This window comes from Achromobacter ruhlandii (genome assembly GCF_902859695.1).
Classification (GTDB): domain Bacteria; phylum Pseudomonadota; class Gammaproteobacteria; order Burkholderiales; family Burkholderiaceae_B; genus Achromobacter; species Achromobacter ruhlandii.
The window spans coordinates 57121-99644 of the sequence record NZ_CADIJL010000023.1; the positions used below are offsets into that span (position 1 = coordinate 57121).

General features: G+C 69.4%; 37 protein-coding genes (1 of these 37 running past the window's edge). 22 read left to right on the forward strand and 15 right to left on the reverse strand.

All coding sequences use genetic code 11. From position 1 onward, the window contains the following. A protein-coding gene (locus tag HV742_RS22925) for a DHA2 family efflux MFS transporter permease subunit (RefSeq protein ID WP_049071001.1) crosses the window boundary here: on the reverse strand, positions 1-21 show its beginning. The gene continues 1434 nt to the left of window position 1, outside the view; the window shows 21 of its 1455 coding nt (coding positions 1-21); its start codon is at positions 19-21; the stop codon falls past the left edge of the window. A gap of 98 nt (positions 22-119) precedes the next feature. Here HV742_RS22925 and HV742_RS22930 point away from each other — a divergent pair, with 98 nt between their 5' ends. From HV742_RS22930 to HV742_RS22945, 4 genes are all read left to right on the forward strand, one after another. After that, positions 120-308 carry a DUF3460 family protein gene (locus HV742_RS22930; protein ID WP_006386935.1) on the forward strand — a complete coding sequence of 63 codons (189 nt, stop codon included), beginning with the start codon at positions 120-122 and terminating at the stop codon, positions 306-308. 16 nt (positions 309-324) lie between these two features. After that, complete coding sequence (locus tag HV742_RS22935) at positions 325-1215, forward strand: segregation and condensation protein A (protein ID WP_049071003.1); 891 nt, start codon at positions 325-327, stop codon at positions 1213-1215. Positions 1216-1258: 43 nt separating this feature from the next. Further along, positions 1259-2113: a pantoate--beta-alanine ligase gene (panC, locus tag HV742_RS22940; RefSeq protein ID WP_049071004.1), complete on the forward strand. Its 855-nt coding sequence runs from the start codon at positions 1259-1261 to the stop codon at positions 2111-2113. A 124-nt stretch (positions 2114-2237) separates the two neighbouring features. Then, positions 2238-2651 carry a response regulator transcription factor gene (locus tag HV742_RS22945; protein WP_175146440.1) on the forward strand — a complete coding sequence of 138 codons (414 nt, stop codon included), beginning with the start codon at positions 2238-2240 and terminating at the stop codon, positions 2649-2651. Between the two features lie 153 nt (positions 2652-2804). On the opposite strand, the gene HV742_RS22950 is transcribed toward HV742_RS22945, so the two are convergent. After that, positions 2805-3572, reverse strand: a complete 768-nt coding sequence (locus HV742_RS22950) for a copper resistance protein NlpE N-terminal domain-containing protein (RefSeq protein ID WP_175146441.1) — start codon at positions 3570-3572, stop codon at positions 2805-2807. A gap of 172 nt (positions 3573-3744) precedes the next feature. Here HV742_RS22950 and HV742_RS22955 point away from each other — a divergent pair, with 172 nt between their 5' ends. From HV742_RS22955 to HV742_RS22990, 8 genes are all read left to right on the forward strand, one after another. Continuing rightward, entirely contained in the window at positions 3745-4602 is an 858-nt protein-coding gene (locus tag HV742_RS22955) for a prepilin peptidase (RefSeq protein ID WP_049071007.1), read from the forward strand. Between the two features lie 55 nt (positions 4603-4657). Next, the gene (gene coaE / locus HV742_RS22960; RefSeq protein WP_049077416.1) at positions 4658-5305 is read left to right on the forward strand and encodes a dephospho-CoA kinase; all 648 of its coding nucleotides are present in this window, start codon (positions 4658-4660) and stop codon (positions 5303-5305) included. Positions 5306-5347: 42 nt separating this feature from the next. Beyond that, positions 5348-6100 carry a cell division protein ZapD gene (gene zapD, locus HV742_RS22965; protein WP_049077418.1) on the forward strand — a complete coding sequence of 251 codons (753 nt, stop codon included), beginning with the start codon at positions 5348-5350 and terminating at the stop codon, positions 6098-6100. Between the two features lie 147 nt (positions 6101-6247). Further along, a complete protein-coding gene (locus HV742_RS22970; protein ID WP_100505438.1) occupies positions 6248-7525 on the forward strand; it encodes an MdtA/MuxA family multidrug efflux RND transporter periplasmic adaptor subunit in 1278 nt (425 codons plus the stop codon). Positions 7526-7540: 15 nt separating this feature from the next. Beyond that, the gene (locus tag HV742_RS22975) at positions 7541-10639 is read left to right on the forward strand and encodes an MdtB/MuxB family multidrug efflux RND transporter permease subunit (RefSeq protein ID WP_059269221.1); all 3099 of its coding nucleotides are present in this window, start codon (positions 7541-7543) and stop codon (positions 10637-10639) included. Further along, positions 10636-13746 (forward strand): multidrug efflux RND transporter permease subunit, encoded by a 3111-nt coding sequence (locus HV742_RS22980; RefSeq protein WP_175146442.1) that lies wholly within the window; start codon positions 10636-10638, stop codon positions 13744-13746. The genes HV742_RS22975 and HV742_RS22980 overlap by 4 nt, the downstream gene beginning before the upstream one ends. Then, positions 13743-15311 carry an efflux transporter outer membrane subunit gene (locus tag HV742_RS22985; RefSeq protein WP_254601224.1) on the forward strand — a complete coding sequence of 523 codons (1569 nt, stop codon included), beginning with the start codon at positions 13743-13745 and terminating at the stop codon, positions 15309-15311. Before HV742_RS22980 ends, HV742_RS22985 begins: the two co-directional genes overlap by 4 nt. Before the next feature lie 206 nt (positions 15312-15517). After that, positions 15518-16516: a Bug family tripartite tricarboxylate transporter substrate binding protein gene (locus HV742_RS22990; protein WP_068951356.1), complete on the forward strand. Its 999-nt coding sequence runs from the start codon at positions 15518-15520 to the stop codon at positions 16514-16516. A gap of 90 nt (positions 16517-16606) precedes the next feature. Here the strand turns inward: HV742_RS22990 and HV742_RS22995 are convergent, their stop codons facing one another. The 13 genes from HV742_RS22995 to HV742_RS23055 form a co-directional block, all read right to left on the reverse strand. Beyond that, positions 16607-17860, reverse strand: a complete 1254-nt coding sequence (locus tag HV742_RS22995) for a D-amino acid dehydrogenase (protein ID WP_049071019.1) — start codon at positions 17858-17860, stop codon at positions 16607-16609. A 50-nt stretch (positions 17861-17910) separates the two neighbouring features. Further along, entirely contained in the window at positions 17911-19410 is a 1500-nt protein-coding gene (locus tag HV742_RS23000) for an N-acyl-D-amino-acid deacylase family protein (protein WP_175146443.1), read from the reverse strand. Between the two features lie 8 nt (positions 19411-19418). Next, the gene (locus tag HV742_RS23005) at positions 19419-20084 is read right to left on the reverse strand and encodes a TetR/AcrR family transcriptional regulator (protein WP_049071023.1); all 666 of its coding nucleotides are present in this window, start codon (positions 20082-20084) and stop codon (positions 19419-19421) included. Then, on the reverse strand, positions 20071-21000 hold the full coding sequence (locus HV742_RS23010) for a DUF6963 family protein (RefSeq protein WP_175146444.1): 930 nt from the start codon (positions 20998-21000) through the stop codon (positions 20071-20073). The genes HV742_RS23005 and HV742_RS23010 overlap by 14 nt, the downstream gene beginning before the upstream one ends. Positions 21001-21012: 12 nt before the next feature. Then, positions 21013-21912 (reverse strand): carbohydrate ABC transporter permease, encoded by a 900-nt coding sequence (locus tag HV742_RS23015; RefSeq protein ID WP_006388536.1) that lies wholly within the window; start codon positions 21910-21912, stop codon positions 21013-21015. Further along, the gene (locus tag HV742_RS23020; protein ID WP_059269229.1) at positions 21902-22846 is read right to left on the reverse strand and encodes a carbohydrate ABC transporter permease; all 945 of its coding nucleotides are present in this window, start codon (positions 22844-22846) and stop codon (positions 21902-21904) included. The genes HV742_RS23015 and HV742_RS23020 overlap by 11 nt, the downstream gene beginning before the upstream one ends. Further along, complete coding sequence (locus HV742_RS23025; protein ID WP_049071026.1) at positions 22843-23964, reverse strand: ABC transporter ATP-binding protein; 1122 nt, start codon at positions 23962-23964, stop codon at positions 22843-22845. The genes HV742_RS23020 and HV742_RS23025 overlap by 4 nt, the downstream gene beginning before the upstream one ends. Before the next feature lie 4 nt (positions 23965-23968). Next, entirely contained in the window at positions 23969-25405 is a 1437-nt protein-coding gene (locus HV742_RS23030) for an ABC transporter substrate-binding protein (RefSeq protein ID WP_175146445.1), read from the reverse strand. A 297-nt stretch (positions 25406-25702) separates the two neighbouring features. Continuing rightward, complete coding sequence (locus HV742_RS23035) at positions 25703-26665, reverse strand: Nudix family hydrolase (protein WP_049071030.1); 963 nt, start codon at positions 26663-26665, stop codon at positions 25703-25705. Next, positions 26658-27524, reverse strand: coding sequence for an ATP-binding protein (locus HV742_RS23040; protein ID WP_054419174.1), 867 nt, complete (start codon positions 27522-27524; stop codon positions 26658-26660). The genes HV742_RS23035 and HV742_RS23040 overlap by 8 nt, the downstream gene beginning before the upstream one ends. A gap of 302 nt (positions 27525-27826) precedes the next feature. Further along, positions 27827-29053 (reverse strand): bifunctional glutamate N-acetyltransferase/amino-acid acetyltransferase ArgJ, encoded by a 1227-nt coding sequence (gene argJ, locus HV742_RS23045; protein WP_054503379.1) that lies wholly within the window; start codon positions 29051-29053, stop codon positions 27827-27829. Positions 29054-29175: 122 nt separating this feature from the next. Next, positions 29176-30216, reverse strand: coding sequence for a hypothetical protein (locus HV742_RS23050; RefSeq protein ID WP_175146446.1), 1041 nt, complete (start codon positions 30214-30216; stop codon positions 29176-29178). A 118-nt stretch (positions 30217-30334) separates the two neighbouring features. Further along, a complete protein-coding gene (locus HV742_RS23055; RefSeq protein WP_054419178.1) occupies positions 30335-30829 on the reverse strand; it encodes a MarR family winged helix-turn-helix transcriptional regulator in 495 nt (164 codons plus the stop codon). 260 nt (positions 30830-31089) lie between these two features. On the opposite strand from HV742_RS23055, the gene HV742_RS23060 reads away from it, so the two are divergent. From HV742_RS23060 to HV742_RS23105, 10 genes are all read left to right on the forward strand, one after another. Next, complete coding sequence (locus HV742_RS23060) at positions 31090-32253, forward strand: ABC transporter substrate-binding protein (RefSeq protein ID WP_100505447.1); 1164 nt, start codon at positions 31090-31092, stop codon at positions 32251-32253. A 150-nt stretch (positions 32254-32403) separates the two neighbouring features. After that, positions 32404-33324 carry a branched-chain amino acid ABC transporter permease gene (locus HV742_RS23065; RefSeq protein ID WP_006388547.1) on the forward strand — a complete coding sequence of 307 codons (921 nt, stop codon included), beginning with the start codon at positions 32404-32406 and terminating at the stop codon, positions 33322-33324. Beyond that, positions 33324-34292 (forward strand): branched-chain amino acid ABC transporter permease, encoded by a 969-nt coding sequence (locus tag HV742_RS23070; RefSeq protein ID WP_437340598.1) that lies wholly within the window; start codon positions 33324-33326, stop codon positions 34290-34292. The genes HV742_RS23065 and HV742_RS23070 overlap by 1 nt, the downstream gene beginning before the upstream one ends. Beyond that, positions 34289-35089, forward strand: coding sequence for an ABC transporter ATP-binding protein (locus HV742_RS23075; RefSeq protein ID WP_049071043.1), 801 nt, complete (start codon positions 34289-34291; stop codon positions 35087-35089). Before HV742_RS23070 ends, HV742_RS23075 begins: the two co-directional genes overlap by 4 nt. Beyond that, positions 35089-35793 (forward strand): ABC transporter ATP-binding protein, encoded by a 705-nt coding sequence (locus HV742_RS23080; protein ID WP_006388550.1) that lies wholly within the window; start codon positions 35089-35091, stop codon positions 35791-35793. Before HV742_RS23075 ends, HV742_RS23080 begins: the two co-directional genes overlap by 1 nt. Before the next feature lie 217 nt (positions 35794-36010). After that, complete coding sequence (siaA, locus tag HV742_RS23085; protein ID WP_200904295.1) at positions 36011-38005, forward strand: biofilm regulation protein phosphatase SiaA; 1995 nt, start codon at positions 36011-36013, stop codon at positions 38003-38005. A gap of 23 nt (positions 38006-38028) precedes the next feature. Next, the gene (gene siaB / locus HV742_RS23090) at positions 38029-38568 is read left to right on the forward strand and encodes a biofilm regulation protein kinase SiaB (protein WP_049071048.1); all 540 of its coding nucleotides are present in this window, start codon (positions 38029-38031) and stop codon (positions 38566-38568) included. A 37-nt stretch (positions 38569-38605) separates the two neighbouring features. Next, positions 38606-38983: a biofilm regulation phosphoprotein SiaC gene (gene siaC, locus HV742_RS23095; protein ID WP_049071049.1), complete on the forward strand. Its 378-nt coding sequence runs from the start codon at positions 38606-38608 to the stop codon at positions 38981-38983. Further along, on the forward strand, positions 38980-39777 hold the full coding sequence (siaD, locus tag HV742_RS23100) for a biofilm regulation diguanylate cyclase SiaD (RefSeq protein WP_063584174.1): 798 nt from the start codon (positions 38980-38982) through the stop codon (positions 39775-39777). Before siaC ends, siaD begins: the two co-directional genes overlap by 4 nt. Positions 39778-39816: 39 nt before the next feature. After that, on the forward strand, positions 39817-42393 hold the full coding sequence (locus HV742_RS23105) for a sensor domain-containing protein (RefSeq protein ID WP_254601226.1): 2577 nt from the start codon (positions 39817-39819) through the stop codon (positions 42391-42393). Positions 42394-42524: the final 131 nt, after the last annotated feature.

Sequence of the window (42524 nt, forward strand, 5' to 3'; positions counted from 1 at the left end):
GGCTGCGGATTCGGCTGACATGGCGGAGGGGGGCGGTGGGACCCGGAAGATTGTAACGCCGGCTCCCGGCCCCGCGTGCAGTAAACTCCGGGTATCCGAAACCCACTGAAATTGGTGCCATGGCAACCAACTACGAATCCGAGATCACCAAGTTCCTCAAAGACTACAAGCAGTCGCACCCTGGCACCGAAGAGCGCCAGCGCGAGGGCCGCGCCCGTCTGTGGGACAAGCCGCAGGACGCGGAACTGCTGGAAGGCTTCCGCGCCGCCCGCGTGCCGCAAAAGCCGTACGTGTATCAGGCCGACTGATACCGTTGCGGCAGCCATGGCCCACACCCCCTCCGTCCCGGGCGACGCCCTGGCCGCGCTAGTGGAACCCCCCGTCGACAGCACGCCCGACACCGTTGACAGCGTCGCGTTCGCGCGCCTGTACGGCGAGCCGCTGTTCCAGATGCCGACGGATCTGTATATCCCGCCGGACGCGCTGGAGGTGTTCCTCGAAGCCTTCGAGGGACCGCTGGACCTGCTGCTGTACCTGATCCGCAAGCAGAACTTCAACGTGCTGGACATCCCCATGGCGGATGTCACGCGGCAGTATCTGTCCTATGTGGAACAGATCCGCATCCACAATCTGGAGCTGGCCGCCGAGTATCTGCTGATGGCGGCCATGCTCATCGAGATCAAGTCGCGCATGCTGCTGCCGGTCAAGAAGACCGACACCGGCGAAGAGCCCGAGGATCCGCGCGCCGAGCTGGTGCGCCGCCTGCTCGAATACGAACAGATGAAGCTGGCCGCGCAGAAGCTCGACGCCATGCCGCAGCTGGGCCGCGACTTCGTCAGCAGCCACGCGGTCGCCGACCTGAGCGTCGAACGCATGCTGCCCGAGGTCAGCGTCGACGACCTGCGCGCCGCGTGGGCCGACATCATGAAGCGGGCCAAGCTCAACCAGCACCATCACATCACCCGCGAACAGCTGTCGGTGCGCGATCACATGACGCACATCCTGCGGCGCCTGAACGACGTGCGCTTCATGGAGTTCGGCGACCTGTTCATGGAACGGGTGCGCGAGGGCGCGCCGGCCGCGGTGGTGGTGGTGCACTTCATCGCCATGCTGGAACTGGCGCGCGAATCGCTGCTGGAAATCACGCAGGCCGAGCCTTACGCGCCCATCTACGTGCGCCTGGCCTACACCAGCGTCGCGGCGGTCGCGGCCTGATCCGATTCCCCCCGGGCTGTGCGCCCAATCCCGGAGATCCCCCTTGAAAGTCGTCCACACCATCCAGGAATTGCGCGACCACCTGCGCGGCCAGAACCGCGTCTCGTTCGTGCCCACCATGGGCAACCTGCACGAGGGCCACCTGGCGCTGATGAAGCTGGCGCGCCAGCACGGCGACCCGGTGGTCGCCAGCATCTTCGTGAACCGCCTGCAGTTCGGGCCGAACGAGGATTTCGACCAATACCCGCGCACCCTGGCCGCCGACATCGAGAAGCTCGAACGCGAGCGCGACGTGTACGTGCTGTTCGCGCCCAACGAGCGCGAGATGTACCCCGAACCGCAGAACTACCGCGTGCAGCCGCCGGACGACCTGGGCGACATCCTCGAAGGCGAGTTCCGACCGGGCTTCTTCGCCGGCGTCAGCACCGTGGTGCTCAAGCTGTTCTCCTGCGTGCAGCCCAAGGTGGCGGTGTTCGGCAAGAAGGACTACCAGCAGCTGATGGTGGTGCGCAACATGTGCCGCCAGTTCCAGCTGCCGGTGGAAGTGCTGGCGCACGAGACCGTGCGCGCCGACGACGGCCTGGCGCTGTCCTCGCGCAACCGCTACCTGAGCGAGGCCGAGCGCGCCGAGGCGCCGGCCCTGTACGCCGCGCTGCGGGGCGTCGGCCAGCGGCTGGCGGCCGGCGAGCGCGATGCCGCCGGGCTGGAGCGCGAGGCCACCCAGCACCTGACCGATCGTGGCTGGAAGGTGGACTACATCGCCCTGCGTCGCCAGCGCGACCTGAAGCGTCCGGAAGCCGCCGACCTGCAGGCCGGCGAGCCCGTGGTGGTGCTGGCCGCCGCCAAGCTGGGCGCGACGCGCCTGATCGACAACCTGGAACTGTCCTACACGGCCTGATGCCAGGCGCCGTCGCCGGCCCGTTTGCCGCGGGCCGCGCCGTCGCCCCTGGCAAAATTGCCAGCTTACGTCGCCGCCGGCGGCGGGGCAGACTCTCTGCAACCTTTCATTGCAGAGCCGTTCCATGCCCGTTCCCCGCCCCGATCTTCCCGCCATCCTGGCCGTCCTGACGCCGCGCGAACGCGAGATCGTCGACTACATCGTCGCCGGACGGCCCAACAAGGTCATCGCCATCGACCTGGGTATCTCGCTGCGCACGGTCGAGGCCCATCGCGCCCGCATCTTCACCAAGCTGGGGGTGCGCAACGCCATGCGGCTGGCCTGCCGGCTATGCGCCTACGGACACCTGGACGGCGGACCGCCGTTGCCGGTCGGGCCCGCTGGCCACGTTCAGGATGCGGCGGCCGGTGACGGCCCGGCCAGGGCGGAGACGGGGTGCCCGGGCTCGGGCGCGTATGCCGTCCATCCCAGGCCGATCGCCACCGTGATCGCGGATTGTTCCGCGATGCTGATCAACAAGGGGTTGTGGGGTAAGTAGGCGCTCACATCGAGCGTGTTCGCCGGCGGCGTTCGCGAGTCCGGCCGGGCGCGGGCGGCGGAAAGCACAAGGGCCTGGCGGACGCGGTGTCCGGCAGGCCCTCGGGGCGGTGGGCGGTCGGTCAGGCCAGAGGCAGTGTCTGGCCTGCCGGCCTTACGGGCACTGGGGCGCGTTGGCCTTGGCCAGTTCGTCGATCGGATCCAGGTCCGGCTGGCGCGTCAGGTTGTAGTTCAGGTTCGGCGTCTGGCCGCCGATGGAGCGCACGCGCAGCACGTTGTTGGCGGCCACCACGAATTCGACCCGCACATTGCCCTTGCCGTCGAGCAGGATGACGCGCGGCGGGCGCTCGTCGGTGGCATCCCAGCAGCCCTGCTCGACCACCGGGGCGGCCTTCTTGGGATCGTTTTCGAGGTAGGCGGTGCGGCCGCGCCAGCGGCCGTTGGGCGCCAGGGTCAGCGTGACGCGCTGCGCCGTGCACTGCATGGCGGGCGAGAAACACGGCAGGGTGCCCATGTAGGTCTGCGGTTGGGGCACCAGGCTGTTGGCGGCCGCGCTTTGCATGGAGGCCGGGGCCGGAGCGGGCGCCGGGGCGGCCGCGGCGCCGCCGCTGTCGGCGCCTTCCGGCACGGCCTGGCCGTCCTCGGTGGTGGCGCCCTGGCTGGCCGCGGCCTGGTTCGGGGTCTTTTTCTGGTCCGGCTTGAGCGCGATCTGCACCTGCGACGGCGCCCGCAGCACGGTGCGGTAGCCGGCGCCGGAGCCCTGGTACTGGGCGTCGGTCACGGTGCTTTCCGCCGGAGGATCGTAATAGCCTTCGGTGCGTTGCTGGGCGCAGCCCGCGGCGCCCAGCGCCGTGCCCGCGAGCAGCAGCCCCAAGATGCCGAGTTTGCGGGGGCGGGTAAGGAGTTCGACGCGCGCGGCCATGGCAGCTGATCCGTAAATTGAGTCTGTCTCCGATTTTACGCACTTATGCGAAGATTCGATACGTTCCCCCACACCCTGAAAGGCGTAGCCGGCACTTTATGCACAAATTACGACACGGCCCCGCACGGCCCGGCCGCCGCCGCGCCCGCCGCGCCGCGCCGCGAGGGCGCGCATGACCACGCTGTGGCATGTCCTTCCCGTGCCGCTGGCACTGTTCGTCGCGCTGGCCGCGCTGGGCGGCCTGGCCGTCGGCGGCTGGCTGACGCGGGTAACTCACCGCCTGCCGCGCATGATGGAACGCGAATGGCAGGCGCAATGCCAGGAGGCGGCGGGCCAGGCCCGGCCGGCCGCCAGCTACGGCCTGTGGGCGCCGGCCGCGCACTGCCCGCGGTGCGAAGCGCCCGTGACCGGCTGGCGCCGCCTGCCGCTGGCGGGCTGGCTGGCGCTGCGCGGCCGCTGCGCCGCCTGCCGGGCGCCGATCGGCTGGCGCTATCCCGCCATCGAGGCCATCACCTGCGTGCTGTTCGCGGCCTGCGCCTGGCGCTTCGGCGCCACGCCCATCGCGCTGTGCGCCATGGGGCTGTCGGCGGCGCTGGTGGCGCTGGCCTGGATCGATCTCGAATCGACCCTCCTGCCCGATGCCATCACTCTGCCACTGGCCTGGGCCGGCCTGCTGGTGAACCTGTTCGATGCCTTTACCCCGTTGTCGATGGCGGTGGTGGGCGCGGTGGCCGGCTATTCGTTCCTGTGGGTTATCTTTCATGCATTCCGCCTGCTGACGGGGCGCGAGGGCATGGGCTACGGCGACTTCAAGCTGCTGGCGGCGCTGGGCGCCTGGTTCGGCGTCGGCGCGTTGCCGATGCTGCTGCTGGCCGCGTCGGTGGCGGGGGTGGTGGTGGGCGGCGCGTTGACGCTCAGCGGCCGCGCCAGTCGCGGCCAGGCGCTGCCGTTCGGGCCCTACCTGGCGCTGGCGGGCGTGGCCGTGCTGCTGCTGGGCGGCGAGCAGGGCCTGGGATGGTTGCTGCATTGAGGGCGCGCGGGGCGCGCCGGTCCGGCCGGATCGCGGCCGCGAGGGAATGAAGAGCATGTTCAAGATCGGTCTGACAGGAGGCATCGGCTCGGGCAAGTCGCGCGTGGCCGACATGCTGGGCGAATGGGGCGCGTCGGTGGTCGACACGGACGAGATCGCGCGCGCGCTGACAGCGGTCGGGGGCGCGGCCATGCCCGCCATCGAACGCGAGTTCGGGCCCGACGCGTTGACACCGGATGGCGCCCTCGACCGCGACTGGATGCGGGAACGCGCCTTCGCCGATCCGCGAGTCCGCCTGCGCCTTGAGGCCATCCTGCACCCGGCCATCGGCCATGAAACCGAACGCCAGGCCGAGGCCGCGCGCGGCGCCTATCTGGTGTTCGTGGTGCCGCTGCTGGTGGAGTCGATCACGCGCTGGCGCGACCGCGTCGATCGCATCTGCGTGGTCGATTGCGATCCCGAAACGCAGGTGGCGCGCGTGCAGTCGCGCAGCGGGCTGACGGACTCTGCCATCCGGCGTATCATGGCGGCACAGGCTGCGCGGGCCAGCCGGCTCGAAGTCGCGGATGACGTCATCGACAATGGCGGCGCGACCTCGCCGGAGCAATTGCGCGCGCAGGCGAAGACCCTGCATGACCGCTGGCTTGCGCTGGCGGCCGCGACGGGCCGGCAAGCCCCGGGCTTGGCCGGCACCCCTGAATAATCTCGGCCCGCGGGTCGACCTCTGATGGGCCTGTTTACAAGCGTGATTGTTTTCGAATATCCCTTCAATGAGCGCATCCGCGCTTACCTGCGGCTCGAATACCTGTTCGACAGGCTGTTCTTCTTTGCCCGCGAGGGGGATTCACGCCTGCACCAGGTCGCGGTCACCTCGTTGTTCGATCTGCTCGACGTCTGCGAGCGCACCGACGTGAAAGGCGCGGTGCTGCAGGATCTCGAACGCCAGCGCGTGGCGCTGGTGGGCCTGCGCGATCACCCCGGGGTGGCGCAGGACGCGCTCGAAGGCATGCTGCGCGAACTCGAAAAGGTCTCCTCGACCCTGGCCGCGCCCGGCAAGACCGGCCAGTCGCTGCGCGAGAACGAATGGCTCACCAGCCTGCGCGGCCGCCTGGCGGTGCCCGGCGGCGCCACCCAGGTGGACATGCCGTCGTACTACGCCTGGCAGCAAAAGCCCGAGGCCGCGCGCTGCGCGGACCTGCAGGCCTGGCTGGCGCCCTTCATCCCCCTGTTCGACGGCCTGACCATGGCGCTGCGCCTGCTGCGCGAGTCCGGCCGCAAGACCGACATCGTGGCCGAACAGGGCGCCTACCAGCAGATGCTGGGCGGCAAGCAGTACCAGTTGCTGCGCGTGTGGGTCGACCAGGCCCAGGGCGTATTCCCCGAGATCAGTGCCAACAAGTACATGATCTGGATCCGCTTTTCGACCCAGGACGGCGAGTTCAAGCCCCAGCAGGTGGCCCGCAGCATCCCGTTCCAGATGACCCTCTGCAATTCCTGATCCGTCCGGGCCTCCGGGCGCGGCAGCCGGCGGCGATCCTGCCCCGATTCCTGTTGCGGCCTATTTCAGCGGCAACGGACAATCACGGAAATGTCGGCCGCCTGGGTCACAATACGGCTTTCTCCGTCAGTGCCGGAACCGTATCCCATGTCCGATAGCCGTCCCGTTTCGTCGCCTTCCCGCTGGACCCGCCGCAGAATCATCGGGTTGGCGGTGCTTTTGCTGGTGGTCGCCGGCATCGCCTGGCTGGCGCTGCGGCCGGCCGCCAAGCCGGGTGGCGCGGGCGGCGGGCGTCCGGGCGCGGGCGGACGGCCCAACATGGCCGCGGCCATGGCCAACCTGGCCGTGCCGGTGCGGGTGGCCAGCGCCGTCACGCAGGACATCGACATCTTCCTCAAGTCCCTGGGCACCGTCACGGCCTACAACACCGTCACCGTGCGCAGCCGTGTCAGCGGCGAGCTGGTCGACGTGCCGTTCAAGGAAGGCCAGCAGGTCAAGGCCGGCGACCTGCTGGCGCAGGTCGACCCGCGCGCCTTCCAGGTGGCCCTGGACCAGGCCCGCGGCACCCAGATGCAGAACCTGGCGCTGCTGGAGAACGCGCGCCGCGACCTGCAGCGCTATCAGGCCCTGTTCAAGCAGGACTCCATCGCCAAGCAGCAGGTCGACACCCAGGCGGCGCTGGTGCGGCAATACGAAGGCACCATCAAGAGCGACCAGGCGAATGTCGACAATGCCCGCCTGCAGCTGGACTACGCCCGCATCACGGCGCCGATCAGCGGCCGCCTCGGCCTGCGCCAGGTCGACCGGGGCAACCTGGTGTCCAGCTCGGACACCAATGGCCTGGTGGTGATCACGCAGACCCAGCCGATCTCGGTGGTGTTCACGCTGCCCGAGACGCAATTGCCGGAAGTGCGCGCCGAACTGGCCCAGGGCCGCACCCTGGCGGTGGAGGCCTATGACCGCGCCGACACCCGCCGCATCGCGTCCGGCACGCTGGAGACGCTGGACAACCAGATCGACGTCACCACCGGCACCCTCAAGCTCAAGGCCAGGTTCGACAACCAGGACGACGCGCTGTTTCCCAACCAGTTCGTCAACGTGCGCCTGCACGTGCTGACGCGCAAGGGCGTGACCGCGATTCCAACGGCGGCGGTGCAGCAGGGCTCGGCCGGCGCCTTCGTGTTCCTGGTGCAGCCGGACAATACCGTGCAGGTCAGGCAGGTCAAGCTGGGCGCCATCAACAATGGCATGGTGGCCGTGAACGAGGGCCTGCAGCCGGGCGACCGCGTCGTCACCGAGGGCACCGACCGCCTGCGCGCCGGCGCCAAGGTCGAGGTGGTGAGCGGCGACGAGGTGATCCCCGCCGCCAAGGACAAGTCGCTGGGCGGGGGCGCGCCGGCGGGCACCACGCCCGCCACGCGCTGATCGGGGGGCCGCGCCGTGAGCCCGTCGCGCCTGTTCATCCTGCGGCCCGTGGCCACCACGCTGTCGATGGTGGCCATCCTGATCGCCGGCTTCATCGCCTACCGCCTGCTGCCGGTCTCGGCGCTGCCCGAAGTCGACTACCCCACCATCCAGGTGACCACGCTGTACCCGGGCGCCAGCCCGGACGTGATGACCTCGCTGGTGACCTCGCCGCTGGAGCGGCAGTTTGGCCAGATGCCGGGCCTGAACCAGATGTCGTCGACCAGCTCGGGCGGCGCCTCGGTCATCACCATGCAGTTCAACCTGACGCTGCCGCTGGACGTGGCCGAGCAGCAGGTGCAGGCCGCCATCAACGCGGCGTCGAACCTGCTGCCCAGCGACCTGCCGGTGCCGCCGACCTACAACAAGGTCAACCCGGCCGACGCGGCGGTGCTGACGCTGGCCATCACCTCGCCCACCATGCCCTTGCCGCAGGTGCGCGACCTGGTCGATACGCGGGTGGCGCAGAAGCTGTCGCAGATTCCGGGCGTGGGCCTGGTGAGCGTGGCGGGCGGGCAGCGCCCGGCCGTGCGGGTGCAGGTCAATCCGCAGGCGCTGGCGGCCAACGGCCTGGGGCTGACCGACCTGCGCACCGCGGTGGTGGGCGCCAACGTCAACCAGCCCAAGGGCAACCTGGACGGGCCGCTGCGCTCGACCACCATCAACGCCAATGACCAGCTCAAGTCGCCCACCGACTACAACGACCTGATCATCGCCTACAAGAACAATGCGCCGCTGCGCCTGTCGGACGTGGCGCGCGCGGTCGAGGGCGCCGAGGATACGCGCCAGGCGGCCTGGGCCGGCGACAAGCCGGCCATCCTGCTGAACATCCAGCGCCAGCCCGGCGCCAACGTCATCGACGTGGTCAACCGCATCCAGGCGCTGCTGCCGCAATTGCGCGCCGCGCTGCCGGCCACGCTGGACGTGGCGGTGGTGTCGGACCGCACCCAGACCATCCGCGATTCGGTGGCCGACGTGCAGTTCGAGATGCTGCTGGCGGTGGCGCTGGTGGTGATGGTGACCTTCGTGTTCCTGCGCAGCCTGACCGCGACGCTGATTCCCAGCGTGGTGGTGCCGCTGTCGCTGGTGGGCACCTTCGGCATCATGTACCTGGCCGGCTTCTCCATCAACAACCTGACGCTGATGGCGCTGACCATCGCCACTGGCTTCGTGGTGGACGACGCCATCGTCATGATCGAGAACATCGCCCGCCACATCGAAGAGGGCGAGACGCCGCTGCAGGCCGCGCTCAAGGGCGCGCAGCAGATCGGTTTCACGCTGATCTCGCTGACCTTTTCGCTGATCGCGGTGCTGATTCCGCTGTTGTTCATGACCGAGGTGGTGGGGCGGCTGTTCCGCGAGTTCGCCATCACGCTGGCGGTGTCGATCCTGATTTCGCTGGTGGTGTCGCTGACGCTGACGCCGATGATGTGCGCGCGACTGCTGCGCGCCGAGTCCGAGCAGAAGCACGGGCGCTTTCACCAGGTCACCGGCGCCTTTATCGACCGCACCATCGCCGCCTACGACCGCATGCTGCAGAAGGTGCTGCGGCACCAGCCGTTGACGCTGCTGGTGGCCCTGGCCACCTTCGCGCTGACGGTGCTGCTGTACATCCTGGTTCCCAAGGGCTTTTTCCCGCAGCAGGACACCGGACTGATCCAGGCCATCACACAGGCGCCGCAGTCCATTTCGTTCACCGCCATGGCCGAGCGCCAGCAGGCGGCGGCGCGGCTGGCGCTGGAGGATCCGGACGTGCAGGCGGTGTCGTCATTCATCGGCGTGGACGGCAGCAACGCCACCCTCAGCGCCGGGCGCATGCAGATCGCGCTCAAGCCGCAGGCCGAGCGCAACGGCGACCTGCGCACGGTCATGGCGCGGCTGCAGGAAGCCTTTGGCAAGCAGGACGGCCTGACCGTCTACATGCAGCCGGTGCAGGACCTGACCATCGAGGACCGCGTCAGCCGCACCCAGTACCAGATGACCCTGTCCAATCCGGACCTGAAGGTGCTGAGCGAATGGACGCCCAAGCTGATCGACCGGCTGCGCCAGGTGCCGGGCCTGAAGGACGTGACCGATGATCTGCAGGACGACGGCCTGCAGACCTGGGTCGAGATCGACCGCGACGCGGCCTCGCGCCTGGGCATCACGGCGGCGGTGGTGGACGAGGCGCTGTACGACGCTTTCGGCCAGCGCCTGATCTCGACCATCTTCACCCAGTCCAACCAGTACCGCGTGGTGCTGGAGGTGCAGCCGCAGTTCCAGATGAACCCGGCCTCGCTCGGCCAGATCCACGTGCCGACCTCGACCGGCGCGCAGGTGCCGCTGTCGTCGATTGCCCGCATCACCGAGGGCAAGACGGTGCTGGCGGTGAACCGGCTGGACCAGTTCCCGATGGTGACGGTGTCGTTCAATCTGGCGCCGGGCGCATCGCTGTCGGCCGCGGTCGAGGCAATCACCGCGGCCGAGGCCGAGATCGGCATGCCGGCCAGCGTCGAGACGCGCTTCCAGGGCGCGGCGCTGGCGTTCCAGAATTCGCTATCGAGCACGCTATGGCTGATCCTGGCGGCCATCGTCACCATGTACATCGTGCTGGGCGTGCTGTACGAAAGCTACATCCACCCGATCACCATTCTGTCGACGCTGCCGTCGGCCGGCGTGGGGGCGCTGCTGGCGCTGCTGATCAGCGGCACCGAGCTCGACATGATCGGCATCATCGGCATCATCCTGCTGATCGGCATCGTCAAGAAGAACGCCATCATGATGATCGACTTCGCGCTCGACGCCGAGCGCAAGCGCGGTCTGTCGCCGCGCGCGGCGATCCATGAGGCGGCGCTGCTGCGTTTCCGGCCGATCCTGATGACCACGCTGGCGGCGTTGTTCGGCGCGCTGCCGCTGATGCTGTCCACGGGCACGGGCGCCGAGCTGCGCCAGCCGCTGGGCCTGGTGATGGTGGGCGGCCTGCTGCTGAGCCAGGTGCTGACGCTGTTCACCACGCCGGTGATCTACCTGATGTTCGACCGCATGTCGCGGCGCTGGCGCGGCATGCGCGAGGCGCGCGCCGGGAGCGCGCCGTGATCCTGTCGGCGCCCTTCATCGTCCGGCCGGTGGCTACCACGCTGCTGTCGCTGGCGGTCGTGCTGGCGGGCATGCTGTCGTTCTTCCTGTTGCCGGTGGCGCCGCTGCCGCAGATGGACATTCCCACCATCTCGGTGTCGGCCAGCCTGCCCGGCGCCAGCCCGGAGACCATGGCGTCCAGTGTCGCCACGCCGCTGGAGCGCTCGCTGGGCAGCATCGCCGGCGTGACCGAGATGACTTCCAGCAGCACGCAGGGCTCGACCCGCGTGACGCTGCAGTTCGACCTGTCGCGCGACATCAACGGCGCCGCGCGCGACGTGCAGGCGGCCATCAACGCCGCCCGCTCGCTGCTGCCGACCAGCCTGCGCAGCAACCCCACGTACCACAAGTCCAATCCCTCGGACGCGCCCATCATGACGCTGGCGATGACGTCCGACACCCTGAGCCAGGGCCAGATGTACGACCTGGCCTCGACCATCGTGGCGCAGAAGCTGTCGCAGGTCGATGGCGTGGGCGAGGTCACGGTGGGCGGCAGTTCGCTGCCGGCGGTGCGCGTGACGGTGCTGCCGGGCGCGCTGGCCAATCGCGGGGTGTCGCTGGACGAAGTGCGCACGGCGCTGGCCAATGCCAACGCCAACCGGCCCAAGGGCGTGCTGGAAAATGACCAGTACCACTGGCAGATCATGGTCAACGATCAGCTCAGCCGCGCCGAACAGTACCGGCCGCTGATCGTGGCCTGGCGCGACGGCGCGCCGGTGCGGGTGTCGGACGTGGCCAGGGTCGAGGATTCGGTCGAGGACCTGTACCAGACCGGCTTCTACAACCAGCGCAACGCGATCCTGATGATCGTGCGGCGCCAGGCCGACGCCAACATCATCGAAACCGTGGATGCGGTGCGCGCGCAACTGCCGACGCTGCTGGCGCTGATGCCGGCCGACGTGCAACTGACCGTGGCGCAGGACCGCACCCCCAGCATCCGCGCCTCGCTGCACGAGGCCGAGCTGACGTTGATCATCGCGGTGGGCCTGGTGGTGCTGGTGGTGCTGCTGTTCCTGCGGCGCTGGCGCGCGGCCATCATTCCCAGCGTCGCGGTGCCGGTGTCGCTGATCGGCACTTTCTGCGTCATGTATCTGTGCGGCTTCACGCTCAACACCATCTCGCTGATGGCGCTGATCGTGGCCACCGGCTTCGTGGTGGACGATGCCATCGTGGTGCTGGAGAACATCATGCGGCACGTCGAGAACGGCATGTCGCCGATGCGGGCGGCGCTGCGCGGCTCGCGCGAGGTGGGCTTCACGGTGCTGTCGATGAGCCTGTCGCTGGTGGCGGTGTTCATCCCGATCCTGCTGATGGGCGGGGTGGCGGGGCGCCTGTTCCGGGAATTCGCGGTGACGCTGTCGGCCTCCATCATGGTGTCGCTGGTGGTGTCGCTGACGCTGACGCCGATGATGTGCGCGCGCCTGCTCAAGGCCGAGCCCAAGGAACCGAAGCCGCCCGGCCGGCTGGCGCGCTGGGCCGAGGGCGGCTTTGCCTGGATGCAGGACGGCTACCGCCGCAGCCTGGCGTGGGCGCTGGCCCATGGCCGGCTGATGATGCTGGTCCTGGCGGCGGCGGTGGGCCTGAACGTGTACCTGTACACCGTCGTGCCCAAGGGCTTCTTCCCGCAGCAGGACACCGGCCAGTTGCTGGGCTTTTTCCGGGTGGACCAGGGCACGTCGTTCCAGGCCACGGTGCCCAAGCTGGAGGCCTTGCGCAAGGTGGTGCTGGCCGATCCGGCGGTGCAGAGCATGACCGGCTACGCCGGCGGGCGCGGCGGCAGCAACAGCAGCTTCATGCAGATCCAGCTCAAGCCGCTGGGCGAGCGCAATGTCTCGGCCGAGCAGGTCATCAACCGCCTGCGGGCGCGGCTGCAGAACATGCCGGGCGCGCGCATGTTCCTGGTGGCGCAGCAGGACATCCGCGTCGGCGGCCGCCAGAGCCAGGGTTCCTATGACTACACGCTGATGTCCGGCGACCTGCAATTGCTGCGTTCGTGGATGCCCAAGGTGCAGCAGGCCATGGCCAAGGTTCCGGAGATCACCGACGTCGATACCGACGTCGAGGACAAGGGCCGCGAAATCAACCTGGTGATCGACCGCGACGCCGCCACCCGGCTGGGCGTGAGCATGGCGACGATCTCTACCGTGCTGAACAACTCCTTCAGCCAGCGCCAGGTGTCGGTGATGTACGGGCCGCTGAACCAGTACCACGTGGTGCTGGGGGTGGACCCGAAGTTCGCGCAGGACATCGAGTCGCTCAAGCAGGTCGAGGTCATCACCGCCAGCGGGGCGCGGGTGCCGATGGCGGCCTTCGCCCGCTTCGAGAACGCCAATGCCCCGCTGAGCGTGCAGCACCAGGGCCTGTTCGTGGCCGATACGGTGTCGTTCAGCCTGGCGCCGGGCGTGTCGCTGGGCCAGGCCACCGCCGCCATCGACGCGGCCGTGGCGCGCATCGGCCTGCCGTCGGACCAGATACAGGCCGGTTTCCAGGGCACGGCGGCGGTGCTGCAGCAGACGCTGGCGCAGCAGCCCTGGCTGATCCTGGCGGCGCTGGTCACCATGTATATCGTGCTGGGCATCCTGTACGAGAGCTTCGTGCATCCGCTGACGATCCTGTCGACGCTGCCGTCGGCCGGGCTGGGCGCGTTGCTGGCGCTGCTGCTGGTGCGCACCGACTTCACGTTGATCGCGCTGATCGGGGTGTTCCTGCTGATCGGCATCGTCAAGAAGAACGCCATCATGATGGTGGACTTCGCGCTCGAGGCCGAGCGCAATCAGGGCATGGCGCCCAAGGAGGCCATCTTCCAGGCCTGCCTGACGCGCTTCCGGCCGATCATGATGACCACCATGGCCGCCATCTTCGGCGCGTTGCCGCTGGTGGTGGCCACGGGCGCCGGCGTCGAGATGCGCCAGCCGCTGGGCATTACCATCGTGGGCGGACTGGTGCTGAGCCAGGTCCTGACGCTGTACACCACGCCGGTGGTCTATCTCTACCTTGACCGTTTCCGCCTCTGGGCCGCGCGCGGGCGCGCCCGGCGTGGCGGGGCCGCTTCGATAGAACAACTATGATCCGCAACGCCAAGCCTTTTCCTTCCGCCTTCCTGCCGCGCGCCGGCATCACCCTGGCGCTGTGCGCGGCGCTGGCCGCCTGCGCCGTCGGTCCCGACTACCAGCGGCCGGCGCTGGACGTGGGCGCGGCCTACAAGGAAGGCCAGGACGAGGTGCCGGGCTGGAAGCGCGCCGAGCCGCGCGACGACGCCGACCGCGGCCAGTGGTGGCGCGTCTATGACGACGCCACGCTCAATGGCCTGGTGGACAACCTCAATGCCTCCAACCAGACCATTGCCCAGGCCGAGGCCAATTACCGCCAGGCGCTGGGCCTGGTGCGCGGCGCCCGCGCCGGCTTCTTCCCCACGGTGGGGGCGGGCGCCGGCCTGACCCGTTCGGGCAGTGGCGGCGGCAGCGGCGGTTCGTCGTCCGCCTCGTCGGGCGGCGGCGGCAACGTGTCCAACCAGTATTCGCTGACCGGCAGCGTCAGTTGGGAGCTGGATGTGTGGGGCCGGGTGCGCCGCAGCGTCGAGTCGTCCGAGGCCAGCGCCGCGGCCAGCCTGGCCGACCTGGCCGCGACCCGCCTGAGCGCGCAGGCCGCGCTGGTGCAGGCCTATCTGCAACTGCGCGTGCTGGACGAACAGAAGCGCCTGCTGGACGCCACCGTGGCGGCCTACGAGAAATCGCTGCAGTTGACGCAGAACCGCTACAACGTGGGCGTGGCGGGGCAGTCGGACGTGGCGGTGGCGCGCACCCAGGTCGAAAGCACGCGCGCGCAGTCGATCGACCTGGACTGGCAGCGCGGCCAGTACGAACACGCGATCGCGGTGCTGATGGGCCAGGCGCCGTCGCGCTTCAGCCTGCCGCCGGCGCCGTTCTCGCTGCAGTTGCCGCGGATTCCGGTGGGCCTGCCGTCCGAGCTGCTGGAGCGCCGTCCCGACGTGGCCGCCGCCGAGCGCCGCGCGGCCGCCGCCAATGCGCAGATCGGCGTGGCGCAGGCGGCCTGGTTCCCCAGCCTGACCCTGTCGGCCGACGGCGGCTTTCGCAACGGCCAGTTCGCCGAACTGCTGACCGCGCCGGCGCGCTTCTGGTCGCTGGGGCCGGCGCTGGCGTTGACGATTTTCGACGGCGGCGCGCGCCAGGCGCAGGTCGAGCAGGCGCGCGCCTCCTACGATGCGCAGGCGGCGGCCTACCGCCAGGCGGCGCTGACCGGGCTGCGCGAGGTCGAGGACTACCTGATCCAGCTGCGCGTGATGGAGAACGAACAGAGCGTGCAGCGCCGCGCGCTGGAATCGGCGCGCGAATCGCTGCGGCTGATCCAGAACCAGTACAAGGCCGGCCTGGTCGATTACCTGAGCGTGGCGGTGGTGGACGCCACCGCGCTCAGCAACGAACGCAGCGCGCTCAGCCTGTATGGCAACCGGCTGGTGGCCAGCGTCAACCTGATCGTCGCGCTGGGCGGCGGCTGGGATGGCCTGGCGCCGGCGCAAGGCGGCGCGGCGGCCAACGGCCAGGCCGGTGGCGGCCAGCCGGGCGCGGGTCAGGCCGTGGCGCCGGCCGGCGCGCAACCGGTCAACCAACCTTAGGGATAACGCCCGATTCCTCCTTCTCCCGATTGACAAGCGGGGGCCCCGGGTTCTTAATGCGGAAAAAGTGACCGTATGGTCACGTCGGGCGCCAGCCCGCGACGCGATGTCCTGCCCATGGCAAGGGCGCCCGTGTCGAACCGCGAAGTACCGATGCACCCGATTCCGTTTGATCAATCGAACACTTCACACGAAGGGGAAAGAGGATGGGCAGGTTGTTTCGTGCAGGGACAGGCGCCGCCGCGGTCTGCGTCGGCGTGGCCGCGATGGCGGGCGCAATGGCCGCGCCGGCGGCCGCGGCCACGTGGCCGGAACGGCCCATCACCCTGATCGTGCCGTTCCCGCCCGGGGGCACCACCGATATCTTCGCGCGCACGATCGCCGAGCACATGCGGCCGGCGCTGGGCCAGTCCATCGTGGTCGAGAACAAGCCCGGCGCCGCCGGCAACCTGGGCGTGGCCGCCGCCACGCGCGCCCAGCCGGACGGCTACACCATCGTGCTGGGTTCGGTCGGCACGCAGAGCGTCAATCAGTTCCTGTACGGCAACATCGGCTTCAATCCCGCCACCGACCTGGTGCCGCTGGGCATGATCGCGTCCACGCCCAATGTGATGGCGGTGGCGGCTGGCTCGCCATGGCGCACCTTGCAGGATGTCATGGCCGCGGTGAAGAAAGACCCGGGCAAGTATTCCTACGCCTCGCCGGGTATCGGCTCGTCGGTGCACCTGACGGGCGCCTACTTCGAATCGATGGCGGGTCTGCAGATGCTGCACGTGCCGTTCAAGGGCTCGTCGGCGGCGATCCCCGCGGTGATCGGCGGCCAGGTCGACATCCTGATGGACAACCTGCCCAGTTCGATGGCCGCGCTCAAGGCCGGTGACCGTCTGCGCGGCATCGCGGTCACGTCGGCCGAGCGCAGCCCCGCCGCGCCCGATCTGCCCACCATGGCCGAGGCCGGCCTGCCGGGCTTCGAAGTCACCGCGTGGTCGGGCCTGTATGCGCCGCGCGGCACGCCGGCGCCGGTGGTCGACAAGCTGATCGCCGCCATGAAGCAGGCGCTGCAATCGCCGGCCCTGAAACAGTCGCTGGCGCAAGGCGGCGCGACCCCGGGCAACCTGTTTGGCGCCGACCTGGCGGCCTTCGAGGTGAAGGAACGCGACAAGTGGGGCAAGCTGATCCAGAGCCGCGGCATCAAGGCGGATTGAGGCGGCGTGGGCGGCCGGGGGCCTGCCCGGCCGCGATCCTCCCGCCGGCGCCGGCCTGAAGCGCCGGCGGCGCGGGACCGGGCCGAGCCGTCAGGCGGCCAGCGCGAATGCCGCCGGGTCGACGGCGGGGCGGCGCCCGCGCATCAGGTCCACCAGCATCCGGGCGCTGCCCGCCGCCAGCGTGAAACCCAGGCCGCCGTGCCCGGCGTTCAACCACAGGTTGCGCCACGGCGTGGCGCCGATCAGCGGCTTGCCATCGGGACGCGCCGGACGCAAACCGGCCCAGGGCTGCGGCGCGCCGGCGGGGTTCAGGCGCGGGAAGAAGCGCGCCACATCCGCCGCCAGGCTGTCCGTGCGCAGCGGGTCGATGGCCGCATCGGCGGCGCCGATATCGACCATGCCCGCGACCCGCAGGCGCTGCCCCAGGCGCGCATAGACGACCTTGCGGCCGATGTCGCTGATGCTCGACACCGGCGCCACGCTGTCCGCTGTCAGGGTGTAGGTGAGGCTGTAGCCCTTGAGCGGATAGATGCGCAGGTCCAGCCCGAGACGGCGCGCCAGGGCCTGGGCGCCGATGCCGCCCGCCAGCACGTACTGGTCGGCTTGCAGTTCGCCTTGCGGCGTGGCCAGCGCCACGATGCGGCCGCCTTCGCCGCGCAGGGCCGTGACCGGGGTGTCGAAGTGAAAATCCACCGCGCCGGGCGCGGCGCGCAACAGGCGTTCGAGTTCGGTGCACAGCCGCAGGCAGTCGCCGGCGTCCTCGGTCGGCGTGTAGATGGCGCCGGCGATACTGGCGCCGATGTCGGCCAGCGCCGGTTCCAGGTCGAGGCAGGCCTGGCGGTCCAGGGCGCGCTGCGCGCAGCCGAGCGTCGCCTGATAATCCATCTGCGCCAGCGCGCGGCCATAGGCGGCGGCGTCCTGGTACACCAGCAGCTTGCCGCGCGAACTGAAATCGAAGTCGGGCCGTTCGCGCCCCACCAGTTCGTGCACGCACTGGCGGCTGTAGAGTCCCAGCGCCAGCAGTTCGCGGGTGGTGGCGCGGCTGCGGCCGCGGGTGCAGGCGCGCAGGAAATCCAGGCACCAGCGCCATTGCGCCGGATCCAGCCGCGGCCGCCAGCGCAGCGGCGTGTCGCGGCCCAGCAGCCAGGCAGGCAGCTTGGGCAGCACGGCGGGGTCGGCCAGCGGCGCGACGAAGCTGTAGCTGAGCTGGGCGCCGTTGGCCCGGCTGGTGGCCAGGCCCGGGCCCGGGCCGGCGTCGACCACGCTGACCCGATGGCCCTCGCGATGCAGGTAGTAGGCGGTGGCCATGCCGACCACGCCGGCGCCGATGACGACTGTGTGCATGATGCTCCGAAGGAGGGGCGTCGTGCGCCGACGACGCCGGATGGCGGGATTCAGGCGGCCCAGGCGGGCGTCTCGAAGCCGGGCGCGGCGCGGTCCGCGCCGCGCAGCAGGCGGCCGGGGCGGGCGCCGGTGGCGGCGCCGCGCTCCTCCACCAGCTGGCCGTTGACCAGCACCGCCTGGATGCCGGCGGACGGTTGCAGTGGCTCGGCGAAGGTGGCCAGGTCGGCCACCACGGCGGGGTCGAACACCACCACGTCGGCGTAGCAACCGGCGCGCAGCACGCCGCGGTCGCGCAGGCCGAACTGGGCCGCCGTCAGGCTGGTCATGCGGCGGATCGCCTCTTCCATGCCCAGCACGCGCATCTCGCGTACGTATCGCCCCAGCACCCGCGAAAACGCGCCCCACAGGCGCGGGTGCGGCCGCTGGTCGTGCGGCAGGCCGTCGGAACCGATCATCACGCTGCCGTGGCCGATGACGCGCTTGACGTCGTCCTCGTCCATCGAGAAATAGATGGCGCCGCCGGGCGACAGTTCCTCGGCCAGCCGCTGCGGATCCTTGCCTTCGCGCGCCGCCAGTTCGCGCAGGTCCACGCCCTGGATCTCGGGCCGCGTCTGCGACCACGTGACGATGATCTTCTCGCCGGCCGGCACGCGACGCGGTTCCAGGATGGTGGACGAGGCGGCGTAGGGATAGACGTCCATGCCCAGCGGCTGGTCGGCGCGGGCGCGGTCGAACAGCGCCAGCGTTTCGGCGGTGCGGCCGTGGTTGTGCTTGCCGGTGACCTTGTGGTGCGACAGGATCGCCGGCACGTCGGCGGCGCGGCCGATCAGGAAGGCTTCTTCCATGGCGTCGCAGACGTGGTCGGCCTCGTCGCGCAGGTGGGTGGTGTACAGGCCCTGCCAGGACGCCAGCGGCTCGGCCACGCCGATCACCTCCTCGGTGCTGGCGTGCATGGCGGTGGGGTAATACAGGCCGGTGGACAGGCCCGCCGCGCCGGCGGCCATGGCCTGGTCCAGCGCTTGCCGCATGGCGGCGATCTCGCGCTTGTCGGCGGGCCGGTCCAGGCGCTCCATGGCCGACACTCGCAGGCTGGAATGCCCCACCAGCGCCAGGCTGTTGACCGCGGCCGGGCTGGCGTCGAGGGCGGCGGCGTAGTCCTGCATGCGGGCGTACAGTTCGCCGGTGTGCTGCGCCAGCAGATTAAGGGGCGGCGGCACGGTGTCGCCGGGCGCGTGCACCGGCGCCAGGCTGATGCCGCAGTTGCCGGTGACCACGGTGGTGACCCCCTGGCTGACCTTGGGCCGCATCAGCGGCGAACCGAGCAGGGCGCGGTCGTCGTGGGTGTGGCAGTCGATGAAGCCCGGCGCCACCACCTGGCCGCTCGCGTCGATGCGGCGCCGCGCCCGCCAGCCCGAGCCGTCGCCGATGGCGGCGATGCGTTCGCCGTTGATCGCCACGTCGGCGCGGCGAGCCGGGCCGCCCAGGCCGTCGGCGATCAGGCCGCCGCTGATGATGAGGTCGTATTCCTGCGGGTCGGGTTGCGCGGGCATGGCGGGCGTCAGGTCTCGGTGTCGGCGGGCGGCCGCGGCTTCTTGCGGCGCGCCTCCAGGTTGGCCAGGGATTCGTGGTTGAGCGCGTCGGGAAAGCCGCGCTTGACCAGGTGTTCGAGCGCGCCGTTGATCCGGTCCCAGCCTTCCTGGGTGCGCAGCGGCACGCCCAGGAAGTGGCTCTCGGTCTTGGCGCGCAGCATCAGGTACAGCACGCCCGCCAGCATCACGCTGACCACGGCGGGCGCGTCCATGTCGTCGGTCAGGCCGTCGACGCGGTCGATGAAGCCGCGCGCGGCGCGTTCGCGGCGCTCGGCCAGCGGCGCGGACACCTCGTTGCGTTCGATCAGCTCCCAGCGGCGCACTTCGCGCAGCGTCTCGTTGCCGGCCAGCGCGTCCAGTTGCGCGCGCAGCATCGACAGCACCAGTTCGCCGGGGCTGCGCTGGCTGGATTCGTCGGCCGCCAGCAGGCCGGGGTTGCGGGTCCAGAAGTCCTGTTCCTGCATCCAGGCCAGCATCAGGCCGGGCATGCCGTCGAAGTAGCGGTAGATCAGTTCCTTGCTAACGCCGGCGCGCTTGGCGATGGCGTTGATGCCCACGCCGCCCATGCCGGTTTCCTTGATCTGGTCTTCCAGGGCCTGCAGTATCTGGCGCTCGGTATTCTCACGTCGGGACATTGGCCGGTTCCTTCATGATGATGAGGGAGCGGGCGGGGTCCGGCAGACCGAACACCCGGCCGTCGGCCATGTCCACAACCAGTTCGCTGACGGTATGGCCGATATGCCTGCCATCTTGCCAGACTTCGCTGCCCAGGTAGATGGCGCTGGCGCGCCGCCGGGTGGTCGGCAGCGACGGATCGGCCTGCTCGATGCCGGTGACGCGCAGGCGGTCGTCCACCCGCACGCGGTCGCGCGGGCCGGCGCTGATGGCCACGGGCGCGCGCAGGCTCAGGGCGCGGTAGGCCCCGACGCCGCCGGTCAGCGCGTGCCAGGCCAGGTCGGCCATGGCCTCCGCCAGAGGCGGGCAGGGGAATATCGAGTTGTGCAGGAGCGCCAGCCGGCAGGCGCCGTTGTCGCGCCAGGCCTGGCCCTGGTCGGGCCGGCGCGCCACGCGGTCGCTGTTGCCCCAGGCCAGTTGGCCCGACGCGGACAGCGCGATCAGGCCGGCGTCGACTTCCGGATGGGCCTGCAGCACCTCGGCCACGGCGTCGGCGGGGGCCTGGCCGGCGGCCAGGCGCCGCAGCACCGCCTGGTTTAGCGGCACGCCATCGACGCCGGGGCGGTTGGGCAGGCGGTGGCCGGTCACCAGGCCGACGCCGTCGGCGCCGGGCAGGAACTGCGCCAGCGGCTCGGGGCGGTCGGGGCCGCTTTCGATCAGGGCGGCATGGCGCGTCCGCAGCCAATCCTGCGGCAGGTCCAGCGCGGTCACGCCGCCGCGCTGGACGGTCGCGTGGCGGGCGCGGCCCTGTTCGTCCAGCACCGCGAACACGGCAAAGCCGCCGATGGCGCCGTGCCCCAGCAGTTCGGCGCCCAGGGCGGCGGCGCGTACCGCCGCGCCGGCGTTGGGTCCGTAAGCCGCGATGCCGATGGTCATGCGTGCTTCTTCCTAGTCCGTGTTGCTCGTCACGGGATCGACGATGTTCAGGTTGGTGATGAAGCGCTGGAACAGCATGGCCAGCGCCAGCGGCGGCAGGGCGGCGAGCATGCTGGCCGCGGCGAACAGCCCCAGGTCGGCGCGAAAGCCGGGCATCAGCGGCGACAGGCCCAGCAGCGCCGCCGACAGCGTCTGCGCCGAGGTGCCGCCGGTCAGCACGATGGCAAACAGCAGGTCGTTCCAGCCCACCAGGAAGGCGATGATGAAAGCCGCAGCGATGCCGGGCAACGCCATCGGCAGGGTCACGTGGCGCAGCATCTGCCAGCGGGTGCAGCCGTCCATGCGCGCGGCGCGCTCGATTTCGACCGGCAGCGAGGCGAAATAGCCCATCAGTACCCACGACAGCAGCGGGATCACCGCCGTCAGGTAGACGATCCACAGGCCGAACAGGCTGCCGGCCAGGCCGATGGCGGCGAAGAACACGTAATACGGGATCAGCAGCGCGATCGGCGGCAGGGTGCGCGAGGCCAGCAGCACGTACAGCAGCGGTCCCTTGAACGGGAACTCGAAGCGCCCCAGCACGTAGCCGGCCAGCGTCGCGATGGCCGTGCCGGCGGCGGCGGCCGGCAGCGCCACCAGCGCGCTGTTGACGAAGCCGGCCATGATGGCGCGGGTCTGGCCGCCGAAGATGGAATCGGAACTGGACAGGCCCAGCACCCGCAGGTAGTTCTCGAAGGTGTAGCCCCCGGCATGGTGCGCCACGCCCATGATGATGGCCGACTCGTCCATGAACGAGGCCTTCAGCGTCCAGTACAGCGGGAACAGGCACCAGAACGCCACCAGGGCCACGCCCGCGCCCACCAGCCAGGGGCGCCAGCCTTCGCCGGCCACGCGGGCCGCGTCATTGCGCATGGTTGACTCCTTGCGGGCGCTTCTTGCGGATCAGCATGAAGTAGGCAGTGGCCAGCAGCAGCGACAGCACCGTCAGCAGGAACGCGGCGGCCGAGGCCAGGCCATACTTCGAGAACTCGAAGTTGTAGCGGAAGATCAGCAGCGGCAGGATCTGCGTGGACGTGCCGGGCCCGCCGCGGGTCAGCGAGAACAGCAGGTCGAACTGGCGCACGGCTTCCACCGTCATCACCACCAGCACGATCAGCGTGGTGTGCTTCAGGTGCGGCAGCGTGATGTGCCGCAAGCGCGCCAGCGGGCCGGCGCCGTCGACCCGCGCGGCCCGGTACAGGTCACGCGGAATGGTCTGCAGCGCCGCCAGGTAGAAGAAGCTGCCCAGCGGCGCGACGTGCCAGACGAAGGCCAGCGCCACCCAGAACAGGGCCCAGTCGCTGCTCAGCCACACCGTGCCCGGCCCTGCCAGCCCGAGCGGCGCCAGCAGTCCCGTGAGCGCGCCGAAGCTGGGATTGAGCAGGAACGAGAACACGGTTGCCGTCACCACCTGCGACATGGCCCATGGCAGCAATGCCAGGCCGCGCACCAGGCCGCGCAGCGGCATCTCCTCGTTCAGCACCAGGGCAATGCCCAGCGCCGCCACGAACGAGCCGGCCACGCACATCGCCACGAAGCCCAGGCTGCGCCAGATGGCATCGGTGACGGCGCTGTCGGACAGCACTTCGCCATACAGGTCGGCGCCCACGAACTCCTGGGTCCGCAGGATCGCGTTGGTGTCGTGCAGGCTGAGCCAGAACGAATAGCCCAGCGGGACGCCGATGATGAGGGTGTTGAGCGCGTAGACCGCGATGATCACCGTCATCGCGAAACCCAGGTCCGACATCTCCTTGCCGCCGCGCGCGGGCAACGGCAGGGACGCGCGTGGCAGGCTGGCGGCGCTCATGCGCGCGGCTCCTCGCCGCCATGGACCCGCAGGCCGGCGGCGTCGAACAGGTACAGGCGGGCGGCCGGCAGCGCCAGCGCGATCGGCGCGCCGACTTCGTAGCGCCGTTCCGGCGACAGCCTGGCGCGCAGGCGCGGGCCGTCCTCGCCGGCGGTGATGACGTCGACGAACTGGTCCGATCCGACCGGTTCCACCGCCCACACCTGGCCTTGCAGCAGCAGGCCGTCGCCGGCCAGCGGCGCCGGCGCCATGGCTTCGGGGCGGATGCCGATCGCCGCCTCGCTGCCCGCCGGCAGCCCGCGCGCGGCGGCCGCCAGCGCGGCGGGCAGCGGATAGGCGCCACCCGCGGTGCGCAGCGCCGGTGCGCCGTCGTGCGTCTCCAGCGTGCCGCGCAGGAAGTTCATGCCGGGGTTGCCGATGAAGTCCGCCACTTCCATGGTCGCGGGGCGACGGTAGATGGTGTCCGGGTCGGCGAATTGCAGCAGGTTGCCGCCCGACATGACGGCGATGCGGTCCGCCAGCGTCATGGCCTCGACCTGGTCGTGGGTGACGTAGATGAAGGTCGCGTTCAGGCTGCGATGCAGGCGCTTGAGCTCGACCCGCATGTCGGTGCGCAGCTTGGCGTCCAGGCTGGACAGCGGCTCGTCGAACAGGAACAGGTCGGGGTCGCGCACCACCGCGCGGCCGATCGCCACGCGCTGGCGCTGGCCGCCGGACAGCTGGTAGGGCTTGCGGTCCAGCATCGATTCGACCCGCAGCAGCGCGGCCGCGCGCTCGACCTTGCCGCGCACTTCGGCGGCGGGCAGCTTCTGCATCCGCAGCGGAAAGCCGATGTTCTCGCGCACCGTCATGTGCGGATACAGCGCGATGCTCTGGAACACCATGGCCACGTTACGCCGGTGCGGCGGCACCTGGTCCACGCGCCGGTCGTCGATGCGGATCTGGCCGCCGGTGGGCGTGTCCAGGCCGGCGATCATGTTCAGCGTGGTGGTCTTGCCGCAGCCCGACGGCCCCAGCAGCACCACGAATTCGCCGTCGCGGATGTCCAGGTCGAGCGAGCGCACCGCCTGGAAGTGGGTGTATGACTTCTCGATGCCTTGCAGGGAGACGCTGGCCATGTCATCAGCTCCGCTTGAGGATCTTGGCGTACTTCTTGTGCAGGCCGTCCCAGCGCGCGCGCAGCTCGGTGGCCACCTGTGCGGGCGTGCGGGTGCCCTTGATCAGCATGTCCTGGGCGATCATCTCGTGCATGCCGGTGTCCCATTCCTGGTACCACGGCGCCTTCAGGATGTTGGCGGCCACGGCCTTCTCGCGCCCCTCGAACAGCCATTGGTAGACCTGTTCCCGATGGGCCGGGTACATCCACTTCATGATGGCGGCGCGGCTGTCGGGATCGCGGTACAGCTCGGGGAAGGGCACTTCCAGGTTGGCCTTGGCGATCCAGTTCTTGTGCGTGGTCAGCTGGCCGGCGCGGTCGCGGTAGCCGAAATACTTGACCAGCTCCCACAGCGCGGCCTGCTCGGCGTCGCTGCGCTTGCGCGTCGACATGCACAGCAGCGCGTGCCCCACCAGCACGGTGTCGTGGGTGGCGCCGGGCACCACCGGGTTATAGCTGGAGTATTCGGCGATCTGGCTCTTGGCGGGATCGTTGTAGTTGAAGCTGTAGTAATCGATGTTCAGGTGGAAGGCGTGCTGGCCTTTCATCCACGAGCTGGAGGTCTCGGTGCCCGACCACGTCAGCACGGCGCGCTGCACCAGTTCATCGTCCCACCAGCGCTTCCAGTCGCTCAGCACCTTGGTCAGCGGCGTGTCGGGTCCGAAGGTGGCGCGCAGCTCGCCGTCGACGAAGCGCTCGCCCTCGGCGAAGCATTGCGCGATCAGGGCCCATGGCAGGCCGGTCCAGGCGTTGTACCAGGGCATCAGCATCGGATGCTGCGTCAACCCCTTCTTCTTGATCTCGCGCGCCTGTTTTTCGACCGTGGCCCAGTCCCGCGGGTAGTCGGCGGCGTTGGCAGTGCCGCCGTAGCCCGCTTCGCCCAGGATTTTCTCGTTGCGGAACAGCGCGTAGGGACCGCCGTTGTAATAGGTCAGGCCGAGGTAGCGGCCGTCGGTGGCCTTGGCGTCCTCGACGATGCCGGGGAACATCTGCTTCTGGATGTCGGCCAGGCCGGACATGTCGTCGATCGGGCGGATCCAGCCGGCCGCGTACCAGCGCGAGGCCTGGCCGCGCTGGGCGTAGAACATGTCCAGCGGCGCCTTGGCGGCCAGTTGCGTTTCCAGCACGGCGGCGTAGTCGCCGGGGATCGGCGACAGGTTCACCGGCACGCCGCTTTCCTGCGTGAAGCGGGCCGCGCCCTGTTGCACGATCTCGCTGCCCCAGGGCCAGAAGGCGAAGGTCAGCGGCGAGGCGGCCTGTGCCAGCGCCCGCAGGGGCCAGCCGCCTGCCGCCAGCCCGGCCGCGGCGGCCAGGCCCGCGGCGCCGCGCAGGATGAAGTCGCGACGCTGGGCGTCGGCCGGGAACGGGCCGGGTCGGCCATCGGGATGCAGGGACAGGGGCATGCTGGACTTCCTTGTTGTGGGAACGACGACAAAGAAACGGTGCAGCAAAAGCGGTGTGGCGGGACGGCGGCGCGATGGCGCCCGCGAGCGGGCGCCGGCGTGTGGAACGCGTTGCGTGGCCGCGTGTCCGTCGCGCCGACAACCAGAAGTGACCATACGGTCACATCAAGAGCGAAGATAGGACCTGGCCACCTTGCGCGGCAAGGGGGGAGTTTCCCTAGGACAAAAAAAACCGGCGCGGCGCGCCGATCGGGAGGGCGGGTGTCGGGCCGGCGATCCTGCCCCGACCCGCTCGCGTCAGATCAGGCCGCGGATGCCGGCGATGCCGTGCGCGCCGTGGCGCAGGGCCTGCGAGACGGTCTGGGTGGATTGCCCGCCGAGCGCGAAGACCGGGATGCCGGCGTCGCGGTTGCCTTCGACGAAGCCGTCCCAGCCCAGCGTCGGCGCGCCGGGGTGGCTGGGCGTGTCCAGCACCGGGCCCAGCACGGCGAAGTCCGCGCCCAGCTCGCGCGCGTGCACCACCTGGGCGTTGTCGTGCGCCGAGACGCCAACCAGCGCGCCGGCCGGCAGGTCGGGCCGGGCGCTCAGACGCGCGGCGTCGGCGCCGCGCAGGTGCACGCCGTCGGCCTCGCGCCACCAGGCGGCCGGATGGGCGCTGTTGACCAGCACTTTCGCGCCAGCGGCGTGGCAGCGCTTGACGATCTGCTGCAGCGCCTCATGCAGCGAGGTCGAGGCCGGGCCGTCGGGCCACTGCGGTTCACGCAGTTGCACCAGCCTGATGCCGCGCGCCAGCGCCGCGTCCAGCCGGCCCAGGAACGCCGACAGGCCGGCGCGCGAGCCGATCGAACTGATGCCATAGGCGGTCGGCAGCTGCAGCCAGCGCAGCGGCGGCAGGGTGGCGGGCAGCAAGTCGCCGACGGACGCGGCGTTGGCCGGGTCGACCCATTCCAGGCGCTGGTTCTCCAGGCTGCGCGGTTCACCTTCCCAGCCGGTGACGTGGCAGAACGCCAGGCGCACCGTGGTGTGGGGGTAGGCGTGCACGTAGGTCACCCACGGCCGCGACTGCGTCACGCGGATGCCGATCTCTTCCTGCAGTTCGCGCGCCAGCGCCTGCAGCACGGTCTCGCCGGGTTCGAGCTTGCCGCCGGGCAGCTCCCACCAGCCCGACCAGGGCTTGCCTTCGGGGCGTTGCCCCAGCAACAGCATGCCGTCCGGACGCAGGATCAGGCCGGCGGCGACATCGATGATTTTGTCAGACATGGCGGGCAGCCCAGTCACGGGCGAATTGGTAGGCGACGCGGCCCGAGCGCGAACCGCGCTCGATGGTCCATTGCAGCGCCTCGGTGCGGGACGGTTCGATCTGGTCTTCCGGGCAGCCCAGCTCGCGCAGCCAGTGGTAGACGATATCGAGGTAGTCGTCCTGCTTGAAGGGATAGAACGACAGCCACAGGCCGAAGCGCTCGGACAGCGAGATCTTTTCCTCGACGGTTTCGCCGGGGTGGATCTCGCCGTCGGGCTGGTGCTTGGCCTGCAGGTTCTCGCTCATGTATTCCGGCATCAGGTGGCGCCGGTTGGAGGTGGCGTAGATCAGCACGTTGTCGCCCGAGGCGGCCACCGAGCCGTCCAGCACGGACTTGAGCGCCTTGTAGCCAGCCTCGCCTTCCTCGAACGACAGGTCGTCGCAGAACACGATGAAGCGCTCGGGACGCGCGGCCACCAGTTCGACGATGTCGGCCAGGTCGCCCAGGTCGGATTTGTCGACTTCGATCAGGCGCAGCCCGCGGTCGCCGTAGGCGGCCAGCATGGCCTTGACCAGCGAGCTCTTGCCGGTGCCGCGGGCGCCGGTCATGAGCACGTTGTTGGCGGGCTTCTTCTCGATGAACTGCACGGTGTTGCGGTCGATGATGCCTTTCTGGCGCTCGATGTGCTGCAGGTCTTCGAGGTCGATGCGGGCCACGTGGCGCACGGCGTCGAGCCAGCCGCGCGAGCCGCGTTTGCGCCAGCGGAACGCGTGGGCGTTCCAGTCGATATCGGGGGGCGCGGGGGGCAACCAGGCTTCGAGCTGGGCCAGGACGCGCTCGGCGCGCTGGATGAGGGTGGTGAATTCGTTCGCGGTCACGGTGTGATCCTGGAAGAGCGAACGGGCGGGCCCGGCACCGGGCCCACGTCGCGTTCGCGGGCATCGTCGGAAGAAGAGGGCGCGTGTCCCGCCGCAAAGGCGTCGTGGGGACGCGCGCCGCTCAACGGCTGTCACCTGCCGGGGACCGCGGTGATGCCACGGATTCCCCGGGGGGCAGTGACCGGCGATGGGTAAGGCGCAGCCACTGGATTTCATTGCTGCCGCCATCCCGCGAGGCCCGGCGCGCAACTGAACGCCGTCGCTTCGCGCCCGGGGTCAGCCGGGCGGATGGCGGGTCTTGATCAGGAACGATAATCGGCGTTGATCGACACGTACTCGTGCGAGAAATCGCAGGTGTAGACGGTGTCGCTGACCTGGCCGCGGCCCAGCGCGATGCGCACGGCGATCTCGGCCTGCTTCATCACGCGCTGGCCATCGGCTTCCTGGTAGGCGGGGTTGCGGCCGCCGTCCTTGGCCACCAGCACGTCGTCGAGCCACAGGCGGATCTTCGACACGTCCAGGTCATCGATGCCGGCATAGCCGACGGCGGCCAGGATGCGGCCCAGGTTGGGGTCCGAGGCGAAGAAGGCGGTCTTGACCAGCGGCGAGTGGGCCACGGCGTAGGCCACCTTGAGGGCTTCCTCGGTGGTGCCGGCTTCCTCGACGCGGATGGTCATGAACTTGGTGGCGCCTTCGGCGTCGCGCACGATCTTCTGCGCCAGCTCCAGCGCGGCGGCGGTCAGGGCCTCGCGCACGGCGGCGTAGGCGGCGTCCGATTCGGCGTTGACCTCGACGCCCGACTTGCCGGTGGCGACGATGATGAACGAGTCATTGGTGGAGGTGTCGCCGTCCACGGTGATGCGGTTGAACGAGGCGTCGGCGATCTCGACCGCCAGCTTGCGCAAGAGCGGCTGGGCGATGCCGGCGTCGGTGGCCAGGAAGCTCAGCATGGTCGCCATGTTGGGGCGGATCATGCCGGCGCCCTTGCTGATGCCGGTGAAGGTGACGGTCTTGCCGCCGATCTGGACGCGGCGCGACGAGATCTTGGGCAGCGTGTCGGTGGTCATGATGCCGTGCGCGGCGCTGGACCAATGGTCGGCGCCCAGGTTGGCGATGGCGCCCGGCAGGCCGGCGAACAGACGGTCCAGCGGCAGCGGCTCCAGGATCACGCCGGTCGAGAACGGCAGCACCTGGGCGGCGGGCACGCCGAGCAGGCGGCCGAGTTCGGCGCAGGTGTCCTGGGCCTTCTTCAGGCCTTCGGCGCCGGTGCCGGCGTTGGCGTTGCCGGTGTTGATGACCAGCGCACGGATCGGGCCGCCGTCGGCCAGATGGGCCTGGCACACCTGCACGGGCGCGGCGCAGAAGCGGTTGCGGGTGAACACGCCGGCCACGCTGCTGCCTTCGGCCAGGCGGAATACCGTCAGGTCGCGTCGGTTGGCTTTGCGGATGCCGGCCTCGGTGACGCCGATTTCAACGCCGGCAACAGGGAAAATTTCGGACTCGGAGGGGATCTGCAGGTTAACGGCCATGACTTCGTCTCATGAATGAGCAGGACGGAAATCGCCGCCAGGGCAAGGCGGCGCGCGGGGGAAAGCTTCGTATTATCCCACTGCTTTGCGACAGCCGGCGGCGGCCGCCTGAAAGCCGGCTGTCAGGGGGCGGTGCGCATGGCGGCCACGTCCAGCACGCCGGCTTCGCGGTTGGACAGGATGGCGCGCACATTGCCGTCCGGGGCCTGCAACACCGACATGCCGGCCGCGATTTCCTTGCCGTCGGCCTGGCGCGCCGAGCGGCCGCGCGAGGGCGAGAACAGCAGGTCGCCGGGTTGCACGCCGGGCACCCGCGGGCCGGCGGTCAGCAGGCGGGTGCCGGTGGGATAGGTGATGCCGCCCAGCGTGCTTTCACGGCCCAGCAGGCCCTCGAACGCCAGCAGGCGGCGCTGGGCGTCCAGCGTCATGTCCACCTTCAGCAGCGGCATGCCGGCCACGGTCAGGGGCTCGCTGCCTTCGGCGCGCAGCAGCCAGCGGGGCGCCGGGCTGGCCGGGTCGGGCGCGCTGGCGCGGGCCGCGTCGTCGACCTTGAGCCAGGCGCCAGGGGGGATGGGCTGCTGGTTCAGGGTGTTGCCGATGGCCAGGTGGCAGCTGGCAAAGCGCGGCTGGCCGCCCAGCAGGACGAATTCGACCCGGTGGCCGTGGGCGCAGAGCCAGCCGTCCTGGGCCTGGTCGCGGGCGATCTCGGCCGACAGTGTTTCGGGCTGCCGGCTGGTGGCCGGGTAGTGGAACAGGCGCGTGGCGCTGATGCCCTGCACGGAGGCCGGATGGCCGTCCGGGAAGGTGGCGCGGTCGAACGAGGCCGGGTCGCCGGCGGTGGCCAGGCGCAGCACCGTGCCGGCCGGCATGTCGACCCCGGCCAGCCGGGTGGGCTGGTCCAGCACCCGGTCAAGGCTGGCGCCCAGGCGCGCGTCGCGCTGGGCTTCCAGCCATTGGCTCAGTTGCTGGTAGGGAAAGATGCCGCCGACCAGGGCCAGCAGCGCCATCAGGATCGTGCCGCGGCGGCGATGGTCGACCAGCCACAGCCGGGCGCCGCGGCTGGTGGCCAGGACGGCCAGCCAGGTCAGCAGCGTGGAGAGGCAGGCCAGCGACACTGCCATCAACACATAGTAATTACCGCCAGGAAGGGATACCGGAATCATGGCGGCAATTATGCGCCAAACCGCCGTCGTTTTTGGTGGCGCCCGATCGGCTTCGGACGGGTGCCGGCACGCCCGGGCGCGCCATGGGCGCAAGCGGCGGGCCGGCGCCGCGGCCGCCTCAGTCCTTGGCGCCGGCCGAGCGGGTGGCCACCACCTGCAGCTTCAGTTCGCCCAGGGCCTGGAACAGCGCGTTGCGGCTGCCTTCGGGCAGTTCGCCGAACATCGACTTGACCCACGACTCGTGCGCCCGCGCCATCCTGGCGAAGCTCTTCCTGCCCTGCGGGGTCAGCTTGATGAGCGAACTGCGGCGGTCGGACTCGACCTTGGTGCGCACCACCAGGCCTTCTTTTTCGAGTTGGTCGGTGATACCGGTAATATTGCCGTTGGTCACCATCATGTGGCGCGACAATTCACCCATCTTCATGCCCTTGGGGGCGCGCTGCAATTGCGCCATCAGGTCGAAACGGGGCAGGGTGGTGTCGAATTCGTTGCGCAGCCGGCTGCGGATCTCGCCTTCGATGAGATTGGCGCAGGTCAGCATGCGCAGCCACAGGCGCAGCGCATGGTGATCATCGGGGGCGGCGCGGGATTCCAGGTCGGGGGCGTCTGTCATGGTCGGCAGGTTACCGGGAATGCGTGGATCGGTCTGTATTCATGAGTCACTGGTAAAAACCCTAGACTTGTTTTGCCGGATACTTTAAACCTAAACTATGAACCACGCCAGTTCTCCCCTTGCCGCACCACGGGATCGGCTGCTGCGGGCGCCGGTCTGACGCGCCGCCTGAACGGGTCGGCAGGCCGGGCATAGAAGTCCTTCGAATCGCAATCCCAGAAAAACACCCTCTGCGCGGCTCGCGCACGGAGCACACCACCATGCGTTTCATCACTTCCCTCGTTGCCGCCGCCGCGTTGGTTCCGGCACTGGCGCACGCCGATCCGGTCAAGGTCGGCATCGCGAATGACATTTCCGGCCCGTTCTCGGCCCTGGGCGCCGAAGCCCGCGACGGCTTCAACCTGGCCATCAAGCAACTGGGCAGCAAGCTGGGCGGCCAGCCCGCCGAGTTCCTGCAGACCGACATGGGCGGCAACCCCGATCAGGCGCGCCAGCTGGTGACGCGCTACATCCAGCGCGACAAGGTCGATTTCTTCACCGGCCCGATCGGCTCGAACGTGGCGCTGGCCGTCGGCCCCGCGCTGTTCGCCGCCAAGGTGCCGTACCTGTCGAACAACCCGGGCCCCAGCCAGTTCGCCGGCGCCCAATGCAATAACTACTGGTTCGGTTCGTCCTACCAGAACGACGCCTTCCACGAAGCCGCCGGCAAGGTCGCGGCCGACCGCGGCTTCAAGAAGATGTTCATCATGGCCCCGGACTACCCGGCCGGCAAGGATGCGCTGGCCGGCTTCAAGCGCGGCTACAAGACCGCCCCGGGCGACGAGGTCTACACCAAGCTCGGCCAGATCGACTACGCCGCCGAGATCGCCCAGATCCGCGCCGCCAAGCCGGACGCGGTCTACATCTTCCTGCCGGGCGGCATGGGCATCAACTTCGTCAAGCAGTTCGTGTCGGCCGGCCTGTCGCAGAGCGTCAAGCTGATCGGCCCGGGCTTCTCGGCCGACGAGGACGTGATCCAGGCCGTGGGCGAGCCGATGCTGGGCATGTACAACACGGCGCAGTGGGCGCATGACCTGGACGTGCCGCAGAACAAGGCCTTCGTCGAGGCCTTCCGCAAGGAATACAACGGCCGCTACCCGTCGGTGTATGCCGCCCAGGCCTACGACGTCATCATGGCCATGGACGCCGCCGTCAAGCAGGCCGGCGGCAAGGCCTCCGACCGCGACGCCATCGTCCAGGCGCTGGCCAAGGCCGACTACCCCTCGGTGCGCGGCAGCTACACCTACGGCAAGAACCACTACCCGATCCAGGCCTACTACCTGCGCGTGGTCGACAAGGACGCCAGCGGCCGCATCACCAACAAGCTGGTGGGCAAGGTGTTCGACAAGTACCAGGACGTCTACGTCGGCGACTGCAAACTATAAAAGGCGGCGGGACGCGTAAAGCGTCGCGGCTACACAATGTAGCCTGGCCCCGCGGGGTCGCGCGGATCCGGCTTCGCCGGTCCGTCGCGACGCCCCCTTGAGGGGGAAGCGCGCAGCGCTCCGGGGGTGGGCCCACCAGGGGATTTATTCATGACGTTCACGCTCATCGTCGAGCAATTGCTGAACGGTCTGCAGTTTGGGTTGATGTTGTTTCTGATCGCGGCCGGGCTGACCCTGGTGTTCGGCATCATGGACATCATGAATCTGGCGCACGGCTCGCTCTATATGGCAGGCGCCTATGTCGCCGCCGAAACCATGCAGCGCACGGGTTCCTTCACCGCCGCCGTGCTGGTGGCCGCCGTCGCCACCGGCCTGGTCGGGGTGGCGCTGGAACTGACGCTGATCCGCCGCCTGGCGCTGCGCGACCATCTGGCACAGGTGCTGGGCACCTACGCCGTCATCCTCATCGCCAATGACCTGGTCAAGATGATCTGGGGGCCGGCCCCGGTCATGCTGAACATGCCGGCGCTGCTGTCCGGGCCGGTGCGCCTGCTGCCCGACCTGCTGTATCCGGCCTACCGCCTGATGATCATCGTCTTCGGCGTGGCCTCGGCCGTCGGGCTGTACTGGTTCGTGACGCGCACCCGCGCCGGCGTGCTGGTGCGGGCCGGCGCCTCGAACCGGCAGATGGCCACCCTGATGGGCGTGCGCGTGCCGCTGCTGTTCCTGGGCGTGTTCGTGCTGGGCGCGATGCTGGCTGCCGTGGCCGGCGCGCTGCTGGGGCCGATCACCTCGGTGCAAGTCGGCATGGGCGAGGAAATCCTGATCCTGGTGCTGGTGTGCATCGTCATCGGCGGCATCGGCTCGATCCGCGGCGCCTTCGTCGGCGCGCTGCTGGTGGGCATGGTCGATACGGCCGGGCGGGCCTTCCTGCCGATGCTGCTGCGCCAGGTGTTCTCGCCCGCGGTCGCCTCCAGCGTCGGCCCGACGCTGGCGGCCATCGCCATCTACGTGCTGATGGCGGCGGTCCTGGTGTTCCGGCCTTCCGGCCTGTTTCCGGCGCGAGGCTGATGATGCGGACCTCTTCGATGCTCTGGACCCTGGCCCTTTTGGCCGCGCTGGCGGCGTTCCCGCTGGTGGCGCCCGCGCTGGGCCTGGATTTCTATATCTCCTTCGTGCGGCGCGTGCTGATCTACGCGCTGGCCGCCACCAGCCTGAACCTGATCCTGGGCTACGGCGGCATGGTGGCGCTGGGCCACGCGGCTTTCTTCGGCGCCGGCGCTTACGCGGTCGGCATCCTGGCGATGTCGGGCGTGAGTTCGGCGCTGGTGTCGTGGCCGGTGGCGATGCTGCTGGCGGCGCTGCTGGCCTTCATCACCGGCGCGATCTCGCTGCGCACGCGCGGCGTGTACTTCATCATGATCACGCTGGCGTTCGCGCAGATGCTGTTCTACATCTTCATCTCGCTGCGCCAGTACGGCGGCGAGGACGGCCTGAACCTGCCGGGCTACTCCACGTTGCCGGGCATTGACCTGGCCAACGACGTGGCGTTCTATTACCTGGTGCTGGCGATCTTCGCCGTGATGATGTGGCTGTTCGGGCGGGTGACGCTGTCGCGCTTCGGCACCGCGCTGCAGGGCATCCGCGAAAACGAGTCGCGCATGGAATCCATGGGCTACGCGGTCTACCGCATCAAGCTCACCGCCTTCACGCTGAGCGGCGCCGTGGCCGGACTGGCCGGCGCGCTGCTGGCCAACCATAACCTGTTCATCTCGCCCAGCCTGATGCATTGGACCCAGTCGGCCAACCTGCTGATCATGGTGCTGGTGGGCGGCATCGGCCTGCGCTATGGCGGCGTGGCCGGCGCGGTGGTGATGCTGGTGCTGGAAGAAGTGCTGCGCCAGTGGACCGAATACTGGCACCTGCCCCTGGGCGTGCTGCTGCTGGGCGTGGTGTTCGGCGCGCCGCGCGGCCTGGTGGGCCTGTTCGGCCCGCTGTTTGGCGGCCGTGCCGCGCAAACCGGCAAGGCGGGATCATGAACCAGACCCATACCCCCACGCAGGCCCCCGCGCTGCAGGCCAGCAACCTGGTGCGCCGCTTTGGCGCGCTGGTGGCCACCGACAATGTCTCGATCTCGCTGAACCCGGGCGAGATCCACGCCTTGATCGGCCCCAACGGCGCCGGCAAATCCACCCTGATCCACCTGCTGTCCGGCACGCTGGCGGCCGATTCCGGTTCGCTGGCCGTGGATGGCCGCGACGTCACCGCCATGAACGCGCACCAGCGCGTGGCGGCGGGCCTGTCGCGTTCGTACCAGATCACCAACATCTTCAAGCAGTCCAGCGTGCTGGACAACCTGGTGCTGGCGGTGCAGGCCCACGCCGGCAGCAGCTTCCGCTTCTGGCGGCCGCGCGCCGCCGAGTCGGCCCTGTACGAGCAGGCCCGCGAGCTGGCGCGCGAATGCGCCATCGACGCCAGCCTGCTGGACCGCGCCGCGGGCACCTTGCCGCACGGCGAACAGCGCAAGGTGGAGTTCGCGCTGGCCCTGGCCGCGCGGCCGCGCGTGCTGCTGCTGGACGAACCCATGGCCGGCATGGGGCCCGACGAGACCCTGCGCCTGACCGACCTGATCGAATCCCTGCGCGGCCGCGCCGCCATGCTGCTGGTCGAGCACGACATGCAGGCGGTGTTCCGGCTGGCCGACCGCATCTCGGTGCTGGTCTACGGCCGCGTGATCGCCACCGGCACGCCGGACGAGATCCGCGCCAACCCGGATGTGCGCCAGGCCTACCTCGGCGATGACGAAACGGCGCCCGCGCGCCAGGAGCTTGCCTGATGCTCAGCATTGAATCGGCCCAGAGCGGCTACGGCGCCAGCCAGGTGCTGTTCGGCGTGGACCTGCAGATCGGCGCGGGCCAGGTGGTGACACTGCTGGGCCGCAACGGCATGGGCAAGACCACGCTGCTGCGCACCCTGTTCGGCCAGCTGCCGCTGCGCGGCGGCAGGATCCATTTCGCCGACCAGGACATCAGCGGCTGGAGTCCGGACCGCATCGCCCGCACCGGCATGGCCATCGTGCCCGAGGGGCGCCAGTGCTTTCCCAACCTGACGGTGCGCGAGCACCTGACGGCCTTCGTGGCCGCGCGCAACCCCGCCATCGGCGAGCCGTGGACGCCCGAGCGCGTGTTCGAGCTGTTCCCGCGCCTGGGCGAACGCGCCCGCAACATGGGCAACCAGCTGTCGGGCGGCGAGCAGCAGATGCTGGCCATCGGCCGCGCGCTGGTGACCAATCCGCGCCTCTTGATTCTGGATGAGGCCACCGAGGGCCTGGCGCCCAAGATCCGCGAGGAGATCTGGAACTGCCTGGCGCGCCTGCGCCAGGCCGGCCAGACCATCCTGGTGATCGACAAGTACGTCGAGCGCCTGCTGAGCCTGGCCGACCGCCACGTCATCCTGGAGCGCGGCAAGGTGGTCTGGACGGGCGACTCCGCCGCGCTCGATGCCGATCGCGGATTGTGGGAACGCTACCTGGGCGTGTAGCGCGAAAGCCGCAGTCCCGGCGCGGGCGGTGGCTTTTCTTTCGATATAAAACGCAATAAAGACGAGGTTTGCCGCGGTCGGCCCGAAATAGGCTGACCTTTGGCAAATCCGCGCGTTTACGCCTGTTTTCATTCATCCCGTGGTTCTCTACACTTAGCGCGCCGTGCGTACCGCGTGGATGCGTCACGTCTTAACAAGCTGTCAGGGAAGACTTCGCATGGCGAAATGGGGTTTGCGCAAAAAATCATTGATGGCGCTGTTGCTGGCATGCCTGGTCGCGCTGGCGCCGGCCGCGCTGATCGGCTGGCAGGTGCTGGACGGCGTGCGCGATCACTTCGGCCGCGCCTTCGCCGATAACTTCACGCAACTGAACCGGCAGCGCATCCTGGCGCCGGTGTCGCGCGAGCTGGCGCTGTCGCAGCGGCTGGCCGACAGCGAGGTCACGCGCCGCTGGCTGCGCAACGAAAGCGATCCGGCCGCGCGCGAACTGTTCTTCCGCGAGGCCGACGGCTACCGGCGCGACCTGCTGGGCCGCGCCTATTTCATCGCCAGCGCCGCCACCGGCCACTATTACTTCAATGACGACCAGCCGCTGTCGGAGGCGCCGCGCTATACGCTCAGCCGCGACGCGGCCGACGATGGCTGGTTCTACAACTCGCTCAAGGCGAGCGCGCGCTACAACATCAACGTCAATCCGGACCTCAAGCTCAAGACCACCCGGGTCTGGATCAACGTGCAGGTGCGCGACGGCGACAAGGTCATCGGCCTGACCGGCGCCGGCCTGGACGTGGGCGGTTTCCTGCGCGACTTCGTCAACAGCGGCCAGCCCGGCGTGACGCCCATCATCGTTGACGAGGAGGGCGCGATCCAGGCGCACATGGATCCCACGCTGATCGCCTACAACTCAGGGGCCGGCGGCGCGGAAGGCGCCAGTGGCCGCGGCAGGGTGTTCAACCTGCTCGACGCAGGCAACGGCCGCGACGAGCTGCGCTCGGCGATGCACGCGGCCCAGGCCGATCCGCAATCGGTGCAGTCGGCCTGGGTCACCATCGACGGCGTGCGCCAGCTGGTGTCGGTGGCCTACATGCCCGAATTGCACTGGCACGTGCTGACGGTGGTCGACCTGGGCGCGGCCCGCGTGCTGGACACCGACTGGCTGTGGCCGGCCGCCATCGGCCTGGTGCTGCTGTTCGCGGCCCTGCTGCTGTGCTTCGGCTACGCCATCGAGCGCCTGATGCTGCGGCCGCTGCGCCGCCTGCAGCAATCGGCCCGCGCCATCGCCAACGGCAGCTACGACGTGCGCCTGCCGCCGGGCGGCCAGGACGAAATCGGCGACCTGAGCCGCGCCTTCGGTGTCATGGCCGACAAGGTTCGCCAGCACACCGCTGAACTGGAAAGCAAGGTGCGCGAGCGCACCTCCGAGCTGGAGGACGCCAACCGCGCCATGGCGGCCGCGCACAAGAAGATCGGCGATTCCATCGACTACGCCAGCCTGATCCAGCGCGCCATCCTGCCCGATCGCCAGCTGACCCAGTCGCTCGGCGCCCACCATTTCGTGTTGTGGAAGCCGCGCGACGTGGTCGGCGGCGATTTCTACGTATTCCGCTCGGACGGCGCCAACTGCCTGCTGGGCATCATGGACTGCGCCGGCCACGGCGTGCCGGGCGCGCTGATGACCATGTTGGCGCGCGCGGCCATCGACCTGGCCATCACCGAGGCCGGCCCGGCCGACCCGGCCGGCATCCTGGCGCGCACCGACAGCGCCATCCGCGCCATGCTCGCGGACGCGCAATTGCCACGGGCCCTGGCCACCAATACCGACGCGGGGCTGGTATATATTGACCGCCAATCCGGCAGCTTGCGGTATGCCGGCGCCAAGATCAGCCTGTACGCCAGCGACGGCGAGACCCTGCGCGAAGTGCCGGGGGGCAAGCGCGCGCTGGGCGACAAGCGGACCGGGACCTACCAGAACATCGAGTTGCGCATGGAGCCGGGCTGGACGTACTACCTGGCGACCGACGGCTTCCTGGACCAGGCCGGCGGCGAGCATGGCTTCGGCTTCGGCAACACGCGTTTCGCCGAAATGCTCAAGAGACACGCGCGGCAGCCGTTAACCGACCAGGCGGCGGCCTTTACCGAGGCCCTGGCCCGGTACCAGGGCGGAAGGCCGCAGCGCGACGACATTACCTTGCTGTCTTTCCGTTTCGAATAATCGTTATCAGGGCGGTAACTCCCATGAATGCCTCCGATCTCTACGCATTGGGCGAGCGGTTCGACCAGAACCGCACGCTGTTGTGCTTCAACGGGCCCATCTCCCGCAGCCTGATCGAGGAAATCGGCAATGCGCTGAAGAATTACCTGAACGCCGAGCACGCGCGGCCCGCCGAAGCCATGGACGTGTTTTCGGTCTACATCGAGATGATCCAGAACATCCGCCAGTATGCCGCGCAGAACGGCGACACGGACGCCGCCGCCACCGTGGTCATCGGGCGCCGCGACGAGAGCCGCTACGTGGTGTCGGCCGGCAACCTGGTCAAGGCCGAGGATGGCCGCAGCCTGGTGGCCCGCATCCAGCAGTTGGCCGCGCTGGACAAGGCCGCCCTCAAGGCGGAATACAAGGCCCAGTTGCACAAGCCGCGCACGCCCGGCGTGGCCTCGGGCGCGGGGCTGGGCCTGATCGATATCGCCCGCCGGGCCGGGGCGCCGCTGGAAGCCAGCCTGACGCCCGCGGCGGGCGAGGGCCGGGCATTCTTCAGCCTGAGCGTCGTGATCTGACCGCGCCCCTGAGCCATAGACCTTTTCGGAGTTACTGATGAAAGACCTGAATATTCCGGGGACCCAGTCCACGCCCGCCATCACCGCCGACGCCGCCGCCGGCGTGCTGGCGATGCGCGGCGACTCCTACCCCGAGAATTCCTTCGAGCTGTTCGGCCCGGTGATCGAATGGGTGGAGGCCTATCTGCTCAGTGGCGACGCGCCGCTCAACCTGGAACTGGAACTGCTGTACCTGAACACCAGCAGCATCAAGTCCGTGATGGACATCTTCGATCTGCTGGAAGCCGCCCACGCCAAGGGCCGCGGCGTCAGCGTGACCTGGTTCTACGACATGCGCAACGAGCGCGTCGGCGAGCTGGCCGAGGAATTCAAGGAAGACTGTACCTTCCCGTTCTCGGTCGTCGGCCGCCAATGAAGCCCGGCAACGCCGAGCTGGACGAACGCATCGCCGCCCTGCTGGCGGATCCGGCCTATGCCGGCCATCCGCTGCGCGAGGCCCTGCAGGACCTGTGGCGGCACACCGCCGAGCAGATGGCGCGGATCGAGCGGGTCACCCACCTGTCGGATGCCTACCAGTCGATGGCGCACCAGCGCGAGATGGGGCTGTGCGAACAGTTCGACCGGCAACTGCGGCGGCTGGCGCGCATCGCGCGCATCTCCGACCACTACCAGAGCATGATGCGCGACCTGAACGCGACGCTGGAAGAGACCTCGCGCCGCGATCCGCTGACCGGGCTGCTGAACCGCCGCGCCCTGACGGAGATGATCAAGCAGGAAGTGCAGCGCGCCGCGCGCGGCGGCCAGGCCTTCGTGGTCGCCATGCTCGACGTCGACCATTTCAAGGCCGTCAATGACCGCCACGGCCACGAGGTCGGCGACCGCGCCCTGGTCGAGCTGGCCGGCGCCATGCGCGCCAGCGTGCGCGAATACGACCTGTGCGGCCGCTGGGGCGGCGAGGAATTCCTGGTATTGCTGCCCGCCACGCCGCCCGGGACGGCGCAAGGCGTGATGGACCGGCTGGTTGGCGCGGTGCGCGCCCTGGCCATCGACGTCGGCGCCGAGGTGCTGCGCCTGACCGTGAGTATCGGCATGGCCTACCACCAGCTCGGTGAAACCTTTTCAGAAACGCTCAGCCGGGCGGACCAGGCCTTGTACCTGGCCAAGCAGGATGGACGCGACCGCGTCGCGCTTGGCTTTCCCCGGCCCTGAATGAACCCGGAATCGCTGTCTTCCGGTATGGAGCCCCTTATGCTTGATTCTCATCCAGGCGGTTCGAGCGTGGCCCCGCAGGGCGCCGCGTGGCAGGTGAGCAACTATCTGGCGACGATGGACCGGGCGCTGCTGCTGTTCGACTTCGACGCCGCCGGTTCGCTGCTGAGCGCGAACGACAACTTCCTGGCCGCGCTGGACTATGCCCGCGCCGATATCGCCGGCCTGCGCCACGACCTGCTGTGCGACAGCATGGACGAAGGCAAGGGCATCGCCAGCGCCGAACAGATCTGGGCCCGCCTGCGTCGCGGCGAATTCTTCTCCGGCACCTGCCGCTACCGCACCCGCGGCGGCGCGTCGCTGTGGATCGAGGCCACCTATCTGCCGATGCGCGACGAGAGCGGCGAAGTGCGCCGCATTGCGATCATCTCGCGCAAGTCCATCGCCGATGCGGAACGCCAGGAAGAGATCCGCCTGCTGCTGCTGGGGATCAACGAAACCGGCAATGCCGTGGCCGTGTCCGGGCGCGACGGCCGAATCGTCTACGTCAACGATGGCTTCCAGCGCATGCTGGGCTTTTCGCGCGCCGATGCGCTCGGGCAGGAAATGGGCGAGCTGCTGGCCGGCGGCCGCCCCGACGGTGGCACCCGCGAGGAACTGGACCGCCGCATCGCCTGCCGCGAGGGCTATCACAAGGACGTGCTGGTCTATGACCGCGGCGGCAAGCCCCTGTGGGTATCGATGATGGCCAACTCGGTGTTCGACGAGCGCGGCTCGCTGGTCAACATCGTCGATGTGCTGACCGACATCACGCCCACCAAGGTGCACGAGGTGCTGCAACGCCGCGTGCTGCAGGCGATGGTCAATGAGGCCTCGGTGGTCGAGGTGATGAACATGGTCTGCCGCGAGGTCGAGCGGCTGGCGCCCGAAGTCGCGGCCACCGTGCTGCGGGTGGACGAGGCCGGCAAGCTGCGGCCCCTGGCCGCGCCAAGCATGCCTTCGGCCTACTCCGACGCGCTGGAGGGCGAGGCCATCGGCCCCCGGTCCGGCGCCTGCGGCACCGCGGCCTTCCTGGGGCGGCCGGTGATCGTGCCCGATATCGCCACCGACCCGCTGTGGGACGACTATCGCCACCTGCCGCTGCCGGAAGACATCAAGGCCTGCTGGTCCTCGCCCATCAAGTCGAGCGACGGCCGCGTGATCGGCACCTTCGGGTTCTATTTCCGTGAACGCCGCCTGCCGGACGACTTCCATCATCGCCTGGTGGACGTGTGCGTGTACCTGTGCGCCCTGGCGCTGGAGCGCGAAGAGGCCCGCGCCCGCATCCGCCAACTGGCGTTCTACGACGAACTGACCGGCCTGCCGAACCGCAACCTGCTGCTGGCCCAGGCCGAGCAGGCCATCGCCCGCGCCGAGCCCGAGCGCAAGCGGGTGGCGGTGCTGTTCCTGGACCTGGACCGCTTCAAGCAGGTCAACGACACGCTCGGCCACCCCATCGGCGACGCCCTGCTGCGCGACATCGCCCAACGCCTGCGCCGCCTGGCGCGCGCCACGGATATCGTCGGCCGCCTGTCGGGCGACGAGTTCGTGATGCTGATGCCCGATTTCGAGCATGGCCGCCTGACGGCGGCGGCCGAGCACATCCTGGTGTCGCTGTCGCACCCGTTCGTGGTGGGCGGCATTACGCTCAATCCGTCGGTGAGCATCGGCATCAGCGTGTTCCCGGAAAATGGCCGCGACATGGATACGCTGCTGCGTCATGCCGACATGGCGATGTACCAGGCCAAGACGGCGGGACGCAACCGTATTTCGTTCTTCAGCGCGGAGATGAACCGCCAGGCCCAGGAGCGCCTGGCGCTGGAAGCGGCGCTGCGCGATGCGCTGGAGGGCCGCGCGCTGCGGCTGCACTACCAACCCCAGGTGGGCCTGAAGAACGGCAGCCTGTACGGGGTGGAGGCGCTGGCCCGCTGGCGCCATCCGACGCTGGGCGAGATCTCGCCGGCCCGCTTCGTGCCCTTGGCCGAGGAGTGCGGGTTGATCGGCGATCTGGGCGACTGGGCGGTGCGCGAGGCATGCTCGCAATTGTCGATCTGGCGCCACAACGGGCTGCGGGTGCCGTCGGTGTCGGTGAATCTTTCGGCCACCAATTTCCACAACCTGAACCTGCCGCGCATGATCGCCGCGACGCTGGCGGAGTTCGGGCTGGCGGCGTCGGATCTGATGCTGGAGATCACCGAGGGGGTGGTGCTGGACGCGACGGCGGGCACGCTGCGAACGATCGCGGAGCTGCACCGCCTGGGCGTGCGGCTGTCGATGGACGATTTCGGCACGGGCTATTCCAGCCTGGGGCATTTGCGGCGCTTGATCGTGGACGAACTGAAGCTGGACCGCAGTTTCGTCCAGGGGCTGGAGAGCGATGACGCGGCCCGGGCGCTGACGAGCGCCGTGATCCGCATCGGGGAGAGCCTCAGCCTGCCGGTGGTGGCTGAAGGGATCGAGAATGAAGAGCAGCGGCGATTTCTGATCGAGCAGGGGTGCGCGGCGGGGCAGGGGTTTCTGTTCTCGCCGCCGTTGCCGGCGGGGGATCTCGAGGAGTGGTTGCGGGCTAGGGGGTGAGCGGTTTGCTCTTTTCGCGGGGGTAGGTTCTTAAGGCGCGCGTGTCGGGGTCGGTGGGGGATGGCGGGGCTACGATTGCGGTCCGGAGCGTTCGCTCCGGACTGCCCCGGGCTCAACCTCGTTGCCGCCTG

Bases quoted from the DNA above. Each gene is read 5' to 3' on its own strand.
- HV742_RS23035 (WP_049071030.1), bottom strand. From the start codon at position 26,665: ATGTCTGACAAAATCATCGATGTCGCCGCCGGCCTGATCCTGCGTCCG.
- HV742_RS23070 (WP_437340598.1), top strand. From the start codon at position 33,324: ATGATGCGGACCTCTTCGATGCTCTGGACCCTGGCCCTTTTGGCCGCG.
- HV742_RS22935 (WP_049071003.1), top strand. From the start codon at position 325: ATGGCCCACACCCCCTCCGTCCCGGGCGACGCCCTGGCCGCGCTAGTG.
- HV742_RS22995 (WP_049071019.1), bottom strand. From the start codon at position 17,860: ATGCACACAGTCGTCATCGGCGCCGGCGTGGTCGGCATGGCCACCGCC.
- HV742_RS23005 (WP_049071023.1), bottom strand. From the start codon at position 20,084: ATGTCCCGACGTGAGAATACCGAGCGCCAGATACTGCAGGCCCTGGAA.
- siaB (WP_049071048.1), top strand. From the start codon at position 38,029: ATGAATGCCTCCGATCTCTACGCATTGGGCGAGCGGTTCGACCAGAAC.
- HV742_RS23050 (WP_175146446.1), bottom strand. From the start codon at position 30,216: ATGATTCCGGTATCCCTTCCTGGCGGTAATTACTATGTGTTGATGGCA.
- HV742_RS22990 (WP_068951356.1), top strand. From the start codon at position 15,518: ATGGGCAGGTTGTTTCGTGCAGGGACAGGCGCCGCCGCGGTCTGCGTC.
- HV742_RS22945 (WP_175146440.1), top strand. From the start codon at position 2,238: ATGCCCGTTCCCCGCCCCGATCTTCCCGCCATCCTGGCCGTCCTGACG.
- HV742_RS23010 (WP_175146444.1), bottom strand. From the start codon at position 21,000: ATGACCATCGGCATCGCGGCTTACGGACCCAACGCCGGCGCGGCGGTA.
- HV742_RS22950 (WP_175146441.1), bottom strand. From the start codon at position 3,572: ATGGCCGCGCGCGTCGAACTCCTTACCCGCCCCCGCAAACTCGGCATC.
- HV742_RS23075 (WP_049071043.1), top strand. From the start codon at position 34,289: ATGAACCAGACCCATACCCCCACGCAGGCCCCCGCGCTGCAGGCCAGC.
- HV742_RS22970 (WP_100505438.1), top strand. From the start codon at position 6,248: ATGTCCGATAGCCGTCCCGTTTCGTCGCCTTCCCGCTGGACCCGCCGC.
- siaD (WP_063584174.1), top strand. From the start codon at position 38,980: ATGAAGCCCGGCAACGCCGAGCTGGACGAACGCATCGCCGCCCTGCTG.
- HV742_RS22930 (WP_006386935.1), top strand. From the start codon at position 120: ATGGCAACCAACTACGAATCCGAGATCACCAAGTTCCTCAAAGACTAC.
- HV742_RS22955 (WP_049071007.1), top strand. From the start codon at position 3,745: ATGACCACGCTGTGGCATGTCCTTCCCGTGCCGCTGGCACTGTTCGTC.
- argJ (WP_054503379.1), bottom strand. From the start codon at position 29,053: ATGGCCGTTAACCTGCAGATCCCCTCCGAGTCCGAAATTTTCCCTGTT.
- coaE (WP_049077416.1), top strand. From the start codon at position 4,658: ATGTTCAAGATCGGTCTGACAGGAGGCATCGGCTCGGGCAAGTCGCGC.
- HV742_RS23020 (WP_059269229.1), bottom strand. From the start codon at position 22,846: ATGAGCGCCGCCAGCCTGCCACGCGCGTCCCTGCCGTTGCCCGCGCGC.
- HV742_RS23025 (WP_049071026.1), bottom strand. From the start codon at position 23,964: ATGGCCAGCGTCTCCCTGCAAGGCATCGAGAAGTCATACACCCACTTC.
- HV742_RS23080 (WP_006388550.1), top strand. From the start codon at position 35,089: ATGCTCAGCATTGAATCGGCCCAGAGCGGCTACGGCGCCAGCCAGGTG.
- HV742_RS23060 (WP_100505447.1), top strand. From the start codon at position 31,090: ATGCGTTTCATCACTTCCCTCGTTGCCGCCGCCGCGTTGGTTCCGGCA.
- siaC (WP_049071049.1), top strand. From the start codon at position 38,606: ATGAAAGACCTGAATATTCCGGGGACCCAGTCCACGCCCGCCATCACC.
- HV742_RS23105 (WP_254601226.1), top strand. From the start codon at position 39,817: ATGCTTGATTCTCATCCAGGCGGTTCGAGCGTGGCCCCGCAGGGCGCC.
- HV742_RS23015 (WP_006388536.1), bottom strand. From the start codon at position 21,912: ATGCGCAATGACGCGGCCCGCGTGGCCGGCGAAGGCTGGCGCCCCTGG.
- HV742_RS23055 (WP_054419178.1), bottom strand. From the start codon at position 30,829: ATGACAGACGCCCCCGACCTGGAATCCCGCGCCGCCCCCGATGATCAC.
- siaA (WP_200904295.1), top strand. From the start codon at position 36,011: ATGGCGAAATGGGGTTTGCGCAAAAAATCATTGATGGCGCTGTTGCTG.
- HV742_RS23000 (WP_175146443.1), bottom strand. From the start codon at position 19,410: ATGCCCGCGCAACCCGACCCGCAGGAATACGACCTCATCATCAGCGGC.
- HV742_RS23030 (WP_175146445.1), bottom strand. From the start codon at position 25,405: ATGCCCCTGTCCCTGCATCCCGATGGCCGACCCGGCCCGTTCCCGGCC.
- HV742_RS23065 (WP_006388547.1), top strand. From the start codon at position 32,404: ATGACGTTCACGCTCATCGTCGAGCAATTGCTGAACGGTCTGCAGTTT.
- HV742_RS22985 (WP_254601224.1), top strand. From the start codon at position 13,743: ATGATCCGCAACGCCAAGCCTTTTCCTTCCGCCTTCCTGCCGCGCGCC.